The following is a 44,760-nucleotide window of genomic DNA, read 5'->3' on the forward strand; positions in this document are numbered from 1 at the left end:
GCCCGGCCGGTCCGCGAGGACCGGCCGGGTGCCCCACCCCGAAGACTCCACCCACGAAGACACCACACCCCGAACACCCCGACGGACGGATCGATGACGAGCTTCACCTCCTGGTTGCCGGGCCGGCGACCCACCGGCGAACCGGACGCGAGCGGCCGCCGTCGCGCCGTCCGGACGTGGCGGCCGATCCGAGCGCTCCGTCCGTCCCGCACCCGGCGTCCGACCCGCCCGGTCAGCGGCTGGTCCCACGAGTCCGCCGGCCCCGCCGCCCGGGCGATCCCGGTCCTCGGCGCCCCCGACCGCTGGCGGTTCAGCGGGTCGGCGATCGTCGTCGTCGGGCTGTTGCTCGTCGGCTTCGCGCTGCAGTTCACCGCCGTGTCGCAGGTCACGTACTCGCGCGACCAGCAGCTCGCCCGTGATGCGTTCCGCTACAAGCTCGCCAACGCCACCGCCCCCGTCGGCCAGACCGGCACCGACGGCCGCCTGGTCCCCGAGGGCACCCCCGTCGCGATCGTCCGGGTGCCGGCGCTCGGCCTCGACACGGTCGTGCTGCAGGGCACCACGTCGGAGACCACCCGCTCCGGCCCCGGCCACCGTCGGGACACCCCGCTGCCCGGTCAGGTCGGCGCGAGCGTGGTCTACGGGCGCCAGACCGCCTACGGCGGCCCCTTCGGCCGCATCGACCAGCTCGACAAGGGTGCCGTCATCACCGCGACGACCGGGCAGGGGACCGCGAAGTACCGGGTCGTCGACGTCCGCCGCACCGGCGACCACGTCCCCGCACCGCTCGAGGCCGACGACGGCCGGCTCACCCTGGTCTCCGCCGCCGGGCTGCCGTTCCTGCCCGACTCCGTCGTCCGCGTCGACGCCGAACTCGTCTCGAAGGCCGCTCCCACCCCGACGCCGTCGTTCGGCTACGCCGCACTCGCCCCCGCCGAACTGACGATGGCCGGTGACGGCTCGGTGTGGCCGTTCCTCGTGCTCGGCCTGATCGTCCTGGCCGGCATGGTCGCGCTGTTCGCGGTCGGCATCCGCTTCTGGGGCCGTCGGCAGACACTCGTCGTCGCCGTCCCGGTGGTGCTCGCCGTCGGGCTCTCCGCGGCGTCCCAGCTCACCGTCCTCCTGCCCAACCTGATGTGACCGATAGAGACCACGATGCCCGGAACAGAAACCGAAACCCTCCTCGCCGAGTTCGACAGCTGGTTCGACCGCGTGCCGCCGGCACCGGATCCGTCGACCCTGCCCGCGACGCTCGACGCCCGATCCGTCTCCGCCTGGTTCGGCGACCACAAGGTGCTCGACCGTGTCTCGCTGACCATGCCGGCCGGCCAGGTCACCGCCCTGATCGGACCCTCCGGCTGCGGCAAGAGCACGTTCCTCCGCACGCTCAACCGCATGCACGAGCTCGTCCCCACGGCGTCGCTCGCGGGTGAGGTACTCCTCGACGAGGTCGACATCTACGACGCCTCCCGACGCATCACCGAGGCCCGGCGGCAGATCGGCATGGTGTTCCAGAAGCCGAACCCGTTCCCCGCGATGAGCATCCAGGACAACGTGCTCGCAGGACTCGCCCTGACGGGCGTGCGGCTCGACAAGGCCGCGAAGGCCGCGCTCGTCGAGGAGACCCTGACCAAGGCGGGCCTGTGGAACGAGGTCAAGGACCGCCTTCGGCAACCCGGTGGCGGTCTGTCCGGAGGGCAGCAGCAGCGGCTCTGCATCGCCCGTTCGCTCGCCGTCCGTCCGCGGGTGCTCCTGATGGACGAGCCGTGCTCCGCCCTCGACCCCACGTCGACCCGGCGCATCGAGCAGACGATCACGGAGCTCGCCACCGACGTGACGATCGTCATCGTCACGCACAACATGCAGCAGGCGCAGCGCGTCTCCGACCGCTGCGCGTTCTTCCTGGCCGAGGCCGGGACACCCGGTGCGATCGTCGAGCACGGCCCGACCGACGCGATGTTCCAGACACCGCAGGATCCGCGCACCGCCGACTACGTCAACGGTCGCTTCGGGTGACGGACAGGAGGCACGGTGCGGGCCCGCACCGTGCCTCCCGTCCGGCTGTGGTCGCGGACCACGGCACCAGCGGATGCCCGTCACGCCTGTCCGGGCAGTAGCCGGTCTCGGGGCAGGGCTGCTCGTCGGACTCGTCTTCTTCGACGGCTCTGCTGCCTTCGTCCAGGGGGCCGTGGTCGCCGGCGTCCTGTCGACGCTCGCGCTGGTCCTCTGGAGCGCTGTGCGGAGACAGCGGGCCTGAAGCTGCTGCGGTGCACTCCAGCGCTGCGGGCTGCGTGATCGGTACGGTGGTCGCCATGGCCCGATTCACGCCCCCAGCCGCTGACGCGATGCGCGCCCGGCTCCTGCTCGCCGCGCGGGACGAGTTCTCCGCGGTCGGACTGGCCGCCGGCAGGGTCGAACGGATCGGTGCCGCAGCGTCGAGCAACAAGGCGCAGGTCTTCCACTACTTCGGCAGCAAGGAGGGGCTGTTCGACGCCCTCGTCGCGGACACCGTGACCGAGACGTTCGCCGAGGCTCCACTCGACACCGCCGACCTCGCCGCCTGGGCCGGCCGGTTGCACGACTCGTACGTCCGTCGCCCCTGGGCCCGGCGGCTCGCGACCTGGCACCGGCTCGAGCGCGCCGACGTCCCGCTCGAATCCGTCGCGACCAGCTACGCAGGCGCGGTGGCCGAGGTCGAGCACGCCCAGCGCGCCGGGGTCCTGCCGCGGGTGTTCCGTCCGGCGGTGCTCCTCGGGCTCGTCCTGCACACCGCGGCGTTCTGGAGCGCGACCGCTCCGGAGTACGACCCGCTGGTGCAGGCCGTGACGCCGCCGCGGCGTCGCCAGGTCGTGGTCGACGCGGTCACGGCCCTGCTCGGCGGGAAGTCCTGACCGAGCGATCCGCGGGCGCCAGCGTGAGCGCGCTCGGACTGCGAGTGCGGGGCGGAGCCGCACCGGGCCTCCTGGCCGTCCCTCAGTCGGCTGCGCCGGCGGCGACCCGCAGCGTCCGCTCCGCGTCGTCGAGGTAGTCGGCGAGCAGCGCCGAGGCGGCGTCCTGGTCGCCACCGCGCAACGCGGACACGATCGCGTCGTTGCGTTCGACGAAGTCGGCGTGGAACGAGGCCGGGTCTGCGGTGGTCAGGAAGGCGAGCCGCATCTCGGCGAGCAGGCCGTCCATCAGGGCGTGGATCCGCTCGCTCGGCACCGCGCGCACGAGCTCGGCGTGGAACCGGATGTCGGCCGTGCCGACCGCGCCCCAGTCGCCCGCGGACGCGGCTGCCCGGGCGTCGCCGACCGCTGCGGCGGCCTCGGCGAGTGCCGGTGCGTCGGGGGTGCAGGCACGGACGGCTGCCTCTTCGAGCACCCGCCGAGCCGCGTAGAGATCGGTGACGTCGGCGGCGGAGAGCCGGCGGACGAACACTCCGCGGTTGAACACGTGCTCGACCAGACGGTCGCGGGCGAGCAGTCGGAAGGCCTCGCGCAGGGTGTTCCGCGAGACCCCGAGCTGGTCGCTCAACCGCTCCTCGGACAGCTGCGCCCCGGGGGAGAACCCACCCGACGCGATCATGGTGCGCAACCGCGTGGCCGTGGAGTCAGCGCCGCCGACGGTTCGGGTCATGGCACCGATCCTGGCACGGGTGGTGTTTGTGAAGGGCGTGTTACAGAGCAGAACCGGCTCTTGCGATTGTTGAACAATGCGGTCCAGACTGTCCCGCATGTTCGTCCTCATCGGCGTCGCCGTCGTCATCGTCGGCTTCGCATTGCGCATCAATGCGCTCCTCGTCGTCACGGTCGCGGGCATCGTGACCGCGGCCATCGGCGGGATCGGTCCCGTCGGCATCCTCGACGCGTTCGGCAACGGGTTCGCCTCGAGCCGGTCCGTCACGACCTTCGCGCTCGTCCTGCCCGTCATCGGCCTGATCGAGCGTTACGGCCTGCAGGACCAGGCCAAGCGCCTGATCGCGAAGCTCGACAAGCTCACGACGGGTCGTCTGCTCGCCGGCTACCTGGTGATCCGGCAGGTCACCGCGGCGGTCGGCCTGACGAGCATCGGTGGCCCGGCGCAGACCGTGCGCCCGCTGGTCTACCCGATGGCCGAGGGCGCGGCGACCAAGAAGTACGGGCGGATCGACGACCGCATGCGCGAGAAGATCAAGGGCTACTCGGCGTCATCTGACACCGTCGGCGTGTTCTTCGGCGAGGACGTCTTCGTCGCCGTCGGCTCGATCCTGCTCATCACGACGTTCGTCGACTCGACCTACGGGCTGTCGCTCGAACCGATCGACCTGGCCCTGTGGGCGATCCCGACGGGCATCGCGGCACTCATCGTGCACGGCGGACGCCTGCTGCTGTTCGACCGCCGACTCGACAAGATGGCGGCGGACGCCCGTGCCGACGCCCCGACCCTGGGGGCAGCAGCGTGATCACCAGCGAATGGCTCTACTGGCTCATCGGCGCGTTCTTCATCGCCGTCGCCGTCCTGATCGTCACCGACACCGCGCACGCGAAGCGCCTGGGCAACGCGGCGTTCTGGGGCATCCTCGGGCTGTCGTTCTTCTACGGCACCTTCGTCGCCGCCGGCACCGTGCCGGCCTGGACACTCGGGATCGCCGTCCTCGTGATGGTCGCGCTCGCCGGGCTCGGCTTCACCGGCACGACGAGCCGCACCCGGGTCGCGAGCATCCCCGGCGCGGGCACCGGTGCCGAGACCGGCCCCGCCGAGCCCACCGGCGTGACGCAGAAGATCACGGACGCCGGCAGCGGCAGCACGAGTGTGCTCGCCACCACCAGTCCGGACGAGCGCGCCGCCTTCGCGACGAAGTACGGCAACCGGCTCTTCATCCCGGCCCTCGTGGTGCCGGTGGTCGCCGTGCTGGTCGCGACGCTCGGCCCCCTCGTCTCGTTCGGCGGCGAACCGCTCCTCGCCGAGGGCAGTGCGACCCTGACCGGTCTGGGCATCGGCTCGGTGCTCGCCGTGGTCGTGGCCGTGTTCGTCCTGCGCCCGCCGAAGATCGCCACCCCGATCCGCGAGGGTGGTCGCCTGCTGCAGGCGATCGGCTGGGCGGCACTGCTGCCGCAGATGCTCTCGACGCTCGGAATCGTCTTCACCCAGGCCGGGGTCGGTGTCGCCGTCGGCACGATCATCAAGTCGGTCCTGCCCGACGGCTCGTTGCTCGCCGCCGTGGTCATCTACTGCCTGGGCATGGCCCTGTTCACGATCATCATGGGCAACGCCTTCGCCGCCTTCCCGATCATGACGGCTGCGATCGGCTGGCCCGTCCTGGTGCAGGGCTTCGACGGCAACCCCGCCGCGATCTTCGCGATCGGCATGCTCGCCGGCTTCTGCGGCACGCTCGTCACACCCATGGCCGCGAACTTCAACCTGGTGCCGGCTGCCCTGCTCGAGATGCGGGACAAGTACGGCCCGATCAAGGCGCAGATCCCCACCGCCGCCATCCTGCTCGTCGTCAACATGGGAGTCATGTACCTTGTCGCATTCTGATGCCGCCCCGACCGACCTGACCCGGGCCGCCTGGGCCGACCGCTTCGCGGCCGTCGCCGCGGACAACACGACCCGCGAGTACCCGTACGCCGCGCACCACGCGACGTCCGGACCGGACGACCGGGCCCTGCCCGTCGAGCTCCACCCCGCCTTCGCCACGTCGTACGACTGGCACTCGTCGGTGCACATGCACTGGCTCGCGGCGCGCCTGGTCGCGCACGGCCTGCCCACCGACCTGGAGGCCCGGCTCACCTCGATCCTGCAGGCGCACCTCACGACGGATCACCTCGCGACCGAGGCCGCCTACCTGCGTGAGACACCGCACTACGAGCGCCCCTACGGCTGGGCCTGGCTCGCCCGGCTCGCCGCAGAGGTCTCGGCATCCGAGGCGCCCGCCGTCCGGGCACTGGCACCGGGGTTCGCACCCGTCGTCGACGCCCTCGAAGACCTGGTCGTCCGGTGGATCGACGGCGCCGCGCACCCCGTCCGGCACGGCGTGCACTCGAACTCGGCGTTCGGGTTGCTGCTCGTGCTCGAGGCCGCCCGGTCGCTCGACCGTCCGGCCCTGGCGGCAGCGGTCGAGGGGGCTGCGAAGGACTGGTTCGGCGCGGACGCCGGGTGGCCGTTCGCCTGGGAGCGGAGCGGGCACGACTTCCTGTCCGCGGGCCTCGCCGAAGCCGACCTGATGCGGGCGGTGCTGCCCGCCCCGGAGTTCGCCACGTGGGCGCGCGGCTTCTTCGCCGCGGTGCAGCCGGGTGACGCGATCCTGCGGTCGACGGTGGTCCGGGACGAGAACGACCCGCAGCAGGTGCACCTGTTCGGGCTCGACCTGTCGCGGGCGGGATCGGCCCGGCGCATCGCGGACGCACTCCGCGCCGGCGGCCCGGACGACTCCGGCACCGGCATCACCGACCTGCTCGACGATGCGGCCGACCGGCTGCTGGCCTCGGGTCTCGCCGCGAGCGTGGGCGAGGAGTACTACTCCACCCACTGGCTGGCGAGCTTCGCCTGGGACGCCATGGAGGCCCGGGAGCACGCCGCTCGCTGACCGTCGTCGAGAGCGCCGACCGTCTGCGGACACGTCGAGGATCCGGAGGTACCTTCGGGGCCATGAGCGATCCGAAGGACGACGAGACCCTCGACGACTTCCGCGAGGCGCAGGAGACCGACTACGAGCCGGAGCCGACCGTGCTCGACCCAGACGACCTGCCGGTGGTCGACGACGCGGACGACGAACTGCTCCCCGACGACGACCGACCGGTGCCGCTCGACACCGACGACGACACGATCTGAGCGATCGCGCCGTCGTCGTACCGCGGCGCCGGCGTCGGCGTCGGCGTCGGCGTCAGCTTCGGTGTCGGCGTCCGCTCAGTCGAGCGGGAGGGTCCGCGCGAAGGTGCGGGTGACCGGAGTCGCGGCGAGGAACGGTGCCATCGCCGGAGCGCCCTCGGGTGTCGCGCGCCAGGCCACGTAGGTGTCGTGGTCCTCGGGGGTCGTCCACGACTCGACGACGACCATGCGTGCCGGGTCCTCGTCGTCGACCAGGACCTCGAGCGACTCCAGGCCGTGGAACGACGCGGTCTGTTCGAGCGTCTCGCGGATCGCACCCTGGAGTGCGTCTTCGGGGGCGTCGCTCTGGAACTGGACCTCGAGCAGGACGGTCATCGACATGGGGAACCTTTCGTCAGCGGTGTCCAAGCCAACCCCTGACCCCCTGCGCTTGTTCCGGGTCGGTCAGCCGACGATGCGGAACCGGAGCGGATCGCCCGGACGGAGCTGCGCAGCGAGGTCGATCGACGACGGTGTCAGGACGGCGACGACCGGGTAGCCGCCGGTCACCGGGTGGTCGGCGAGGAACAGCACGGGGAAGCCCTCGGGCGGCACCTGCAGTGACCCGGTCTCGACGGCCTCGCTCGGCAGTTCGCGTGCCACGGAGCGGGCGAGCGGCGTCTCGGCCGTGGTGCGGACCCCCACCCGGTCGCTGTCCGCACTGACGGAGAAGTCCTGGCCGGTCAGGGTCGTGCGCCACTCCGGGGTGAACCAGTCGTCGCGCGGTCCGGGCACCACGTCGAGCACGACCGGTTCGTCCGGCCACCGCGGCTCGGGCTGCGGCACCGCGTCGACGATCGGCCACGACACCCGGGCGTCACCGACGGGCAGGACGTCACCGGCGGACAGCGGCGGCGGACCGAGGCGCGCGAGGGAGTCCCACGAGCGACTGCCGAGCACCGGGTCGACCGCGAAGCCCCCGAGGACCGCGACGTAGGCGCGCAGGCCCACGGTCGCGGTGCCGATCCGGAGCGTGTCGCCCGGGGCCAGGAGCAGCACCTCGTGCGAGGCGGCACCGCGGACCGATCCGTCCGCCCGCTCGACCTCGACGGGGCAGGCCGCGCCGGTGGTGGCCGCGACCACGTACGCGTCGGCGCGGAGCGTGACGGAGCCGAGCAGGGCCTCCAGGACGGCCGCGTCGGGACGGTTGCCGACCAGTCTGTTGGCGAGTGCCGCGGAGCCGCGGTCGGCGGCCCCGGCCGCGCCGAGGCCCATGTCGCTGAAGCCCGGGCGCCCGAGGTCCTGCGTGGTCGCACCGTAGCCGACCTGCACGACGGTCAGCGCGGTCATGCCGCACCCGCCACGACGAACCGGACGAGCGTGCCGGCGGGGGCGAGTGCCGGAGGCGTGCGCTCGAGCGACCACATCGGCACGTCGGTGCGGCCGATGAGCTGCCAGCCGCCGGGGGAGGTCCTGGGGTAGACGGCGCTGAACTCGCCGGCCAACGCGACGGCCCCGCTCGGGACAGCCGTCCGGGCGGTGCTGCGGCGGGGCAGGTCGAGCGGTCGATCACTGCCGGTGAGGTAGCTGAAGCCGGGGGCGAAGCCGCAGAACGCGCTCGTCCAGAGCTGCCCGGTGTGCCACGCCACGAGCTCGTCGTGTCGCATGCCGGTCAGTTCGGTGACGGTGTCGAGGTCCTCACCGTCGTAGGTGACGGGGATGACGAGCGGCTCGGTGTCGTGCGCTTCGAGCGTGGCACTGACCGGGGCGACCTGCGCGAGCTCGGAGCGGAGCCGTCCGGGGTCCGTCGTCGTCGGGTCGAATCGGAGCAGCAGTGTCCGGGCGCCGGAGACGACCTCGGTCAGCCCCGGCAGGGTGGCCTGTGCGAGCCCGGCGCGGAAGGCGACGACGTCGGCGAGGGACCCGAACGTGGCGAGGAGTGCGGTGCCGCCCGCGGAGCGGACCTCCGGACCAGTCACGGTGCGAAGGGCGCGATCGTCACGCCGTGCTCGGTCAGCAGCGCTCGGATGGCTCGGGCCATCGCGACCGCGTCGGGGGAGTCACCGTGCACGCAGACCGAGTCGGCACGCACGGCGATCTCGGACTCGTCGACAGCGGTCGCGACCCCGTCGGTGACCATGCGGAGCACCCGGGCTGCGACCTCGTCCGGGTCGTGCAGCACCGACCCCGGCTGCTTCCGTGACACCAGCGAGCCGTCGGGTTCGTAGGCACGGTCGGCGAAGGACTCGCTCACCGCGCGGAGCCCGTGCCGCTCGGCTGCCAGCAGCAGTTCCGACCCGGGCAGCGCGAGCACGGCGAGCGACGGGTCGACGTCGGCCACGGCACGGACGACGGCCTCGGCCTGCACCGGGTCGGCGCAGGCGGTGTTGTACAGGGCGCCGTGCGGCTTGACGTAGGTGACGGCCGTGCCGGCGACGTGCGCGGTGGCGGCCATCGCGCCGAGCTGGTGGACGACGTCGGCGTACAGCTCGTCGGGGGTGACGTGCACGGGCCGGCGGCCGAAGCCGATCAGGTCGCGGTAGGCCACGTGCGCGCCGATCGCCACACCACGCTCGGCGGCGGCGCGGGCGGTGGCGAGCATGATCGTCGGGTCGCCGGCGTGGAACCCGCAGGCGACGTTGGCGCTCGAGACGACCTCGAGCATCGCGGCGTCGTCGCCCATGGCCCAGGCGCCGAAGCCCTCGCCCAGGTCGCTGTTCAGGTCGATCGTCGTCACGGGTGCTCCCTGTCGTCGCGGGTTGTTGAACAATCTACCGATCACCCCGGTCCCTGTCATCCGCTTCCCCCGGTCGGACGGCGGTTTCCGAGGTGCGCCACGTACTGTCCGAGTCCTCAGTACCACCGGCGGCAGTGCTGCCGGATCGATCTCTGCACTGGAGCAGCTCATGACCGACAGTGACAACACGCACGACGCCCCGAAGAACGACTCCGAGGGCACCGAGAAGCCGGGCGGCCTCGGCGACGACAACACCATCCCGAACAACCCCGACGGCCTCGCCGCGGGTCACACGGGTGACGACTCGCACTTCAACCCGGAAGAGGACGGCGAGCACTAGCGGCTCCTTTCCGGCCTGCGGGTCGATGCAGAACGACACCGTCGTTGTCCTCCGACAACGGCGGTGTCGTTCTGCGTCTGCACGCATCCGCGCGCGTCTGCACCCAATCGTCCGCCCCGACGAAACAAACAGCGCAAAACCTTCCGGCACGAGGTTTCCGGTGCTACAGTCCCGATCACCTAGCAGCACTAGGGATTCAGCGGGCGCCGAAGCCCCCTGTGACTCAAGGAGGAGTCATGTCGACACCGACGTCGAAGGAAGAACCCACGCGGGGCATCGCCGGGACCGCGTCCCCAGCGGTCACCGCAGCCGCCGGCGCCACCGCCACGGACGCTGCGGCGTCCCGAGCGTTCTCGGTCGAGGGCATCACGCAGTCCGTCAGCACCGTCCGGGTGGGTCGGGGGTACCTCTGGGGCCTCAGCTTCGCCCAGTTCGGCCTGTTCGTCGCCCTGCTCACCCCGGTCTTCGTGAGCATGTCGATCAAGGCGACGGAGCTGAACCCGACGAGCCCCGAGACCGTCGTCGGTTCGGTCCTGCCGTTCGGAGCGCTCGGCGCCCTGTTCGCCAACCCCCTGTTCGGCGCGCTCTCCGACCGCACCCGCACGCGGTGGGGCCGTCGCCGCCCCTGGATGGTCGGCGGTGTCGTCGTCTTCGTCGGTTCCCTCGCCTGGCTCGCGTTCTCGCCCGACGTGCTGCAGCTCACCTTGGCCTGGGTGCTGGCGCAGGTCTCCGCCAACGCCGTCCTGTCCACGCTGACGGCGAGCTTCGCCGACAACGTGCCGGAGTTCCAGCGCGGCAAGGCCTCGAGCGTCATCGCCCTGGCGCAGAACATCGCGATCCTGGCCGGGCTCTACCTGGCCGTGTACCTGGTCGGCAACCTGCCGGTCCTGTTCATCGCACCGGGCGTCCTGGCGATCGTCGCGGTCCTCGTGTACTCGTTCGTCGCCCGTGACGACCTGCCGACGACGCCCGTCAAGCCCTTCAGCTGGATCAACCTGATCAGCTCGTTCTGGACGAACCCGATCAAGCACCGCGACTTCGGGCTCGCCTGGTGGGGCCGCTTCCTCATCACCTTCGGCACGTTCATGTTCACGACGTACCGACTCCTCTACATGCAGGACCGCATCGGGCTCCCGCAGGGCGAAGCGGTCGGGGTCGTCGCGTTCGGCGTCCTGCTGTACACGATCGCCCTGCTCGTCAGTGCGGCCGTCTCCGGCTGGGTGTCCGACCGGATCCAGCGTCGCAAGGTCTTCGTCTGGGGTTCGACGGCCATGACCGCCGTCGGCCTGGTGATCCTGGCCCACGTCGACAGTGTCGGCGGGTTCTACTTCGCCGAGATCGTCCTCGGTTTCGCCTTCGGCATCTACGCCGCCATCGACACCGCCCTGGTCGTCGACGTGCTGCCTGACCCGGAGCGCCCCGGCAAGGACCTCGGCGTCATCAACATCGCGAACGCCCTGCCGCAGTCACTCGCCCCCGCCGTCGGTCTGTTCCTGCTCGGCATCGGTGGCGGGCAGAACTACACGCTCATGCTCTGGGGTGCCGGCGTCGCCGTCATCCTCGGCGCCCTGGTGATCCTGCCCATCAAGTCGGTCCGCTGACCGACGCAACCGCCTGGAGGCGCGGCGTGCGTCCGCGACGCACGCCGCGCCTCCAGGCGGTCACCTGCACCGCACGTGGCCGTCTGTTCAGGCACCGTGACGGGCAGTGGGCTGGGTCAGAGCTGCGGTGAGCGCCTGCCGAACAGCGCGTCGAGGAACCGCGAGAACCGCGACTCCGGCTCGTGGGGCGTCTCGATCGAACGGGTCGGTGAGCGGAAGGCCAGGTCGTGCAGCATGTTCCGCTTCGATCCGTCCCAGTTGGCGAACAGGTAGGTCCCGCCGATGAAGGACATGCTCCGGACCGGGGTGCGCTTCCACGAGTCGGCAGCCACGTAGTAGCCCGCGTGGCCGGCGCGGATGTGCTGGATCACGGTGTCCACGTCGATGACACCGGTCGGTGTCACGACGGCGGTGATGCCCGTGCGGTCGCGGGCGACGTACTCGATGAGGTGTTCGGTCACGATGGAACTCTTCGTCACGGTGGTGAGACGCCACGGCAGGGAGCGTGGCGAAGGGGATTCGGAACCGCCGTTGCTTCCGTTTCCAGAGTACGTCCGCCGCGGGTGTGCCGTCCCCGGATGTCCGCCGTTCGCAGATGGATGAGCGTTCAGCGGATGGGGGTCCGGTCGGCCCAGTCCATGATGCGTTCGATCGTGTCGTCGAAGTCCCGCGTGCCGGGGCGGTTGAGGAACGCGTGACGGCTGCCCGGCAGGACGTGTCGTTCGACCTCGATGCCCGCGGCCTCGAGCTCGTCCGCGAAGCGCTCGCCCGAGGCGCGCATCACGTCCCGCTCGGCGTCGATCAGCAGGGTGCGGGGGAACCCGCCGAGGTCGTCGGACTCCGGGTAGACCGCAGTGGGGCGGCCACCCGCGTACGCCCGGTTGCTCAGGTCGAGCAGCAGCGGCGCGTGCGTGAGCCGTCGGTGGCCTCGGACGAGTCGCTGCAGCGCCCGGTCACGCGGGAGTCGGGCGTGGAAGAACCCGTAGGTCAGCACGAGGCCGGCCAATGGCGGGGCGGTCGCGACCGCGGATGCCGCCAGGCACGCACCGGCGCTCGCCCCACCGAGCAGCAGGCCGGACGGTGCCTCGTGGTGCAGGTGGCGGAGCACGGCGACGATCTCGTCCCGCGCGTGCGGTGCTCGTCGTCGCCCACGTGGTCCACCCCGGCCGAGCCACGGCAGCCCGGGCAGCGGTCCGAGGCGGTAGTCGACGGTCACGACCGGCAGCCCGCGCTCGGCGAGCTCCCGTGCGACGGCGTCGGACTCCGACAGGTCGAGGTCGCCCCGGAAGAACCCGCCGCCGTGCACCCAGACCAGGGTCGGGGTTCCCGTGCCGCCGCTCCGGTCCAGGGGCCGGTAGCGCCTGATGGGGACCGGCCCGTGTGGTCCGTCGATCCGTTGATCGGCGACCTCGATCGTGTCCTGCTGCTTCCCCCGCATGGGAGCAGTGTCGCAGGACGCGGGCGGGAGCCGGGCTCGCGGCGCTTGAATAGGCATACTTTTGTAGCGTCGCGAGGGACACGGCCCGGTAACGATGCGGGCGACCGCTCGGCGGGGCAGGCAGCGTGGAGGCATGCGCCTGACGAGAGCCGCCCTGATCCTGACCACTGCGACCCTGGCCGCGCTGCTGACGGGGTGTTCCAGCGCGGACGGAGCGGACGGCGGTGCGGCGACCCCGACCGTGACCGAGACCGTCACCGCCCCGCCCTCCGACGCCGCGAGCACGCCGACGCCAACGCCGACGCCGACGCCCACCCCCACCCCGACGTGTGGCCCGTCGAGCGGTGCTGCGGCTGCGGCTGCGGGCATCGCGGCCCTGCCGCTGCCCGCCGGACTCGAGGATGCGAAGTGGGACGCCGCGAACGCCGACTACTCCGGCTACGACGCCTGCGCGCCACTGTCCTGGTCCGTGGTCGCACCCGAGTTCGGAACAGCAGGATCCCCGTACGCGATCCTGCTGTTCCACGAAGGCCGGTACCTCGGCACGGCCACTGCCCAGCAGTACGCCTTCGAGCCGACCGTCGAACGACAGAGCAACTCGGCCGTCACGGTGACCTACCGGTTCGCCAAGGCCGGCGAGCCGAACGCAGCGCCCTCCGGCCGCACCACGGCCACCTTCACCTGGAACGACGAGACCGGCCGCGTCGAGATGACGGGCGACACCCCGCCCGCTCAGTGACGGTCGGCCGGCGCGGAAGCCACGCCGAGCTCCCGCTGCAGCGTGCGGAGGACCCGTACGAGGGTGTCGAGCTTGTCCGGTCCGGCCTCGAACCCACGTCCGAGGGCAGACCGCGGCTGCACGACCACGTCGTCACCGTCGGTCGTGCTGATCCAGACGCCGAAGTCGGCACGCTGGCCGCGGGACTCCCTCGTCGCGACGGAGAACCGCCGGATGCGCGCCCACGGCAGGTCGAACACCGGCGCGTCCCGTGACGGTGCCCACGCGTGCAGGCCGAACTCGTCGACGGTCCAGACCTCGGGCCGGGGCTTCGGGAAGTCGTCGGAGGTGCGCAGGCCGGACGTCAGCACGGGCAGGTGGAACCGGGGTGCCCGCCCCGCTCCGATGCGCGCGAGCGTCCGGCGGTCGCCTCGCCCGGCGGACAGCGTCGACACGGCCAGCAGCACCCCGAACCCCGCGACCACGATCGGCCACAGCACGAACGACCCCTGCGTCCGGGCACTGTCGATGCCCCGGAGGAAGTCCGGGAACGCGAACTCGGCGACGAGCGCGGCGACCCCCACTGCCGTGGTGACGACCGCCGCGAGCAGCACCGGCCCCCGCTTCGGCATCTCCCCGTCGCGCAGCCGTTGCACCCACCGTTCCCCCGAGTACTCCACCGTGCCATCCTGCCCGTCGCGGCGACGGATCGTCCGCGAGCGCGACATGCTGTTCCCATGCAGTCCGTCCGTGCCGCCGCACCCGGTGTCGCCCTCGCCGTGGCGATCGGCATCGCCGCCACCCTCGTCGGCCGGGTCGTCCCGGTGGTCGGCGGTCCCGTCCCCGCCGTCCTGATCGGTGCCGTCGTCGGGTGGCTCGTCCGGCGTCGCACCGGTGGCACACTCGCCGCGCTGGCTCCCGGCGTCAAGTTCTCGTCCAGCCGGGTCCTGCAGTTCGCCGTGGTCCTGCTCGGCGCGCAGCTGTCCATCGGCGAGGTCCTGCGCATCGGTGGTGAGACCCTGCCGGTGATGCTCGCGACGCTCGTCGTCTGCCTGGTGGCCGCGTGGGGGATCGGCCGACTGCTCCGGGTCTCGGGCGCACTCCGCACCCTGATCGGCGTCGGGACCGGCATCTGCGGTGCCTCGGCGATCGCCGCCGTGACACCCGTCATCGGTGCGGTCAGTGCGGACGTCGCCTACGCGATGTCGACGATCTTCCTCTGCAACATCGCGGCCGTCTTCGCCTTCCCGCTGCTCGGGCACGCCCTGGGCCTCAGCCAGCACGCCTTCGGCGTCTTCGCGGGCACCGCCGTGAACGACACGTCGTCCGTCGTCGCCACGGCGACCGTCTACGGCCGCCAGGCGACCGACACCGCGGTCGTCGTGAAGCTGGTGCGCACCCTGATGATCATCCCGATCGTCATCGGGCTGGCCGGACTGGAGGCCCGCCGCGCCTCCCGCGAGCAGCTCACCCCCGCCTCGGGGCCGGGTCGCGGGTTCCGTGTGGTCCGGCTGGTGCCGTGGTTCCTGATCGGGTTCCTCGTGGTGGTGCTGCTCCGGACGGTCGGGGTCCTGCCCGCGTCCGTGGCGCCGGGGTTCGCGACGGCCGCCTCGTTCCTCATCACGGTGGCGCTCGCCGCGATCGGCTGCTCGACGGACTTCGCCGCGCTCCGCCGTGCCGGGTTCCGGCCGATGCTGCTCGGCATCGCGCTGTGGGTCCTGGTGGCGGGGACGAGCCTGGGCATGCAGGCGGCCTTCGGGCTGCTGTAGGGGTTGCCGGCACCGGACCTATCGTTTATCGTTACATCGAAATTCGATGGTATCGATGATCGACAGGGGAAGCAGCCATGACCACGCCCGTCTACGAACCGCCCCGCGGGCGGAACTCCTACCTGGCCTACGTCGTCTCGTGTGCGATCGGCATCGCGATCGTGGTGTGGCGGTACGTCGACCTGCTCGTCCACTCGATCGCCTCGGGCACCGTGGCGGTGCCGATCCGGATCCGCGAGACCAGTGCCGTCCCGCAGCCTCCGGGCGGTGCGACGGTGACGTCCGACCAACTCGTGCTCCGGGCACCGATCGCCGACGTGCCGGGTGGTGCGATCGGGTACATCCGCGTCGGCGACGCGCTGGAGGTCCTGCTCGTCAGCGCCCTCATCGCCCTGGTCGCGGCGGTGGCCTGGAAGATCTCACGCGGCGGGCTCTTCGACCGCTCGACCACCCGGATCCTCGACTGGCTCGGCGGCGCGGTGCTGGCCGCCGGGTTCCTGCCGTCGTTCGTCCGCCGGATGGGGTGGAACTGGGTGGTGTCCGGGCTCGGATGGGACGGGTACCTGCCCACGCCGGTGGTCGACCACCAGTTCCTGCCCGTGTACCTCGGCTTGCTCGTCGTCGTCTGCTTCCGGTTCGCGCTCACCGCCTCGCAGCGAATGGTGCGGGACCAGGCCGGGCTGGTCTGATGCCCCCGGAACAGGAGGACGGCCACGCGGTCGTCTGCCACCTCGACGACCTGCTGGCCGAGCGGGGGATGACCCTGACCGAGCTCGCCGACCGCGTCGGTGTGACCGTCGTCAACCTCTCGGTGCTCAAGAACAACCGGGCCCGCGCGATCCGGTTCTCCACCCTCACCCGACTGTGCGAGGTGCTCGGCTGCCAGCCGGGCGACGTCTTCTCGGTCCGCACCGACTGACGATCCCCGCCCGGGCCTCACGTGATCCGGGAGTCGATCACCGCCCGGTCGCCGCGGTACCGCGAGAACCCGTACTCGACGGGTGTCCCGTCGGCCAGGCACATCAACCGTTCGATGTGGAAGATCGCCTGGCCGGGATCGATGTCGAGCAGGTCGGCCGTCCACTGGTCGGCGTTCACGGTGCTCAGGAGCAACCGTCGTGCCTCCGGCCGCGCGCCGGCCTTCCTGACGAGCACGTCCGGCACGTACTCGGTCAGCGGTTCGGCGACCAGGTCGGGGAACCGCTCGTGCGGGACCCAGCTCGTCCGGACCCGGCTCGGTTCGCCGTCGAACGAGATGAGGCTCTCGACGAAGAAGGCGCTGCTGCCGGTCATCTGCAGGTTGCGTCGGACGGTCTCCGGCGCGGTCACCTGCTGCACGCACAGGTGCACGATGCTGAGCCGGGGCGACTCGAACACGCTGCCGCCGGCCGTCTCGCCGTAGATCGTGACCTCGTCGGACGTGCGGGCAAGGCTCACCGAGGCGACGGGCCGCACACCGAACGTGCCCGATCGCGGCGCGCGGGTGAGCAGCCGCTGTTCCTTGAGCAACGCGAGGGCCGCCCGCAGGACGTTCCGCGTCGTGCCGTACAGGTCGAGCAGCTCCCACTCGTACGGCAGCGGCCCGGTGAACCGCCCCGCGACGATGTCGGCCCGGATCAGGTCGGACACCTGGCGGGCCGCGTCGGATCGTCGGTTGAACCCGATCCAGTGACCCGGTGCCGACGGTGTCGTTCCGACCCCCATGTCGGTCCAGGCAGCGGACGGGGCGAACCCCTCCGGCACGGTCCCGGTCACGAGGTCACCCCCACCGTCGACAGGTCGCCGGTCCAACCGGCCCACCGCAGGAACTCCCGGGCCAGCCGCACCGGGTAGTCGGGCGCCTGGATGTCGAGCGAGACGAACACGCGTCGGTAGAACGTCGGCCCGCCGAGCAGGTCCACGGCGATGCCGAGGTCGACGTCCGGTCGCAGGTCGCCCGCGTCCATCGCCCGCTGCAGCATCGCGTTCACCCGCAGCCGCCGGTCCAGGTGCCACTCGGCGACGGCCGCGGCGACCCGCGGCTCGTGCGACGCGGTCTCCACGATGAGCGGGAGCGCCCGACCGACCGGCGTCGCGACGAGGGCGTGCACCCATCCCCGGGTGAGCCCGAGGACACCCGCGGCGATCGGAGCGTCCTGCACCGTCGGGATGTGCTCCTCCATCAACCGGATCACGGTCTCGGTGAGCAGGACCTCCTTGCTCGACCACCGCCGGTAGATCGTCGCCGCACCCACGCCGGCCGCGTCGGCGACGGCCCGGATCGTGAACGCGCGGGGGTCGCCCTCGGCCAGGATCTCGACACACGCGGTGTACACGGACTCGCCGACGGCAGCGCTCCGCGGCCGGCCCCGGACCGGCGCCTCGATACGCGTCGTGGTGCTCATGCCGCGTCCCAGTGCTCGAGGACCTGGTCCATGGGCCAGACCTCGCCGATCTTGGCGGCGATGTCGAACAGGTTGGCCTCGTGCACGCTCGGCAGCCGGTCGCCGACGGCTTCGCGCACGACGATCGGGACGAACCCGTGCTGCATGGCGTCCGTGGCCGTCGCGCGGATGCACCCGCTCGTCGACAGCCCCGCGATGAAGAGCGTGTCGACGCCGCGGGCGACGAGGTCAGCGGCCAGCGACGTGCCGAAGAACGCGCTCGGGTACTGCTTGGGCACCAGGGTGTCGCCGTCGAGGGGTTCGAGCCCGTCGACGAACGCTCCGGTGGACGCGCCGGGCAGGTACGCGGCGAGTGCCGGCACCTTGCGGAAGAACACGCCGGCGTTGGACCCGTCGGCGGAGAGCGCCATCGTCGTGATCGCCACGTGCACCCCGGCGGCGCGGGCAGCGGTGGTGAGCTCCCGCATCCGCTCGACGGGTTCCTCGACGCCGGCGTAGAGCCCGCAGCCGGGGTCGACGTAGGCGCGGACCGGATCGACCACGACGAGCGCAGCGCGTCGTCCTGGGCGGAGCGTGCCGGTGAAGCCGGCTGCCGCGTAGTCCTGGTGGTCGTCGGTCATGGCGTCCTGCTTCCGTCGTGGGTGGTCGTTGCCAGGGTGGGGACGGTCACGTGGACGCCCCCGGCTCGGGGATCGGCCCCGACCTGTCGGGCCGGAGTGGCGCCTCCCGGTCGGGAGGCCCGAACGGACCGAACGCGACGATGAGCGCCCCCAGGGCCGCGCAGCCGGCGAACGTCAGCGCGGCCGCGCGGACGCCGTCGACGAACACCTGGACGTCGCCGGACGGCAGGCTGAGCAGGCTGCCGTCGTAGGCCGCAGCCGCCTGGGCCGCGGACAGGCCGCCCGTCGCGATCGCGAGGCCGAGCGCCGTCGAGAACAGGAAACCGGCGTTCTGCAGGGCCGAACGGATGGCGTTCGCGATGCCGCGGCGGTGCTCCGGGACGCGGGTCATCAGTGCCGACGTGCTCGGCGTCATGAACACGCCGGTGCCGACCCCGACCGCGCCGAGGCCGGTGGCGGTGACGGCGTAGGCGTCGCCGTCGGCGAGGGACACCGCGAGCACCGCGGCGCCGAGGGCGATGAGGAGCATGCCGATGGTCGACAGCGTCCGTGCGGCGACCCGGCGGGCGAGGAACCCGGCGCTCACCGCCGCGACCGTCGTGCCGATCGGCGTGGGCAGCACCCAGAGGGCGGCGTCGACGGCGTCCTTGCCGTCGACCGCCTGGAACGAGAGGGAAGCCAGCAGGACCAGTGCGTAACTGGACAGGGCGCACAGCCCGGCGGCGGAGAACAGGGTGATGGTGGTGCGGTCGCGGAAGATCGCCGGGTCGACCAGGGGGTGCGCGACCCGGCGTTGGGTCCACACGAACACACCGCCGAGCACGACCGCGCCGGCGGTCATCGCGACGACGGGCACGGCCGACCAGCCGACCGAGCCGCCGGTCGAGACCGCACCGACGAGCAGTCCGACGGCGGCGACGGACAGGACCGACCCCGGCACGTCGAGGCGCTCGCCGGAACGGGGGCGCGTGCTGTGCGGGATCAACCGGAGCGACCAGACGAGTCCGGCCAGTGAGATCGGCACACCGGCGAGGAAGATCCAGCGCCACCCGAACGACTCGGCGACCAGCCCGCCCACGACCGGACCGATGACCTGCCCCACCGCGGCGACGGTGGCGTTCAGACCGAGGCCGAGCGACAGGATCGACTCCGGGAAGACATCGGTGAGCAGCGCGGTCGTGTTGGTGACGATCGCCGCCGCGCCCACGCCCTGCACGAGTCGGGCGCCGAGCAGCACCGCCGCGTCGGGAGCGAAGCCGCACGCGAGTGAGGCGAGCAGGAAGACGAGGATCCCGGCGATGTAGAGACGACGACGACCGACCAGGTCGGCGATGCGCCCGAAGACCAGGATGAGGGTGGTCGTGGTGAGCATGTAGCTGAGGAGCACCCAGCTGGACTGTACGGCGCTGGCGTCGAGGTCACGGCTGACGTCGGGGAGCGCGATGAGGAGTGCGCTCGAGGAGATGAAGACGAGGACGACGCTGAGGCTCGACGCGCAGAGCACCTGCCAGGCGCGTCGCCGGGCGGCGCCCTCGTCGACGGTGCGGCTACCGATCGCTCGGCCCTCGCACGGCGGACGACGACGGCACCGCGCGGTGGTGCGTCGTGGTCCGCTGGAAGGCGGCCGCTGCGGACAGCACGAGGCGGTCGTCCCACGGCCGCGCGACGAGCTGCACGCCGACGGGCAGACCGTCCGGCGCGGTGCCCGCCGGCATCATGAGCGCGGGGAACCCCACGTAGTCGAACAGCCGGGTGTTCCGGGGGATGACGTCGTGCAGGTTGAAGCGCTCGCCGTCGACCGACATCGTCAGGTCGTCGAGTCGCGGGGCGGTGGCGCCGATCCCGGGGGTGAGCACCACGTCGACGCCGGCCTCGTCCATCCGGGTGACCATCGCGGCCTGCACGAGCGGGCGACGGCGGAGTGCCCGGAGGTAGTCGGCAGCGGTCGGCAGGAACGACACGTCGAACCGGGCGCGGGTCCCGGCGTCGAACAGGTCGGCCGTGCCGGCGTTGGCCTCCTGGTTCGCGGCGAGCTCACCGTAGAACACCGTCCAGCACTCCGAGTCGATCGACTCCAGGTCGTCGAACTCGATCGGTACGAGGGCCGCACCGAGCTCGTGGAACCGCTCGACCGCCGCGGCGTGTGCCTCGAGCACCGCACGGTCGACGCGTTCGGTGAACCAGCCGAGCGGGACCCCGATCCGGAGCCCCTCGACCCGTTCCGGCGCGGCCTCGATGAGCGGGACGGTGGGGAACGTCGTCGGGTCCTGGCCGTCGGAGCCGGCGATGACCCGCAGGACGAGCGCGAGGTCCTCCGCGGAGCGTGCCATCGGTCCGACGTGGTCGAGGGTCCACGACAGGCTCGCGACCCCGGTGCGCGGCACGAGCCCGTACGTCGGCTTGATCCCGGTGGTCCCGCAGAGGGCGGACGGCACGCGGATCGACCCGCCGGTGTCCGACCCGAGCGCGAGCGGGACGATCCGGGCGGCGAGCGCCGAACCCGACCCGGTCGAGGAGCCACCGGTCCAGCGCTCGGGGTCCCAGGGGTTCCGAACGGCCCCGTACCGGGCGTTGTGCGGCCCGCCGCAGGCGAACTCGGTGGTGGCCGCCGTGAACACCGGGATCGCGCCGGCGGAGCGGAGCCGGGCCACGACCGTGGCGTCGGCCGGGGCCACACGGTCACCGGTCTGGAGCGAGCCGCTCGTGACGATCGTCCCCGCGACGTCGATGATGTCCTTCACGGCGAACGGGATCCCCTCGAGCGGCCGGGCGTCGTCGTCCGCCCAGCGGCGGGTGGACTCGGCGGCGGCTTCCTGGGCCCCGTGCACCAGGCGCAGGACGGCGTCCGACCAGACGTCGTCGCTCGTCCAGTGCGGGGCGAGTGCGGCGAGGACCTCGGACGGGGTCGTGGTGCCGGACCGGTACGCGGCGAGGAGTTCGACGACCGAGGCGGCGGCGGGGTCGGCGGCTGCCCGGGACGCCGCCAGGTCGTCGTCCGGACCGGCAGCGGTCGGCGCCGGGGCCCCGTCGACCGCTGCGTCGAGGAGCCGGCCGAACAGCTGCGCGCTGTGCGCCGGTTCCGCAGGCAGCGCCGACGGGGCGGCGGGCAACGGGTTCGCGCGGCTCGCGGCCAGCGCGCGGTCGAGCTGCGGTGCGATGGTGCCGCGGACCAGGGCGGCGACGTCCGTCACGCGGGGACCGCCGCCGCTGCGTGGGCGTCGGCGAGGTACCGGAACACCCCGGGCTGCCGGTCACGTCCGAGCGGGAAGTCCCGGCGGGCTGCCGCGACCTCGCCGACGTCGATGGTGGCCCGGATGATCGGCCCCGCCCGGTGGGCGGGGGCCGAGACGACCAGGTCACCCCGTGGTGAGACGACCGAGGACCGACCGAAGTAGCTGACGGTCTTGCCGTCGACGGTCTCTTCGCCGCCGCGGTTCGGGGCGAGGACCCACGTCTGGGTCTCGAGCGCGCGGACCTGCAGTTCCTGGGTGAACAGGGTCTCGCGGAAGCCCATCGAGGACACGAGCACGAGCATCACCTCGGCGCCAGCGGCCCGTGACGCGAGCCAGTACTCCGGGAAGCTCCGGTCGTAGCAGATGAGCATGCCGAATCGGGTGCCGAGGGCGTCGAACACGACCGGTCCGGACCCGGCTTCGAAGTAGTGTTTCTCGTCGACGTCGGAGATCGCGTTCGTCGGGATCGAGGTCTTGCGGTACGACGCCACACGGTCGCCGTGCACGTCGGTGCCAGGCACGACCGTGCCGTCGGCGTCGATGAGCACCGCGCTGTTGTACTGGGCCCCACCGGCGTCCTCGTAGAGACCGAAGGCGACGGCGGTGCCCAGACGCTTCGCCGCACTCGCGAAGCGGGCGGTCGCCGGACCGGGGACGGACTGTGCCCAGGACTTCCGGCTGTCGTTGACCACACCGCAGAAGTAGGGCGTGGTGCAGAGCTCGGGGAAGACGACGAGGTCGGCGCCGACGGCGGCTTCCTCGAACAGGGCGATGAGCTCGTCGAGGGCGACGTCGTGGTCGGCGGGGACCTCGCCGGCCTGGACGACCGCGACCTCGATGACCGGACGGCTCGCTGCGGCGCTCATGCGGTGACCGCGCTCGGAGCAGCGGAAGCGACGCCCTCGCGGGTGCGCATCAGCGGCTGGATACGGGTGCCGAAGTCGTCCATCCCCTGCAGGAAGTCGTCGAAGACCAGCATGATGCCCTTCGTGCCCTCGACCGCCGCGGCCTCGTCGAGCATCGCCGCGACGTGCTCGTAGGAGCCGACGAGCGTGCCCATGTTCATGTTCACGGCGCCCTCGGGCAGCGAGATCCGCTTGGCCGTGTTGCCCTCCTCGCCCTCGGCGTCGGTGAGCGCCTGGCCGGTCATCCAGGCGATGGCCTCGACGTCGACCCCGTCGCTGTACCGCTCCCACTTCGCCTGGGCGGCCTCGTCGGTCTCGTCGGCGATGACCATGAAGAGCACGTAGGAGCCGACGTCACGGCCGGTCTTCTCGCGGGCCTCGAGCAGGGCCTGGTTCTGCTCGGCGTAGGCGGTCGGGGTGTTCACGCCGACGCCCATCGAGAAGTTGTAGTCCGAGTACTCCGCGGCGAACGCCATGCCCTGCGACGACTGGCCGGCCGAGACGATCGGGATGTGCGACGTCGGCCGCGGGAGCATCCGGCAGTCGTCCATCTGGAAGTACTCGCCGTGGAAGTCGCTCCGGCCGGTCTCCCACAGCTCCTTCATCACCTGCATGTACTCGGTCTGGTAGGCGTAGCGGCGCTTGAAGTGCACCTCGTCGCCCGGCCAGAGGCCCATCTGGTCGTACTCCGCCTTCTGCCACCCTGCGACCAGGTTGAGCCCGAAGCGGCCGTGCGAGATCGAGTCGACGGTCGCCGCCATGCGTGCCGCGATCGCCGGCGGGATGGTCAGGACGGCGGTCGTCGCGAACAGGCGGATCCGCTCGGTGCGGGCAGCGAGACCGGCCATCAGGGTGAAGGACTCGAGGTTCTCGTCCCAGAAGCCGCTCGGGCCGCCGAAGCCGCGCAGCTTGATCATCGAGAGGGCGAAGTCGAAGCCGTACGCCTCGGCCTTCTGCACGATCTCGAGGTTCAGGTCGAACGACGGCTTGTACTGGGGCGAGGTGGTGGAGATGAGCCAGCCGTTGCTGCCGATCGGGATGAAGACTCCGATGTCCATGGGGGACTCGCTTTCTGTGGTGGGTGTCGAGTGAGGGACGAACGGGGGAGCGGGGTCAGGAACGCTTCGCGGCGGCCTTGGCGGCGGTCGCGACGGAGTGCCGCCGGATGGTCTGCGACACGGCGACGGCGACGATGAGGGCGCCGCCGTAGAACAGCTGCTGCACGAAGTTGTCGGCGCCGAGCATCTGCAGGCCGACGACTCCGGAGAACAGGAAGTACACGGCGATGAAGGTGCCGATCGCGTTGAAGCGGCCGGGGACGATCGCGGTCGCGCCGAGGTAGCAGGCGGCGAACGCGGGGAGCAGGAACGACTGTCCGCTCGACGGGTCGGCGCCGCCGAGGGTGCCGGCGTAGACGACCCCGGCGACCGCGGCGGTGAGCCCCGCGCCGACGAACGCGCCGACCCGCAGCCGTCGCACGTTCAGCCCGGAGAGCTCGGCGACGGTGCGGCCGGTCCCGACGAACAGGAGCCGCCGGCCGACCGGGGTGGCGCTCAGCACGACCAGGACGACGACGGTGGCGATCAGCCCGTAGACGAACGCGAGCGGCAGGCCCGCCAGGCCGCGCCACCCGACGGTGGCCTGCACGAGCGCCGGGTCGATGCCCGTCGCCGACGACGACGCGCTCATCCACTGGATGATCCCGATCATGAACGTCGACGTGCCGAGGGTGACGATGAACGAGTCGATGCGGAACCCGACGGTGAGCAGGCCGTTGACCAGACCCACGACGACGCCGATGACCAGGCCGGCGGCGATCGCGGGCACGAGCGGGATGTCCATCTTCGCGTTGAGCACGGCGATGGTCATGGCGGAGAGCGACATCGTCGAAGCGCCGGAGAGGTCGAACTCACCCGCGGTGAGCGGGAACAGGAACCCGAGCGCCAGGATGAGCAGCACCGACTGTGATCCGAGGATGTTCTGCAGGTTGCCGAGGGTCGGGTAGGTGTCGGGCAGCGCGATGCTGAAGGCGATGACGATGACGAGCCAGGCGCCGAGCAGCGCGTACCGCTCGGTGTGCCCCCACGAGAAGCGCGGGCGGGTCGGACGGACGATCGAGGTCTCGAGGACGGGGTCGGCGGTGGTGGACATCAGGCGTTCTCCTTGACTGCGGAGGAGGCATCGGGGGAGGAGGGCACGGCGGGGGACGCCGGGGCGTCGTCGTCGACGAGGCTCGCCACGACGGCAGCCGCGATGACGTCGCGGTCGATGCGGTCGTCGGTCAGCACGTCGTGCACGCGGCCGTGGGCGAGGACGACGACGCGGTCGCACACCTGCGCGAGCTGGTCGTAGTCGGTGGAGGCGCAGACGATCGTGACGCCCTGCTCCGCACTCCGGCGGAGCATCGAGAAGATCGCGGCGCGGGCCCCGACGTCGATGCCCTGGGTCGGTTCCTGCAGCAGCACGAGCCTCGGGTCGTCCTGCATCCACTTGGCCAGGACGGCCTTCTGCTGGTTGCCGCCGGACAGTGTCCCGAACAGGGCGGCCGGGTCGGCGGGCCGGACGTCGTAGTCGCGGACGAGTCCCGCGACGTGGGCGCGTTCCCGCGCGGGCGAAAGTCCGAGCAGCCCGCGGAGCTTCCCGAGGACGGGGAGCGTGACGTTCTGCTCGACGGACAGGGTGAGCGCCCCGCCCTCGCGCTTGCGGTCCGCGGGGACGTACACGACGCCGCGGGCGATCGAGGAGCCGGGCGTCACCCGTGCCAGGTCGACGGGCGCGGGCGTCGCCCCGTCGTGCCGCACAGCGAGCGAGCCGGTCGCGGGCCGTGCGCCGTACAGGCCGGGCAGCACGTCCTCGACACCGGAGCCGGCGAGTCCGGTGATGCCGACGACCTCGCCGTCCGCGACGTCGAACGACAGGCCGTCGACGACACCGACCCGGAGGTCCCGCACCGTCACGACGGCGTCGCCGGTGGTCGCCGGGCGCGGAGTCCTGGCGGCGGGACCGTCCAGTCCGCGTCCGACGATGAGGGAGACGAGCTCGTCCGCCGTCGTCGAGATGGTGTCCCGGTGCGCCTGGACCCGGCCGGCCCGCAGGACGGTGACCCGGTCGGCGTGCTGGAGGACCTCGGACATGTCGTGCGACACGAGCAGTGCCGAGGTGCGGCCGTCCGCGACGAGGTCCTTCACGACGCGGAACAGCAGGTCGGCGTCCTCCTTCGGCAGGAAGACCGTCGGCTCGTCGAGCACGATGAGCGCCCGGTCGTCGCCCAGCTCGGCAACGGCCCGCAGGATCGCGACGAGGGCCTTCTGGGTGTCGGTGAGTTCGTCGATCCGTGCTCGCGGGTCGATGTCCACCCCGTACCGCGCGAACAGCTCGGCCGCGGCACGGTGCTCGGCGCCCCAGCGGACGAAGGGTCCGCGCCCGGCCACCACGGTCGCGAGCCGGAGGTTCTCGGTCACGCCGAGCGACGGCACGAGTGCGAGGTCCTGGTGGACGAAGCTGATCCCGACGCGGCGGAAGTACCCGGGAGGCACCGGCAGGGGCAGCCGGGCGCCTCGGACCTCGATCGTCGCGCCCGGCTCCGGCGCGTACGTGCCGGACAGGATCTTGATGAGGGTCGACTTGCCGGAGCCGTTCTCGCCGAGCAGTGCGTGCACCTGGCCCGGCAGGACCTCGAGGTCGACGTCGTCGAGCGCGGTCAGCCCGCCGAAGCGCTTCGTGAGCCCGCTGATCCGCAGGACCGGCGCGGTGTCCGCACCGGACCCGACGGCCGCACCGGATGCGGTGTCCGCGCCGGTCCCGACGACCGCAGCCGACGATGCGGAGCCGAGCCGTGCCTCCCGGGTGGCGGTCACTCGGCCGCGCCCCAGATCGCTTCGTACCCGGTCTTGTACGCGTCGCCGTAGCCCTTGCTCGGCGCCGGCGGCGTCCCGGTCTCGTCGACGTTGTCCTTCGTGAAGACCTTCAGCGGGGTCTTCTCGTCACCGTCCTCGATGATCGGCGTGCCGGTCAGGACACGGCCGGCCTGGTCGAGCGTCGCGTAGGCGAGCCACTCCATGTTCTCGCCGATGTCCATCGTGAGGACGCTGCCCTCCTGCAGGATCTTCAGCACCGCGGGGGTGCCGTTGTACGAGGAGGTGAAGACCTGGCCGGTCTTGCCGGCAGCGGTCACGCCGGCCTCGACGTACAGCGTCATCGAGTCGTAGACCGGCAGGACGTAGTCGAGGTTCGGGTCGGACTGCACGGCGGACTGCACGGTCGACGAGATCTTCGTCGCCCAGTCGGCGACGGGGACGTTCGTCACCTTCACCTTGCAGCCGTCGCACTGCGCCTCGAACTCGTCCTGCATCGCCTTGACGATGCCGTCGGACGGTGGCACCTCGGACGACGTGATGATGAGGACGTCGCCCTGGCCCTTGGTCTCCTTGATGGCCCAGTCGGCGTTGAGCTTCGCGGCTTCGTGGAACGGGGCGGTCACCTGCGCGGCGACGAGGTCCTGCAGCTGGTCCGGCAGCGCCTGCCCGGTCTGGTAGGTGTGACTGATCAGCACGGGGATCCCCGCTGCCTTCGCACGCTTCAGTGCCGGGACGATCAGTTCGCCGTTGACGCCCTGCGCCAGCACGATGATGTCGGCTCCGCGGCTGATCGCCTGGTCGATGCCGGCGGAGTGCTCGGTGGGCGTGCCCTGGTTGGTGTACTCGATCCACTTCGCGCCGTACTGCTCGGCGACCTTCTCGCAGGCCTCGTCGACCGCGGTGATGAAGGGGACGGCGGACGAGTTCGGGATGTTGAAGATCGTCTTGCCGGCGATGCCCGACATGTCGAAGCGAGCGCCCTCGAAGGTGAACTCGGGGTCGACGCTGGCGGCCTTGATCTGGCTCGTGGCGTGCTCGACACCGGCGGTGTCGTCACCGGAACTCGTCGACGCGGTCGAGGTGGCGGAGCAGGCGGACAGCAACAGCACGCCGGCGAGTGCGGCGGCGAGGAGCGCGGGACGCGACGGACGCGTTCGGGACGGTGCGGGGGACGACATCGGTCGGGGACCTCCTGGACGGGTGGAGCAGGGAAGGTGCGGGGACGGGGAACCGGAGCGGGGACGGGGGAGCTGCGGCGGGTACGACGAAGGCCCCGCGGAGCGGGGCAGGACGTGCAGGGAGCCGGACCGGGCGGCGGCGGGGCGGCGGATCGCCGGTGACGCCGGCCGCTGCAGTGGGGCTGATGCGAATGTAACGGCCGCGGGGCACCGGCAGGCGGTCGCCCGGTAACGGTCCTGTTAGGCGTTTGTTTCGCTGGTGTTAGGCCACCTGCGACGCCCGACGCCGAGGGGCGTCCGCCCCGCCGATCCGGGGTGGACGACTGCGCCACCGACCCGCGAGCAGGGGCGGATCGGGGCGGTGACGGGCCGGCGACGGCGGGGCGAAACACGCCGGACCCATCCGAGGCGACTTCCGGAAACGGCGCTCTCACAATTCGGCGCGGTCAGCGAGGACCGTGCCTGGCGGAATGGCCGGGAGACCCGGACGCGCAGCCCCGCTGACCGGGACATTCGGGTGCCACGGGGCAGGGGGCAGCTGGCGTAACCCACCCGATACGGACGCGGCACGGCGGCGAAACGAACGAGCGGTGGACTGCACCAACGACCCGCTGCACGAACCACACGCTCCACGAACACCCCCGCACCCACCACCCGCCCACCGACAGGAGCACCCCGATGATCACCACCGTCGTCGCCGGCAACCCCAAGCCGGCCTCACGGACGCTCGACGCTGCGACGGTCGTGCTCGAACGGCTCACCGGCCGCGCCCCCGACCACGTCGTCGACGTCATCGACCTCGGTGCCGGCCTGCTCGGCTGGGGTGACGCCGCCGTGTCGGACGCCGTCCGGACCGTCGCCGGTTCGGACCTCGTCGTCGTCGCGTCGCCGACGTTCAAGGCGACGTACACCGGCGTGCTCAAGCTGTTCCTCGACCAGTTCGGAACCGGCGACGGACTCGCCGGCGTCGTCGCGGTGCCGCTCATGCTCGGCGCCGGCCCGGCCCATGCCCTCGCCCCCGAGGTCTTCCTCAAGCCGGTGCTGGTCGAACTCGGCGCGACCGTCGTCGCACCCGCCCTGTACCTCAACGACAAGCAGTACTCGGACCCCGCATCGACCGACGTGTGGCTCGCCCGCTGGCAGGACGTCGTCCTCGGCGCGGCCGCCGTCCACCAGGAAGGAACCGCGTCATGATCAGCCCCTACTCCACCGAGGCCCCGGACCTGTCCGCGCTCAAGCAGGCGTTCTCCGGGTTCCCGTGCGGCGTCGCCGCGCTCTCCGCCGTCGTGGACGGCGAACCGACCGTGCTCGTGGCGTCCTCGTTCACGGTCGGCGTCTCGCAGGACCCGCCGCTCGTGATGTTCGCCGTGCAGCACACGTCGACCACGTGGCCGGTGCTGCGGGACGCCGGCACGATCGGCGTCTCGATCCTCGGTGAGGGGCACGCGCAGGTCACCCGGCAGCTCGCCTCGCGTGACAAGTCGATCCGCTTCGTCGGTGTCGACACGACGGTCGCCGAGACGGGTGCGGTGTTCCTGCAGGGGGCCCCGATCTGGCTGGAGTGCTCGGTCGAGCACACCTACCCGGCGGGCGACCACGACATCGTGGTGCTCCGGGTGCTCGGGCTCATGTCCGACTTCGCGCACAACCCGCTGGTCTGGCACCGGTCCGCCTTCGCGACCCTGACCGCCTGACCGGCGCCGGGCAACGGACTGGAGGCCCGCCCCGCGTGAGCAGATCTGCTCACGCGGGTCGGGCCTCCAGTCCGAACCCGCCGAGCCTGCCGGGCTTGCCGGGTCTGCCGGGTCTGCCGGGCCTGCCGGCGTCAGCCGCGCAGCGCCTCGGACAGCTTCACGCGACTGCCGGTGCGGAGCAGCGCGTTCTCGTAGACGCGGGCGCCGATGACCACGACCGCGACCACCGAAGCGGCGACGATGACGAGCGACAGGATCGGCTCCCACCACTCGGCGGTCCCCAGGAAGATCCGCATGGGCATGCCGATCGGGGCGCTGAACGGCACGTACGACATGATGCCGAGGATCGTCGGGTTGTCGTACGCGACGATGATCAGGAAGTACGGGATCATCACGAGCATCATCACCGGGGTGGTGACGCTGCCGACGTCCTCCTGGCGGGAGACGAGCACGGCCGCCGCGGCGAACAGCGACGCGAGGAGCACGAACCCGATCGCGAAGAAGCCGATGAACCACAGGATGCTCGGGCCGAGCATCGCGAACATGTTGTCCTGGCCGGTCACCGCCAACGTGACGATGGCGGCGACGGCCACCGCGACGATCTGCGCGAAGGCCATGATGCTGTTGCCGAGCACCTTGCCGGCGAGCAGCGCCCTTGCCGGGATCGCGGACATCAGGATCTCGACCACCCGTGTCGACTTCTCCTCGACGACGCTCTGCGCGATCGACTGGCCGAACGTCACCGCCGACGCGAAGTACACGACGCCGAACGCGATGGCGATGAGGTAGACCAGGCCACCCGGCAACGCGTCCGGGTCGAGCAACTCGATGCGCGGGGTGACGCTCAACGCCGAGACGACCTCGGACGGGGCCTCGTCGAGTCCGACGACCTTGTAGCCGAGCGGGTCGTCCGACGGCACGATCGCCGCGTCGACGTCGCCCTTGGTCACGAGCCGTTCGGCGTCGTCGACCGATGCCGACTGCGTGACGTCGAGCCCACTGGTGGTCGGCAGCGAGACGCCGTCGACGACGGCGACCGGGGTGGTGTCGTCGGCGGTGGCCTTGCTCACGACCCCGCCGACGACGATCGACGCGACGACCATGCCGATCAGGATGAGCGCCGAGACCACGAAGGCCTTGCTGCGGATGCGTGCCTGGATCTCACGTGCGGAGACGAGCCGCACGGCCTGCACGAAGGAGTTGTTCATCGGACGACCTCCCGGAAGACCTCGCTGAGCCGCGGCACCCGCGGCGAGAACGACCCGACGGTGCCGTGCTGCACGGCACGCTGCAGGACGCGCTGGGCGGTGGCGGCCTCGGCCTCGAAGACCGCGTACCCGCCGTCGAACTCCCGCACGGCCACACCCGGCTCGTCGCGGAGCCAGGCGACGTCCCCGTCGACCAGCAGCTCCCACGCGGCGGGCCCGGCCTGCTTGCGGAGCTCCTCCTGCGGACCGGCGGCGCGGATCGTGCCACCGGCGATGACGACGACGTCGTCGCAGAGCCGCTCGACCACGTCGAGCTGGTGGCTCGAGAACAGCACCGGGACGCCCCGGGCCGCGGTCTCGCGCAGGACACCGAGCACGGTGTCGACGGCCATCGGGTCGAGGCCCGAGAACGGCTCGTCGAGCACGAGCACCTCGGGGTCGTGTGCCAGCGCCGCTGCGATCTGCACGCGCTGCTGGTTGCCGAGCGAGAGCTTCTCGACGGGGTCGCCGGCGTGTGCGGTGAGTTCGAGGCGTTCGAGCAGCTCGCCGGTGCGGGTCGTCGCGGCGCGCTTGTCGACGCCGTGCAACCGGGCCAGGTAGGTGATCTGCTCGGCCACCGGCATCTTCGGGTACAGGCCGCGTTCCTCGGGCATGTAGCCGAAGCGGCGGCGGTCGGCGGGACGGACCGCGGCGCCGTCGATCGAGACCGTGCCCGCATCGGCCTGGAGCACGCCGAGCATGATGCGCATGGTGGTGGTCTTGCCGGCACCGTTGCCGCCGACGAAGCCGGTGAGGCGGCCGCTGCCGACCGTGAACCCCACGTCGTCGAGCACCCGGCGGTCGCCGAAGTGCTTGGTCACCCCTTCGATGGTGAGCATGTCGTTCCCCTTCGTCGCGACGCTGGTCGTCGCTGCGTCCGACGCTATTGGCCGGGAGGCACGCCCCGCCTCCGCCGCCAGGCGGGACTTGGGTGGGTGGTCGGCTCCACCGCGTGGGGGAGGAGCGCGCGGGGTAGGTGCGGTGGGCCGGGTGCGCGCTGGGTGCGGGTCGGCACGGTGCGCGCTTGTTCGGCTCGTGCGGGTTTGGTTGCACGGTGCGTCGTTGTGGCGGCGCACGGTGCGGTCAAGGCCGCACGGGTTGAACGAAGGCGCACGGTGCGGGCGTGGGGTGCGGTGGTGGGCACGGTGCGGGCTTGTTGGGCTGGTGCGGGTTTGGTTGCTCGGTGCGTTGTGGTGGCGGGGCACGGTGCGGTCAACGCTGCACGGGTTGAACGAAGGCGCACGGTGCGGCCATGTCTGCGAACTCGGCACCGTGCGGGCTTGTTCGGCTCGTGCGGGTTCGGCTCGGCTCGGTCAGCCGGCGACGCCGTGCTCGAACGCCCACACGACGGCCTGGATGCGGTCGCGCAGTGCGAGTTTCTGCAGCACGTTCGACACGTGGGTCTTCACGGTGGCGTCCCCGACGTAGAGCTCGGCGGCGATCTCCGCGTTGCTCAGGCCCCGGGCCAGGAGCCGCAGCACCTCGGTCTCCCGCTCGGTGAGCCCGGCCACGGCGAGTGCGTCGTCGCCCGTCGTGGCAGGTGCCGCGGTCGTGGTGGTCGCCGAGGGGTGCGCCGCAGCCGACGCCGTCGCCCGGCTGATCACCCGACGCGTGACGTCCGGCGCGAGCAGGGCGTCCCCGGCGGCGACGGTCCGCACGGCGTCGATCAGCCGCTCGGGGGAGGCGTTCTTCAACAGGAACCCGCTCGCTCCCGCCTCGAGCGCCTGGAACAGCGCGTCGTCGCTGTCGAACGTGGTGAGGATGAGCACCGCCGGCGGGTCCGGCAGCGCCGCGATCCGCCGCGCGGCCTCGAGCCCGTCGACGCCCGGCATCTGCACGTCGAGGCAGACGACGTCCGGACGGAGCTGCTGCACGGCTTCGACCGCCCCGGCGCCGTCCGCGGCCTCGCCGACCACACGGAACCCGGGCTCGGACTCCAGGATCACGCGGAACCCGGCGCGGACGAGCTCCTGGTCGTCGGCCAGCACGATGGTCAGGTCGGTCGTCGCGTTCACGTCGTCGGCAGCCATGCCCGCACCAGGTAGCCTCCCCGGGCTCGTGGCCCGATCTCGATCCGTCCGTCCACGGCGGCGACGCGTTCCCGCATCCCGACGTGTCCGAGTCCGCTGCCGGAGGTGCTCCGGGCCGCACGGGCACCGAGCCCGTCGTCCGTGACCTCCACCTCGACGCCGTCGTCCAGGTACCGCAGCCGGACGTCGGCGCGGGCGGTCGGGCCGGCGTGCTTGAGGATGTTCGTCACCGCTTCCTGCACGATCCGGTACGCCACCGCGGCCACCGTCGGCGGCACCGGGCGCTCGTCACCCACGACGACGTACTCGGCGGGGTGGCCGGCCACCCGGGCGGACTCGGCCAGCTCGGCGATCCGCGTGAGGCCCTCGGTGCTCGGGCCGTCGCCACCGGCCGCCCCGAGGCCGGACGCGTCGTCGTCGGAGCGCAGGGTGCCGAGCATCCGCCGGAGTTCCTCCACCGCGGTGCGGGCGCTCTCCTCGACCACCCCGAGCGAGGCGGTGGCCTGCGCGGGGTCGCGGCCGATCACGCGCCGTGCAGCACCCGCCTGCACGCCCATCAGCGAGACGTGGTGGGCGACCACGTCGTGCAGCTCGCGGGCGATCCGCACCCGCTCGATCGTGACGGCCTGTGCCGCGGACCGCTCCCGCTCGGCGGCGAGTTCGGCGGTGCGTTCGGCGAGCTGGTGCCGTGCGACCGCGGAGGCCCAGGCCCGGTTGCCGGCGTACCAGGCAGCGCCGAAGTAGATCACGTTGATGACGATGTTGAGGAGCGAGATCGCCACGTAGGGCGCCACCGGGGAGTCCGTGTCGTTCGGCAGTGCGTTCGGCGACGCCCACCCGAACGAGATCGCGACGAACAGCCACGCGAACATGCCGCCGATGACGACCCAGCGCACTGCTTCGGCCCGCACCCGGTCGGAGCACCAGGCGCCCACCGTGTACAGCGCGATGAAGAGCGTGAAGTTGACGAGGAAGACCTCGGGCACCTGGAGCAGCTGCGTCGCGGCGAACGCCACCGCCGACACCAGTGCCACCGACATCGGGAACCGTCGGCGGAACGCGATCGGGGCCGCGTTCGCGACGATCATCAGCGCGGAGACCCACCAGGCGGCCTGGTCGTCACCGTACGTACCGGCCGACCCGTACAGGAACGTCGTGACCGCGAGCCCACCGGCCAGCACGACTGCGAGCACCGTGTCCTGCCGGTACTCGTGCCGCCCCACCGGCAGTCGCGACCACTCCGCCGTCGTCCCCATGCAGGAAACGCTACTGGGTGCGCTCGACCAGGAGTAGCCTCCCGCCAACGAGCAGGGGAGACGCCATGCAGTTCCTCGTCAACGTCATCGATGACGGCCAGGCTGCCGCCGTCGGCAACACGTACTCCGCGACCGACGCCGAAGCCGCCGCGGTCGACGCATTCAACCAACGGATGGGCGACGCGATCGTGTTCGCCGCCGGGGTCTCCGCACCCTCCGACGCCACCGTGGTCGACGCCCGCGAGGGCGCGACCGACACAACGCCCGGGCACGCCACGACCGGGCCCGCGACGAGCGTCGACGAGTACGTCGCCGGGTTCTGGGTCATGGACCTCCCGGACGCTGAGACGGCTGCCCGGGTGGCGCACCAGGCGTCGCAGGCGTGCAACCGGAAGATCGAGCTCCGCCCGCTGCTCTGACGGCACGGACCCCACCCGGCCGACGGACCACCGCAGGGACGGCGCTCGCCGCGGTCACACCGGCCCCGACCACGAACGTCGCGACGAACCCGATCGCACCGACGAGCGCTCCGGCAGCCGCCGCACCGACGGCCTGCCCGAGCACGAGTGCGACGAACAGCATCGACGTGCCCGCCGATGAACGCTCGGCATCGATCTCGGTCGTCCACGCGATCAGCGCCCCGGTCGCCGCCGTGTAGCCCCAGCCGAACACGGCACACGCCAGCAGTGCCGCGACCGTCGACTGCGGCAAAGCCCCCAGCACCACGACGGCCACGGCGACCGAACCCGCCGTGACCGCCCAGAGCGTCCGGGCGCGCAGTCCGTTCGTCCACCGGGCGGTGACCACGACGGCCGCTCCGCCGATCCCGAGCGCGATCCAGGCCGACACCGAGACGACCACCGACGCACCGGCCTCCACCAGCGCCGAACGTCCGTAGGTCCAGACGACGGCGGACCCCGCCCCGAACAGCAGCGCCAGCACGAGCACCCCTCGGTACGCCGCGAACCACGGGGTGCCGGGCAGCGGTGACCGGGACGCAGCAGTCCCGCCGCGGGACACCACGAGCAGCAGCACTCCGACCGCCAGGGCGAACACCCCGGACACCGCCCAGGCCGTCCGCCAGTCGGGCAGCAGCACGAGTGCGAGCACCCCGGCACCCACGAGCCCCGGGCCGGTACCCGCGTTCACGATCGCCTGCGCTCGACCGAGCAGCGCCGACGGCACCTGCTCGGCGACGATCCGGACGAGGGCGGGGGACGCGAGTCCGGCCCCCGCCGACGCGAGCACGGCGCTGACGCCGAACGCCAGCGAGCCGCCGGCCGTCGCCATGGCGATCGCACCGGCTCCCGCCACCAGGGTCGCGACCGTGACGAGCACGCGGGGCATCCGTGCGGCGAGCAGGAACCCGGCCACCGCACCGACGCAGTAGAGCGCAGAGGCACCCGACGAGACCCACCCGGCGGCGTCTGCCCGGAGCCCCAGGTCCCGCTGCACGTCGGGCAGGAACAGCCCGTACGCCAGGCGCACCAGGCCGTAGGTGGCGGCGATCAGGCCGAGTCCGCTCACCAGGAGCAGACGATGTCGTAATGAAAACGATCGTTTCACTTTTCAGAGCCTAGGGTGCTTTCATGGTGATGCGCCCAGGGACCGAGCAACGGCTGCTCGACGCCGCCGAGGAGCTCTTCTTCTCGCAGGGCATCGCCGCCACCCCGATCGACGCCGTCCTCGAACGGGCCGGGGTCTCGACGGCCACCCTGTACCGCGGCTACGCGAGCAAGGAGTTGCTCGTCGCCGCGGCCCTCACCCGTCGCCACGAGGACTGGATCGCCACCTGGGACCGTGCGGTCGCCGCAAAACGGGACGACCTGGGCCGACTCCTGGCGGTGTTCGACGCCCTCGACGACTACCGCTCGACGCCCACGGGCTCCCGCTGGTGCGCCTTCCTCGGCACCGCCGCCGAGTACGCCGACGCCCCCGCCGAGGTCCGGCGGGTCCTGGACCTCGAGACCACCACGTTGCGCCGGCGGCTCGTGGCACGGGCGGTGCCGGTGGTCGGTCCCCGTGCCGGGGCCCTCGCCGACCAGCTGCTCCTCATCGTCTCCGGTTACCTTGCGATGCGACTGCGCGACCCCGCGCTCGACACGACGACGGCACGGTCCGTCGCCGCGTCCCTCATCCGGGAACACACCCCAGACGGAACGGCGCCCACCAAATGACCCGATCGCGTGCTGCCACGATCACGCGGCGTTCCCTGCTCATCGGTGGCACGGGCATCGTCGCCGCGGGAGCCGTGGCCGAGGGGATCAACCTCGGCCTGCTGCCCGGGCGCTCGACCCTGTACCGGGTCCTCGGTCTGGACGGCACCGACGGCACGGTCCCCGACGTCCAGCCGGTCCCCACCACCTCCGGCACCTTCGTGTCGGCAGCGCGGAAGGGCCGCACCGTCGGGTGGACGATCGCGGCACCGGCGTCCGACACCCCCTTGCCGGTGGCGGTCGCCCTGCACGGCTACGGCGACGACCACGCCTCGTTCTTCGGGCGGAGCCTGGGCTACGACCGGTTCCTCGCGGCGCACGTCGCCGGCGGTGGAGCACCGTTCGCGATCGCCTCGATCGACGGCGGCAACCGCTACTGGCACCCACGAGCCGACGGGGACGACCCCGCCGCGATGGTCGTCGACGAGTTCCTGCCCCTGATCGCCCGCCGCGGATTCGACACGGACCGCCTCGCCCTGACCGGCTACTCGATGGGTGGCTTCGGCGCCCTCCGGCTCGCAGGGGTCCTCGGTGCCTCGCGCGTCCGGGCGGTCTCGGCCATCAGCCCCGCGCTCTGGAAGTCGGCCGCCGACACCGCTCGCGGCGCCTTCGACGACGCGGCCGACTTCCGCGCGAACACCGTCCTCGGGCGTCAGCGCGCGCTCGACGGCGTCGCCGTCCGCGTCGACTGCGGCAACGGCGATGGGTTCGCGCCGGCGGTGCACGCCTACGTCGACGGCTTCGCCACGCCTCCGGCCGGAGGCTTCGCACCCGGCGCCCACACGCACGGCTACTGGCGCCGCCTGGCGCCCCAGCAGCTCGCCTTCCTCGGCCGTCACCTGGGTCACTGAGCCGACCAGCGTCCCGACCAGCGCCCGGGACGCGCGTCGAGGAGGACGGGAGGCCCGTGGCGGCCCCGCACCGCGCCTCCAGGCCGTCGACCGGTCACCGCAACGGCCCGTGCCGCGTGACCAGGAGCGCCCAGGAGCGCTCAGGCGCGACCGCGGTTGCGGCGCCGGATCTCCTTCGGAGCGCGCCCGGCCATGAAGGACCGTGCAGGATCGACGAGGAAGCCCTGCCGGAGCGCCTCGCGACCGACGAGCATCCGGAACCCCATCTGGTCCCGGTTGCTCAAGGTGACCTCGGACTCGACGACCTGCCCGGCCAACGCGATCCGCGTGCGGACGACGATGCGCTCCTGGGTGTGCCCGGTCGAGCTGCGGACGATGCGCCGGTCGTGCACGTCGCACTCGATGGTGGAGGCGTCGGCATCGGTGTCCTGCCAGGGGTGCAGCGAGAACCGGACCCGCTCGCCGGGCAGTTCCTCGAGGTCGAAGGCGTGCAACGCGGAGCTCCGGGCACCGGTGTCGAGCTTCACCTTGATCCACGGCACGCCGAGGTCCGGCAGTCCCGCCCACTCCCGCCACCCGGCGACGACGAGCCCGCTGTCGGAGGACTTCGGAGCTCGGGCCATGTGCCCATCCTGTCGCATGCTCCGTGGCCACGTCCGCATGCTTTGATGGAGCGTCGCCGTCGATCCGACCCAGCGGAGAACCCCTCGATGAAACTCGCCATCCTGTCGCGCGCGCCCCAGGCGTACTCGACCCAGCGCCTCCGCGCAGCGGCACTCGACCGCGGTCACGAGGTCAAGGTGCTCAACACCCTGCGCTTCGCGATCGACCTGTCCGGTGACGACCCGGACCTGCTCTACCGCGGCAAGCTGCTGAGCGACTACGACGCGGTGCTGCCGCGCATCGGCAACTCGATCACCTACTACGGCACCGCCGTCGTGCGCCAGTTCGAGCAGATGGACGTCTACACGCCGAACACGGCGAACGGCATCACGAACTCGCGCGACAAGCTCCGCGCGAACCAGATCCTGTCGCGGCACGACATCGGCATGCCGGCGACGACGTTCGTGGCCGGCCGCAACGACGTGCGCGGCGCGATCGAACGGGTCGGCGGCGCGCCCGTCGTCATCAAGCTCCTCGAGGGCACGCAGGGCATCGGCGTGATCCTGGCACCCGAGGCGAAGGTGGCCGAGTCGATCGTCGAGACCCTCCACTCCACGAAGCAGAACGTCCTGATCCAGCGGTTCATCGCCGAGAGCCGCGGTCGTGACATCCGGGCCCTCGTCGTCGGTGACCGGGTCGTGGCGGCGATGCGTCGGACCGCCTCGGGCGACGAGTTCCGCTCGAACGTGCACCGCGGCGGCACCGTCGAGAAGGTCACGCTCTCGCCCGAGTACGAGGCCGTGGCCGTGCGCTCGGCGCAGATCATGGGCCTCAAGGTCGCCGGCGTCGACATGCTCGAGGGCAACGACGGGCCGCTCGTCATGGAGGTCAACTCCTCGCCAGGGCTCGAGGGCGTCGAGCGCGCCACCGGCCTCGACATCGCCGGTGCGATCGTCGACTTCATCGCGAACCAGGTCGCGTTCCCCGAGATCGACGTCCGCCAGCGGCTGTCCGTCTCGACCGGCTACGGCGTCGCCGAGCTCCTCGTGCACACGAACGCCGACCTGGTCGGCAAGACGATCAAGGAGTCCGGGCTCTGGGACCGGGACATCACGGTCCTCACGCTGCACCGCGGCTCGAACGTCATCCCGAACCCGCGCAGTGGCGTCGCCCTCGAGCCGGGCGACCGGCTGCTCTGCTTCGGCAAGCTCGAGGAGATGCGGTCGATGATCCCGGAGCGCCGCAAGCGGCGCGCGAAGGTGCGGAAGCTGCCGAAGGAGCCGTTGCAGACCGAGGGCTGAGCGCTCGGGCGCTGCAGCGCCGTGACAGCCGGGAGGCCCGGATCGCGTCCCCTCGTCGGGTACGTGATCCGGGCCTCCAGTCCGCAGTCCGGGACTCAGTCGCCGCGCACGTCGCCTTGGCGTCGGCGCGCGAGCAGGCGCAGGACGGCGCCGAGCCCGAGCGCGGTGAGCGCGGCGGCGAGCCAGCCGCCGAGCTCGACGCCGGTGACGGCGAGCTCACGGTTGGTGGTGCCGGTGCCGGTGCCGGTGGTGCTGGCTCCGTCGGTCTTCGGAGCGGGTGCGGTGCGATCGTCGGTCGAGCCGAGCTGCGGGCCGGTGCCCGGGGCCACGATCCCCGGGAACGCGATTCCCGTTCCGGCCCCGTTGTCGTTCTCGTCGTTCTCGCCCTCTTCGCTCTCGGGGACGAGCGTGACGAGCATGCTCGAGCCCGGTGAGACGTGACCGAAGCGGTCCACGGCGACGACCGACAGCAGGTGCGCTCCCGGCTCCAGGGGAACCGTCGTCCGGAAGGCGAACCGCCCGTCGGAGTCCGCTGTCCCGCGGCCGATCTCGCGGCCGTCGGCGTCGCGGATGACGACCGTCGAGCCGGGCTCGGCGGAGCCCCGGACGATGCCGGTTCCGTCGACGATGTCGTCGAACGCCTCGAGGACGGGTGCCGCCGGGGCCTCGGTGTCGACGTCGACGGTGGTCTTCGTCGGGTCCGACTCGTTGCCGACCTTGTCCTGCGCGATCAGTTCGAGGTCGTGCGCCCCGTCCGTGAGCGGCTCGTCGAGGGCGATCTCGAAGTCGCCGTTCTCGTCCGCGGTGTCGCGGCCGAGTTCGTTGCCGTCCTCGTCGCGGATGATCACGGTCGAGCCCGGCTCCGCCGTCCCGCTGATGGGGCCCTTGCCGTCAGCGAGGTCGGACGGGCTGGTGACGACTGGTGCCGTGGGCGCTTCGGTGTCGACGTCGACCGTGGTGTCGGTCGGGTTGGACTCGTTGCCGGCCTTGTCCTGGGCGATGAGTTCGAGCTTGTGCGCGCCGTTGTCGAGCGGTTCGTCCAGCTCGATGCTGAAGTCCCCGTCGTCGTTGGCTTCGCCGCGGCCGAGTTCGTTGCCGTCTTCATCGCGGATGATCACGGTCGAGCCGGGTTCCGCGGTACCCGTGATGGGTCCCTTGCCGTCAGCGAGGTCCTTGGGGCTGGTCACTACCGGGGCCGTGGGGGCTTCGGTGTCGACATCGACCGTGGTGTCGGTCGGGTTGGACTCGTTGCCGGCCTTGTCTTCGGCGATGAGTTCCAGCTTGTGGTCGCCGTCATCCAGGGGCTCGTCGAGTTCGATGGAGAAGTCGCCGTCGTCGTTGGCTTCGCCGCGGCCGAGCTCGTTGCCGTCCTCGTCGCGGATGATGACCGTGGAGCCGGGCCCGGCGGTGCCGGTGATGGGTCCCTTGCCGTTGTCGAGATCGCTGGGGCTGGTCACGACCGGTGCGTCGGGTGCTTCGGTGTCGACGTCGACCGTGGTGTTGGTCGGGTCGGACTCGTTACCGGCCTTGTCCTGCGCGATCAGTTCGAGCTGGTGCTCGCCGTCGTCGAGGGGCTCGTCCAGCTCGATGCTGAAGTCGCCGTCGTCGTTGGCGTCGCCGCGGCCGAGTTCGTTGCCGTCCTCGTCACGGATGATCACGATCGAGCCCGGCTCCGCGGTACCAGTGATGGGTCCCTTGCCGTCAGCGAGGTCCTTGGAGCTGGTGACGACGGGTGCGTCGGGAGCTTCGGTGTCGACGCCGACCGTGGTGTCGGTCGGGTTGGACTCGTTACCGGCGTCGTCCTGGGCGATGAGTTCGAGGTCGTGCGCGCCGTCGTTGAGGGGCTCGTCCAGCTCGATCGAGAAGTCCCCGTCGTCGTTGGCTTCGCCGCGGCCGAGCTCGTTGCCGTCTTCATCGCGGATGATCACGGTGGAGCCGGGCTCGGCGGTGCCGGTGATGGGGCCCTTGCCGTCAGCGAGGTCGGAGGGGCTGGTGACGACCGGTGCGGTCGGTGCCGTCGTGTCGACGTCGACGGTGGTCTTCGTCTCTTCGGAGGTGTTGCCGGCGTCATCCTGGGCGATCAGCTCGAGCTTGTGCTCGCCGTCATCCAGGGGCTCGTCGAGTTCGACCGAGAAGTCCCCGTCGTCGTTGGCTTCGCCGCTGCCGATCTGGTTGCCGTCTTCGTCGCGGATGATGACCGTCGAGCCGGGCTCGGCGGTCCCGCTGATCGGGCCCTTGCCGTTGTCGAGATCGCTGGGGCTGGTCACGACCGGGGCCATGGGGGCCTTGGTGTCGACGTCGACCGAGGTGTCGGTCGGACCAGATTCGTTGCCAGCCTTGTCCTGGGCGATGAGTTCGAGGTGGTGGTCGCCATCGTCGAGGGGCTCGTCCAGCTCGATGCTGAAGTCGCCGTCGTCGTTGGCTTCGCCGCGGCCGAGTTCGTTGCCGTCCTCGTCACGGATGATGACCGTGGAGCCCGGCTCGGCGGTGCCGGTGATGGGGCCCTCACCGTCAGCGAGGTCAGAGGGGCTGGTCACGACCGGTGCGGTCGGTGCCTTCGTGTCGACATCGACGGTGGTCTTCGTCTCGTCGGAGCTGTTGCCGGCCTTGTCTTCGGCGATGAGTTCGAGCTGGTGCTCGCCGTCGTCGAGCGGCTCGTCGAGCTCGATCGAGAAGTCGCCGTCGTCGTTGGCCTCACCGCGGCCGATCTCGTTACCGTCCTCGTCACGGATGATCAGAGTGGAGCCCGGCTCGGCGGTGCCGGTGATCGGGCCCTTGCCATTGTCGAGGTCGCTGGGGCTGGTCACGACCGGGGCCGTGGGCGCTTCGGTGTCGACGTCGACGGTGGTCTTCGTCTCTTCGGAGGTGTTGCCGGCGTCATCCTGGGCGATCAGCTCGAGCTTGTGCTCGCCGTCATCGAGCGGCTCATCGAGCTCGATGCTGAAGTCGCCGTCGTCGTTGGCTTCGCCGCGGCCGAGTTCGTTGCCGTCCTCGTCACGGATGATCACTGTGGCGCCCGGCTCGGCGCTTCCGATGATGGGGCCGGTCCCGTCAGCGAGGTCGGACGGGCTGGTGACGACGGGTGCGTCGGGGGCTTCGGTGTCGACGTCGACGGTGGTGTCGGTCGGGTTGGATTCGTTGCCGGCGTCGTCCTGGGCGATGAGTTCGAGCTTGTGCTCGCCGTCGTCGAGGGGCTCGTCGAGTTCGATGGAGAAGTCGCCGTCGTCGTTGGCTTCGCCGCGGCCGAGTTCGTTGCCGTCTTCGTCGCGGATGATGAGCGTCGAGCCGGGTTCCGCGGTGCCGGTGATGGGGCCCTTGCCGTCAGCGAGGTCAGAGGGGCTGGTCACGACCGGGGCCATGGGGGCTTCGGTGGCGACATCGACCGTGGTGTCGGTCGGGCCAGATTCGTTGCCGGCCTTGTCTGCAGCGACGAGCTCGAGCTTGTGCTCGCCGTCGTCGAGGGGCTCATCGAGTTCGATGGAGAAGTCGCCGTCGTCGTTGGCTTCCCCGCGGCCGAGTTCGTTGCCGTCCTCGTCACGGATGATCACGGTCGAGCCGGGCTCGGCGGTGCCGCTGATCGGGCCCTTGCCGTTGTCGAGATCGCTGGGGCTGGTCACGACCGGGGCCATGGGGGCTTCGGTGTCGACATCGACCGTGGTGTCGGTCGGGCCAGATTCGTTGCCGGCCTTGTCTGCAGCGACGAGTTCCAGCTTGTGCTCGCCGTCGTTGAGCGGCTCGTCCAGCTCGATGCTGAAGTCGCCGTCGTCGTTGGCTTCGCCGCGGCCGAGTTCGTTGCCGTCCTCGTCACGGATGATGACCGTGGAGCCCGGCTCGGCGGTGCCGGTGATGGGGCCCTCACCGTCAGCGAGGTCAGAGGGGCTGGTCAGGACCGGTGCGGTCGGTGCCTTCGTGTCGACGTCGACGGTGGTCGTCGTCTCGTCGGAGGTGTTACCGGCCTTGTCCTGCGCGATCAGTTCGAGCTTGTGGTCGCCGTCGTCGAGGGGCTCGTCGAGTTCGATCGAGAAGTCCCCGTCGTCGTTGGCTTCGCCCCTGCCGATCTCGTTGCCGTCTTCATCGCGGATGATCACGGTGGAGCCCGGCTCGGCGGTCCCGGTGATGGGTCCGGTGCCGTCGCTCAGGTCGGACGGGCTGGTGACGACGGGTGCGTCGGGTGCTTCGGTGTCGACGTCGACGGTGACCGGGGTGGGGGTCGAGACGTTGCCGGCGTCGTCCTGGGCGATCAGCTCGAGGTGGTGGTCGCCGTCGTCGAGGGGCTCGTCGAGTTCGATCGAGAAGTCCCCGTCGTCGTTGGCTTCGCCGCGGCCGATCTGGTTGCCGTCCTCGTCACGGATGATGACCGTCGAGCCCGGTTCGGCGGTCCCGGTGATGGGTCCCTTGCCGTCAGCGAGGTCGGTCGGTCCGGTCACGATCGGTGCGTTCGGAGCGTCGTCGTCCACGTCCACCGTGACCGGCGTCGGGGACGAGACGTTGCCGGCCTCGTCCTGCGCGACGAGCTCGAGGTCGTGCGCGCCGTCGTCGAGCGGCTCGTCGAGCACGACGGTGAACTGCCCGTCGTCGCGGGCCTCGGTCCGGCCGAGTTCGTTGCCGTCGGCGTCGCGCACGATCACTGTCGAACCGGGTTCGGCCGACCCGGTGAAGGGGCCGGTGCCGTCGGCGAGGAACTCGGGGGTCGTGCTGATCGGTGCGTCGGGTGCGGTGACGTCGGGTGCGGTGACGGTCACGGGCGAGGGAGCCGACTCGTTGCCGGCGTCGTCCTGCGCGACGACCTCCAGGCCGTGGTCGCCCTCGGTCAGTGGCTCGTCCAACTCGACCGAGAAGTCGCCGTCGTCATTGGCTTCGCCGCGCCCGATCTCGTCGCCGTCCCGGTCGCGGATGATCACGATGGAGCCGGGCTCGGCGGTGCCGACCACCGGGCCGGTCGGGGTCGCGAGGTCCTGGCGCTCGACGACCGGAGCATCGGGCGCGGTGGTGTCCGGGACGACCGCGGTCGCGGTCGCCGGGCCGGACTCGTTACCGACCGCATCGGCGGCGACGACCACGAGGTCGGTCGCACCCTCGGGCAGCGGTGCGTCGAGACGGACGGAGAAGTCGCCGGCCTCGTTCGCACGATCGCGGCCGAGTTCGTTGCCGGCGGGGTCGCGGACGATGACGATGGCGCCCGGCTCGGCGGTGCCGGTGATGGGTCCGGTCGGGTCGGCGAGGGTGCCGGGGTCGTCGACGATCGGGACGTCGGGGGCGGTGGCGTCGACGTCGAGGGTCGCCGTGGTCGGGTCGGCGGTGAAGCCGTTGCGGTGCTGCACGGCGGTGACGGTGACCGACCCCTCCGACAGCGCCTCGGTGACGGGGAGCGACCAGGTGCCGTCATCGCCGACGGGGACGTTCACCGGCGCCCGGTCACCGACGGCCACGTCGACGGTGCCACCGGGGACGCCCTGGCCGGTGATGGTCGGCTTCGGCCCGACGGCTGCGGTCGGCTCGTCGATGACGGCGGCGGTCAGCGGGATGGTGACCTTCCACGTCGATGTCGTCTGCTCGCTCGAGTTCACGTAGTCGGTGGCGGCGTTCGGGGCGAACGAGCCGTGCACCGTGATGACGTCGCCCGGCAGAGCGGAAACGTCGACGGTGATCGGCACCCGGATGTGGTTGAAGTTCGCTCCTCCGGTGTTGAGTGGCTGGGGGTTCCCGCCGAGGCAGTCGGTCTGCGTGGAGGACGTGAACGTGCAGTTCGCAACGTTCGCCGTGCCTGAGTTCGCCACGCTGAACGGCGGTCGTCCGCGTGTGAAGGTCGCGGGGCCGGTGATGGTCCAGTGGAAGTCGAGCGAACGGCTCGGGATCGTGAAGCCACTCACGTTCTTGACGTTGAAGATCGACGTCTCGAACCGCTGTCCCGGCTGACCGATCGCGTCCGCGGCTCCATCGACGTACACGTTGATCGGCGTCTCGTTCGGCGTGACCTCGTCGGTCGTGGGCTGCGCCTCGGGGGTGGGGGT

The 44,760-nt window shown here is 71.5% G+C and carries 45 protein-coding genes; 20 read left to right on the plus strand and 25 right to left on the minus strand.

What is annotated here, in order from left to right; all coding sequences use genetic code 11:
- The first annotated feature begins 93 nt into the window (after positions 1-93).
- From DEJ01_RS16350 to DEJ01_RS16360, 4 genes are all read left to right on the plus strand, one after another.
- The gene (locus DEJ01_RS16350) at positions 94-1,140 is read left to right on the plus strand and encodes a sortase (RefSeq protein ID WP_111093596.1); all 1,047 of its coding nucleotides are present in this window, start codon (positions 94-96) and stop codon (positions 1,138-1,140) included.
- Positions 1,141-1,239: 99 nt separating this feature from the next.
- Complete coding sequence (locus tag DEJ01_RS16355; protein ID WP_258375743.1) at positions 1,240-2,016, plus strand: phosphate ABC transporter ATP-binding protein; 777 nt, start codon at positions 1,240-1,242, stop codon at positions 2,014-2,016.
- Positions 2,017-2,089: 73 nt separating this feature from the next.
- Positions 2,090-2,257, plus strand: coding sequence for a hypothetical protein (locus tag DEJ01_RS18260; RefSeq protein WP_181438482.1), 168 nt, complete (start codon positions 2,090-2,092; stop codon positions 2,255-2,257).
- Between the two features lie 55 nt (positions 2,258-2,312).
- Positions 2,313-2,891 (plus strand): TetR family transcriptional regulator, encoded by a 579-nt coding sequence (locus tag DEJ01_RS16360; protein ID WP_111093598.1) that lies wholly within the window; start codon positions 2,313-2,315, stop codon positions 2,889-2,891.
- Between the two features lie 82 nt (positions 2,892-2,973).
- Here DEJ01_RS16360 and DEJ01_RS16365 read toward each other — a convergent pair whose 3' ends face one another.
- The gene (locus DEJ01_RS16365) at positions 2,974-3,618 is read right to left on the minus strand and encodes a GntR family transcriptional regulator (RefSeq protein WP_111093599.1); all 645 of its coding nucleotides are present in this window, start codon (positions 3,616-3,618) and stop codon (positions 2,974-2,976) included.
- A 97-nt stretch (positions 3,619-3,715) separates the two neighbouring features.
- Here DEJ01_RS16365 and DEJ01_RS16370 point away from each other — a divergent pair, with 97 nt between their 5' ends.
- From DEJ01_RS16370 to DEJ01_RS16385, 4 genes are all read left to right on the plus strand, one after another.
- Entirely contained in the window at positions 3,716-4,423 is a 708-nt protein-coding gene (locus tag DEJ01_RS16370; protein WP_027465970.1) for a DUF969 domain-containing protein, read from the plus strand.
- Complete coding sequence (locus tag DEJ01_RS16375) at positions 4,420-5,502, plus strand: DUF979 domain-containing protein (protein ID WP_111093600.1); 1,083 nt, start codon at positions 4,420-4,422, stop codon at positions 5,500-5,502. Before DEJ01_RS16370 ends, DEJ01_RS16375 begins: the two co-directional genes overlap by 4 nt.
- Entirely contained in the window at positions 5,489-6,550 is a 1,062-nt protein-coding gene (locus DEJ01_RS16380) for a DUF2891 family protein (RefSeq protein ID WP_111093601.1), read from the plus strand. Before DEJ01_RS16375 ends, DEJ01_RS16380 begins: the two co-directional genes overlap by 14 nt.
- A 62-nt stretch (positions 6,551-6,612) precedes the next feature.
- Complete coding sequence (locus DEJ01_RS16385; protein ID WP_027465973.1) at positions 6,613-6,795, plus strand: hypothetical protein; 183 nt, start codon at positions 6,613-6,615, stop codon at positions 6,793-6,795.
- Between the two features lie 75 nt (positions 6,796-6,870).
- Here the strand turns inward: DEJ01_RS16385 and DEJ01_RS16390 are convergent, their stop codons facing one another.
- The 4 genes from DEJ01_RS16390 to DEJ01_RS16405 all read right to left on the minus strand — a co-directional run bounded on the left by DEJ01_RS16390 (position 6,871) and on the right by DEJ01_RS16405 (position 9,508).
- Positions 6,871-7,173, minus strand: coding sequence for a putative quinol monooxygenase (locus DEJ01_RS16390; protein WP_071405925.1), 303 nt, complete (start codon positions 7,171-7,173; stop codon positions 6,871-6,873).
- A gap of 63 nt (positions 7,174-7,236) precedes the next feature.
- Complete coding sequence (locus DEJ01_RS16395; protein WP_111093602.1) at positions 7,237-8,121, minus strand: biotin-dependent carboxyltransferase family protein; 885 nt, start codon at positions 8,119-8,121, stop codon at positions 7,237-7,239.
- Positions 8,118-8,750 carry an allophanate hydrolase subunit 1 gene (locus tag DEJ01_RS16400; protein WP_111093603.1) on the minus strand — a complete coding sequence of 211 codons (633 nt, stop codon included), beginning with the start codon at positions 8,748-8,750 and terminating at the stop codon, positions 8,118-8,120. The genes DEJ01_RS16395 and DEJ01_RS16400 overlap by 4 nt, the downstream gene beginning before the upstream one ends.
- Positions 8,747-9,508: a LamB/YcsF family protein gene (locus DEJ01_RS16405; protein WP_111093604.1), complete on the minus strand. Its 762-nt coding sequence runs from the start codon at positions 9,506-9,508 to the stop codon at positions 8,747-8,749. The genes DEJ01_RS16400 and DEJ01_RS16405 overlap by 4 nt, the downstream gene beginning before the upstream one ends.
- 169 nt (positions 9,509-9,677) lie before the next feature.
- On the opposite strand from DEJ01_RS16405, the gene DEJ01_RS18265 reads away from it, so the two are divergent.
- Together DEJ01_RS18265 and DEJ01_RS16410 are read left to right on the plus strand one after the other, a co-directional pair.
- Positions 9,678-9,848 carry a hypothetical protein gene (locus DEJ01_RS18265; RefSeq protein WP_164941189.1) on the plus strand — a complete coding sequence of 57 codons (171 nt, stop codon included), beginning with the start codon at positions 9,678-9,680 and terminating at the stop codon, positions 9,846-9,848.
- Between the two features lie 236 nt (positions 9,849-10,084).
- Positions 10,085-11,449, plus strand: coding sequence for an MFS transporter (locus tag DEJ01_RS16410; protein WP_111032730.1), 1,365 nt, complete (start codon positions 10,085-10,087; stop codon positions 11,447-11,449).
- A gap of 116 nt (positions 11,450-11,565) precedes the next feature.
- On the opposite strand, the gene DEJ01_RS16415 is transcribed toward DEJ01_RS16410, so the two are convergent.
- Entirely contained in the window at positions 11,566-11,910 is a 345-nt protein-coding gene (locus tag DEJ01_RS16415) for a hypothetical protein (RefSeq protein WP_071405928.1), read from the minus strand.
- A gap of 146 nt (positions 11,911-12,056) precedes the next feature.
- Positions 12,057-12,887 (minus strand): alpha/beta hydrolase, encoded by an 831-nt coding sequence (locus tag DEJ01_RS16420; protein ID WP_181438483.1) that lies wholly within the window; start codon positions 12,885-12,887, stop codon positions 12,057-12,059.
- 133 nt (positions 12,888-13,020) lie between these two features.
- Here DEJ01_RS16420 and DEJ01_RS16425 point away from each other — a divergent pair, with 133 nt between their 5' ends.
- Positions 13,021-13,626 (plus strand): LppP/LprE family lipoprotein, encoded by a 606-nt coding sequence (locus DEJ01_RS16425; RefSeq protein ID WP_181438484.1) that lies wholly within the window; start codon positions 13,021-13,023, stop codon positions 13,624-13,626.
- On the opposite strand, the gene DEJ01_RS16430 is transcribed toward DEJ01_RS16425, so the two are convergent.
- A complete protein-coding gene (locus DEJ01_RS16430) occupies positions 13,620-14,333 on the minus strand; it encodes a hypothetical protein (RefSeq protein ID WP_111093607.1) in 714 nt (237 codons plus the stop codon). The genes DEJ01_RS16425 and DEJ01_RS16430 overlap by 7 nt on opposite strands.
- A gap of 9 nt (positions 14,334-14,342) precedes the next feature.
- Between DEJ01_RS16430 and DEJ01_RS16435 the strand changes: the two genes are divergently transcribed.
- From DEJ01_RS16435 to DEJ01_RS16445, 3 genes are all read left to right on the plus strand, one after another.
- On the plus strand, positions 14,343-15,374 hold the full coding sequence (locus DEJ01_RS16435; protein WP_111093608.1) for a YeiH family protein: 1,032 nt from the start codon (positions 14,343-14,345) through the stop codon (positions 15,372-15,374).
- A 77-nt stretch (positions 15,375-15,451) separates the two neighbouring features.
- Positions 15,452-16,063 (plus strand): hypothetical protein, encoded by a 612-nt coding sequence (locus DEJ01_RS16440; protein WP_111024466.1) that lies wholly within the window; start codon positions 15,452-15,454, stop codon positions 16,061-16,063.
- On the plus strand, positions 16,063-16,293 hold the full coding sequence (locus DEJ01_RS16445; protein WP_071245067.1) for a helix-turn-helix transcriptional regulator: 231 nt from the start codon (positions 16,063-16,065) through the stop codon (positions 16,291-16,293). The genes DEJ01_RS16440 and DEJ01_RS16445 overlap by 1 nt, the downstream gene beginning before the upstream one ends.
- A 17-nt stretch (positions 16,294-16,310) precedes the next feature.
- Here the strand turns inward: DEJ01_RS16445 and DEJ01_RS16450 are convergent, their stop codons facing one another.
- The 10 genes from DEJ01_RS16450 to DEJ01_RS16495 are packed head-to-tail and all read right to left on the minus strand — an operon-like array spanning position 16,311 to position 27,551.
- Positions 16,311-17,129 (minus strand): GntR family transcriptional regulator, encoded by an 819-nt coding sequence (locus DEJ01_RS16450; RefSeq protein WP_071405936.1) that lies wholly within the window; start codon positions 17,127-17,129, stop codon positions 16,311-16,313.
- On the minus strand, positions 17,126-17,758 hold the full coding sequence (locus DEJ01_RS16455) for a TetR-like C-terminal domain-containing protein (RefSeq protein WP_111093609.1): 633 nt from the start codon (positions 17,756-17,758) through the stop codon (positions 17,126-17,128). Before DEJ01_RS16455 ends, DEJ01_RS16450 begins: the two co-directional genes overlap by 4 nt.
- Positions 17,755-18,378: an isochorismatase family protein gene (locus tag DEJ01_RS16460; protein ID WP_111093610.1), complete on the minus strand. Its 624-nt coding sequence runs from the start codon at positions 18,376-18,378 to the stop codon at positions 17,755-17,757. Before DEJ01_RS16460 ends, DEJ01_RS16455 begins: the two co-directional genes overlap by 4 nt.
- A gap of 46 nt (positions 18,379-18,424) precedes the next feature.
- Positions 18,425-19,882, minus strand: coding sequence for an MFS transporter (locus tag DEJ01_RS16465; protein ID WP_181433278.1), 1,458 nt, complete (start codon positions 19,880-19,882; stop codon positions 18,425-18,427).
- 43 nt (positions 19,883-19,925) lie between these two features.
- The gene (locus tag DEJ01_RS16470; RefSeq protein WP_111093612.1) at positions 19,926-21,569 is read right to left on the minus strand and encodes an amidase; all 1,644 of its coding nucleotides are present in this window, start codon (positions 21,567-21,569) and stop codon (positions 19,926-19,928) included.
- Positions 21,566-22,477, minus strand: coding sequence for a carbon-nitrogen hydrolase family protein (locus DEJ01_RS16475; protein WP_111093613.1), 912 nt, complete (start codon positions 22,475-22,477; stop codon positions 21,566-21,568). The genes DEJ01_RS16470 and DEJ01_RS16475 overlap by 4 nt, the downstream gene beginning before the upstream one ends.
- Entirely contained in the window at positions 22,474-23,574 is a 1,101-nt protein-coding gene (gene rutA, locus DEJ01_RS16480) for a pyrimidine utilization protein A (protein WP_111093614.1), read from the minus strand. Before rutA ends, DEJ01_RS16475 begins: the two co-directional genes overlap by 4 nt.
- A gap of 55 nt (positions 23,575-23,629) precedes the next feature.
- Entirely contained in the window at positions 23,630-24,667 is a 1,038-nt protein-coding gene (locus DEJ01_RS16485; RefSeq protein ID WP_111093615.1) for an ABC transporter permease, read from the minus strand.
- Positions 24,667-26,373, minus strand: coding sequence for a sugar ABC transporter ATP-binding protein (locus DEJ01_RS16490; RefSeq protein ID WP_111093616.1), 1,707 nt, complete (start codon positions 26,371-26,373; stop codon positions 24,667-24,669). Before DEJ01_RS16490 ends, DEJ01_RS16485 begins: the two co-directional genes overlap by 1 nt.
- A complete protein-coding gene (locus DEJ01_RS16495; RefSeq protein ID WP_111093617.1) occupies positions 26,370-27,551 on the minus strand; it encodes a sugar ABC transporter substrate-binding protein in 1,182 nt (393 codons plus the stop codon). The genes DEJ01_RS16490 and DEJ01_RS16495 overlap by 4 nt, the downstream gene beginning before the upstream one ends.
- A 678-nt stretch (positions 27,552-28,229) precedes the next feature.
- On the opposite strand from DEJ01_RS16495, the gene DEJ01_RS16500 reads away from it, so the two are divergent.
- Positions 28,230-28,745, plus strand: a complete 516-nt coding sequence (locus tag DEJ01_RS16500; RefSeq protein ID WP_071405946.1) for an NADPH-dependent FMN reductase — start codon at positions 28,230-28,232, stop codon at positions 28,743-28,745.
- On the plus strand, positions 28,742-29,245 hold the full coding sequence (locus DEJ01_RS16505) for a flavin reductase family protein (protein ID WP_071405947.1): 504 nt from the start codon (positions 28,742-28,744) through the stop codon (positions 29,243-29,245). The genes DEJ01_RS16500 and DEJ01_RS16505 overlap by 4 nt, the downstream gene beginning before the upstream one ends.
- 131 nt (positions 29,246-29,376) lie before the next feature.
- Here the strand turns inward: DEJ01_RS16505 and DEJ01_RS16510 are convergent, their stop codons facing one another.
- The 4 genes from DEJ01_RS16510 to DEJ01_RS16525 all read right to left on the minus strand — a co-directional run bounded on the left by DEJ01_RS16510 (position 29,377) and on the right by DEJ01_RS16525 (position 33,778).
- Positions 29,377-30,453, minus strand: coding sequence for an ABC transporter permease (locus tag DEJ01_RS16510; RefSeq protein WP_111047316.1), 1,077 nt, complete (start codon positions 30,451-30,453; stop codon positions 29,377-29,379).
- Positions 30,450-31,331 (minus strand): ABC transporter ATP-binding protein, encoded by an 882-nt coding sequence (locus DEJ01_RS16515; protein WP_111093618.1) that lies wholly within the window; start codon positions 31,329-31,331, stop codon positions 30,450-30,452. Before DEJ01_RS16515 ends, DEJ01_RS16510 begins: the two co-directional genes overlap by 4 nt.
- 474 nt (positions 31,332-31,805) lie before the next feature.
- On the minus strand, positions 31,806-32,522 hold the full coding sequence (locus tag DEJ01_RS16520; RefSeq protein WP_111093619.1) for a response regulator transcription factor: 717 nt from the start codon (positions 32,520-32,522) through the stop codon (positions 31,806-31,808).
- Positions 32,504-33,778 (minus strand): sensor histidine kinase, encoded by a 1,275-nt coding sequence (locus tag DEJ01_RS16525; protein ID WP_258375742.1) that lies wholly within the window; start codon positions 33,776-33,778, stop codon positions 32,504-32,506. The genes DEJ01_RS16520 and DEJ01_RS16525 overlap by 19 nt, the downstream gene beginning before the upstream one ends.
- A gap of 65 nt (positions 33,779-33,843) precedes the next feature.
- Here DEJ01_RS16525 and DEJ01_RS16530 point away from each other — a divergent pair, with 65 nt between their 5' ends.
- Positions 33,844-34,197, plus strand: a complete 354-nt coding sequence (locus DEJ01_RS16530; protein WP_111093620.1) for a YciI family protein — start codon at positions 33,844-33,846, stop codon at positions 34,195-34,197.
- Here DEJ01_RS16530 and DEJ01_RS16535 read toward each other — a convergent pair.
- A complete protein-coding gene (locus tag DEJ01_RS16535) occupies positions 34,103-35,305 on the minus strand; it encodes an MFS transporter (protein ID WP_220038698.1) in 1,203 nt (400 codons plus the stop codon). The genes DEJ01_RS16530 and DEJ01_RS16535 overlap by 95 nt on opposite strands.
- Before the next feature lie 62 nt (positions 35,306-35,367).
- On the opposite strand from DEJ01_RS16535, the gene DEJ01_RS16540 reads away from it, so the two are divergent.
- A complete protein-coding gene (locus tag DEJ01_RS16540; RefSeq protein ID WP_111093622.1) occupies positions 35,368-35,955 on the plus strand; it encodes a TetR/AcrR family transcriptional regulator in 588 nt (195 codons plus the stop codon).
- Positions 35,952-36,845 (plus strand): alpha/beta hydrolase family protein, encoded by an 894-nt coding sequence (locus tag DEJ01_RS16545; RefSeq protein ID WP_111093623.1) that lies wholly within the window; start codon positions 35,952-35,954, stop codon positions 36,843-36,845. Before DEJ01_RS16540 ends, DEJ01_RS16545 begins: the two co-directional genes overlap by 4 nt.
- A gap of 140 nt (positions 36,846-36,985) precedes the next feature.
- Here the strand turns inward: DEJ01_RS16545 and DEJ01_RS16550 are convergent, their stop codons facing one another.
- Entirely contained in the window at positions 36,986-37,468 is a 483-nt protein-coding gene (locus DEJ01_RS16550; RefSeq protein ID WP_027465989.1) for a RimK/LysX family protein, read from the minus strand.
- Positions 37,469-37,555: 87 nt separating this feature from the next.
- On the opposite strand from DEJ01_RS16550, the gene DEJ01_RS16555 reads away from it, so the two are divergent.
- Entirely contained in the window at positions 37,556-38,749 is a 1,194-nt protein-coding gene (locus DEJ01_RS16555; protein WP_027465990.1) for a RimK family alpha-L-glutamate ligase, read from the plus strand.
- Between the two features lie 95 nt (positions 38,750-38,844).
- Here DEJ01_RS16555 and DEJ01_RS16560 read toward each other — a convergent pair whose 3' ends face one another.
- On the minus strand, positions 38,845-44,697 hold the full coding sequence (locus tag DEJ01_RS16560) for an Ig-like domain-containing protein (RefSeq protein WP_220038699.1): 5,853 nt from the start codon (positions 44,695-44,697) through the stop codon (positions 38,845-38,847).
- Positions 44,698-44,760 lie beyond the last annotated feature (63 nt).

Origin of the sequence: Curtobacterium sp. MCLR17_040 (assembly GCF_003234735.1) — a bacterium.
GTDB lineage: Bacteria > Actinomycetota > Actinomycetes > Actinomycetales > Microbacteriaceae > Curtobacterium > Curtobacterium flaccumfaciens.

Excerpts from the sequence above, each read along its gene's own strand:
- DEJ01_RS16385 (WP_027465973.1), top strand. The coding sequence starts at position 6,613 with ATGAGCGATCCGAAGGACGACGAGACCCTCGACGACTTCCGCGAGGCG.
- rutA (WP_111093614.1), bottom strand. The coding sequence starts at position 23,574 with ATGGACATCGGAGTCTTCATCCCGATCGGCAGCAACGGCTGGCTCATC.
- DEJ01_RS16510 (WP_111047316.1), bottom strand. The coding sequence starts at position 30,453 with ATGAACAACTCCTTCGTGCAGGCCGTGCGGCTCGTCTCCGCACGTGAG.
- DEJ01_RS16350 (WP_111093596.1), top strand. The coding sequence starts at position 94 with ATGACGAGCTTCACCTCCTGGTTGCCGGGCCGGCGACCCACCGGCGAA.
- DEJ01_RS16420 (WP_181438483.1), bottom strand. The coding sequence starts at position 12,887 with ATGCGGGGGAAGCAGCAGGACACGATCGAGGTCGCCGATCAACGGATC.
- DEJ01_RS16520 (WP_111093619.1), bottom strand. The coding sequence starts at position 32,522 with ATGGCTGCCGACGACGTGAACGCGACGACCGACCTGACCATCGTGCTG.
- DEJ01_RS16390 (WP_071405925.1), bottom strand. The coding sequence starts at position 7,173 with ATGTCGATGACCGTCCTGCTCGAGGTCCAGTTCCAGAGCGACGCCCCC.
- DEJ01_RS16430 (WP_111093607.1), bottom strand. The coding sequence starts at position 14,333 with ATGTCGCGCTCGCGGACGATCCGTCGCCGCGACGGGCAGGATGGCACG.
- DEJ01_RS16455 (WP_111093609.1), bottom strand. The coding sequence starts at position 17,758 with ATGAGCACCACGACGCGTATCGAGGCGCCGGTCCGGGGCCGGCCGCGG.
- DEJ01_RS16540 (WP_111093622.1), top strand. The coding sequence starts at position 35,368 with ATGGTGATGCGCCCAGGGACCGAGCAACGGCTGCTCGACGCCGCCGAG.
- DEJ01_RS18265 (WP_164941189.1), top strand. The coding sequence starts at position 9,678 with ATGACCGACAGTGACAACACGCACGACGCCCCGAAGAACGACTCCGAG.
- DEJ01_RS16370 (WP_027465970.1), top strand. The coding sequence starts at position 3,716 with ATGTTCGTCCTCATCGGCGTCGCCGTCGTCATCGTCGGCTTCGCATTG.
- DEJ01_RS16495 (WP_111093617.1), bottom strand. The coding sequence starts at position 27,551 with ATGTCGTCCCCCGCACCGTCCCGAACGCGTCCGTCGCGTCCCGCGCTC.
- DEJ01_RS16425 (WP_181438484.1), top strand. The coding sequence starts at position 13,021 with ATGCGCCTGACGAGAGCCGCCCTGATCCTGACCACTGCGACCCTGGCC.
- DEJ01_RS16460 (WP_111093610.1), bottom strand. The coding sequence starts at position 18,378 with ATGACCGACGACCACCAGGACTACGCGGCAGCCGGCTTCACCGGCACG.
- DEJ01_RS16445 (WP_071245067.1), top strand. The coding sequence starts at position 16,063 with ATGCCCCCGGAACAGGAGGACGGCCACGCGGTCGTCTGCCACCTCGAC.
- DEJ01_RS16550 (WP_027465989.1), bottom strand. The coding sequence starts at position 37,468 with ATGGCCCGAGCTCCGAAGTCCTCCGACAGCGGGCTCGTCGTCGCCGGG.
- DEJ01_RS16545 (WP_111093623.1), top strand. The coding sequence starts at position 35,952 with ATGACCCGATCGCGTGCTGCCACGATCACGCGGCGTTCCCTGCTCATC.
- DEJ01_RS18260 (WP_181438482.1), top strand. The coding sequence starts at position 2,090 with ATGCCCGTCACGCCTGTCCGGGCAGTAGCCGGTCTCGGGGCAGGGCTG.
- DEJ01_RS16485 (WP_111093615.1), bottom strand. The coding sequence starts at position 24,667 with ATGTCCACCACCGCCGACCCCGTCCTCGAGACCTCGATCGTCCGTCCG.
- DEJ01_RS16475 (WP_111093613.1), bottom strand. The coding sequence starts at position 22,477 with ATGAGCGCCGCAGCGAGCCGTCCGGTCATCGAGGTCGCGGTCGTCCAG.
- DEJ01_RS16505 (WP_071405947.1), top strand. The coding sequence starts at position 28,742 with ATGATCAGCCCCTACTCCACCGAGGCCCCGGACCTGTCCGCGCTCAAG.
- DEJ01_RS16555 (WP_027465990.1), top strand. The coding sequence starts at position 37,556 with ATGAAACTCGCCATCCTGTCGCGCGCGCCCCAGGCGTACTCGACCCAG.
- DEJ01_RS16530 (WP_111093620.1), top strand. The coding sequence starts at position 33,844 with ATGCAGTTCCTCGTCAACGTCATCGATGACGGCCAGGCTGCCGCCGTC.
- DEJ01_RS16515 (WP_111093618.1), bottom strand. The coding sequence starts at position 31,331 with ATGCTCACCATCGAAGGGGTGACCAAGCACTTCGGCGACCGCCGGGTG.
- DEJ01_RS16500 (WP_071405946.1), top strand. The coding sequence starts at position 28,230 with ATGATCACCACCGTCGTCGCCGGCAACCCCAAGCCGGCCTCACGGACG.
- DEJ01_RS16395 (WP_111093602.1), bottom strand. The coding sequence starts at position 8,121 with ATGACCGCGCTGACCGTCGTGCAGGTCGGCTACGGTGCGACCACGCAG.
- DEJ01_RS16360 (WP_111093598.1), top strand. The coding sequence starts at position 2,313 with ATGGCCCGATTCACGCCCCCAGCCGCTGACGCGATGCGCGCCCGGCTC.
- DEJ01_RS16410 (WP_111032730.1), top strand. The coding sequence starts at position 10,085 with ATGTCGACACCGACGTCGAAGGAAGAACCCACGCGGGGCATCGCCGGG.
- DEJ01_RS16525 (WP_258375742.1), bottom strand. The coding sequence starts at position 33,778 with ATGGGGACGACGGCGGAGTGGTCGCGACTGCCGGTGGGGCGGCACGAG.
- DEJ01_RS16435 (WP_111093608.1), top strand. The coding sequence starts at position 14,343 with ATGCAGTCCGTCCGTGCCGCCGCACCCGGTGTCGCCCTCGCCGTGGCG.
- DEJ01_RS16365 (WP_111093599.1), bottom strand. The coding sequence starts at position 3,618 with ATGACCCGAACCGTCGGCGGCGCTGACTCCACGGCCACGCGGTTGCGC.
- DEJ01_RS16440 (WP_111024466.1), top strand. The coding sequence starts at position 15,452 with ATGACCACGCCCGTCTACGAACCGCCCCGCGGGCGGAACTCCTACCTG.